A 47720-nucleotide genomic window follows, 5' to 3' on the forward strand; every position below is an offset into this window, starting at 1 on the left:
CACGGCCGGCGAAACCAGCGGACATCGTGCGCTTTTCACACCGACCTCGGGATATGCCATGCCTGACAACGCATTCTCCGGCCTCATCGAGGCGCAGCGAGAGAACTTTCCGCCGATGTCACCAAGACCGCGACGTGACGGCTCGATCAGCTCGACCGTACGGAACGCATGCTGCTGGGGCACGCCGACGAGTGGTGTGCGGCGTTGCGCAGCGACGTCGGAAGACCCCGTTCGAGCAGCAATTCGAGATCGCCGTGCCCGCCGGCACCATCAAATCCGGCGATCGCGGCCCTGGCCGCAGGCGGTCCCGTCGTGCTGAACCCGCCGACACGATTCCCTCGAACACGGCATTGTTCGCGGTGGTCACCGGCGGCCGGGAGGAGATCAGCCAGCAGTTCGAGTTGGGCAGGATCCGACGCCCTCAGCAACACCAAGGCCATGCTCATCGGCAGCAACCCGGACAAGCCTCTCGACATCTTCCCGCCCTGCAGCGGCAAAGATCTCGAACCCACCGCGAGCCTGTCCGGCCGACGCCCATCGAAATCCAGCAGCACCGAACAGCCTCCACGCCACCCCCTTTCACAGAAGGCACCCTGATGACAACCTCCGATCAACTCAGCAACAAATCCGTTCGTGCCCTGGTGACCGCGGTGAACGCCGGCGACCGGCTCGGGTTCTACAACACCCTCGCCACCGGCGCTTCGCTGTCCGACGACGGTCGCCCGCACGACCTCACCGACTGGGCCGAGCGCGAAATCTTCACCACTCACGGCCACTTCGAGATCGAGTCCGAATCCGGCGACGGTCTCACGGTGATCGCGAACTATCGCAACGACCGCTGGGGACAGATGCGCACCCGCTGGACGTTCACCGTCGACGCCGACGGCAAGATCAGCCGTATCGACACCGGTCAAGCCTGACCGATCCCAGCCTGTACCAACGGTCCCGGAACCGATCCCGACCGCGGCGGCCTGCCCGGCAGCAGGCCGCCGCGGTCGTCGCGGTGTTCATCCGGGTGAGCTGATCCTCGACGAAGCGCCGTCGGCGGCTGGTGGGCTTGCGGTGGTTCGTACGAGGTAGTCCCACGCCTTGCCGATCGCGGTGGGGTTGTAGATGTGCTCACGTTTGGCCAGCGACTCCGCCGGGTCCGACCAATGCCGCGCGTCCCCGAACGCCATGGCATGTAGCTGCTGTTCGGCCGCCTGCTCCAGCAGTAGCGCAGCGAATGTCGCGGTCGGCAGATCCGGTCCGACCGTGATGATTCCGTGGTTCACCAGGAACAGCGCGGACGCGTCGCCGAGACATTCGGCGACCGCCCTGCCGAGATCGGCGGTCATGATCAGGTCCGCGGTCGCGGTGAACCGCGGCACCGCGGGAGGCACGAAGTAGTTGGCCGCGTGGCTGACCGGCAACAACTCTTTTCCCGCGGCCGCCAGCGCGATCGCGTGCGGTGCGTGGGTATGCACCACTCCTCCGACATCGGGTCGTGCGGTCATGATCTCGGTGTGGATGGGGTATTCGAACTGCACCGCACCCTCACCGTCGACGATTCTTCCGCTGCGGTCGACCAAATGCACACGGGCGGGAGTGATTTCGTCGAGGCCCCAGCCGCCGGCCTTGATCCACACACCCCTGCCCTCGGGGTCGCGGGCGGAGCTGTGACCCCAGATGAAGTCGCCCTGCCCGTACCGGGCCAGGATGCGACTGGAGGTGGCGACCAGCCAGCGGACCTCGTCTGTGTCGCTCATCGGTGCACCAGCCCGCCATTGACCGAGATCGTCTGCCCTGTCAGGTAACCGCTGTCGTCGCTGAGCAAGAACACCGCGAGACTCGTCATGTCGTCCGGTCCGGCGCTACGGTGCAGCGCCTGCGCGGCGAGCATGGCGTTCTTCTGTTCCGGCGATACCGTCTCCCGCGCCACCTCGGTGTAGACGGGGCCGGGTGAGAGAGTGTTGACGCGAATCCCGTACTGCCCCAGCTCGTGTGACATCGAGAAGGTCATGGCGGTGACGCCGCCCTTACTGGCCACGTAGTGCAGGTATCCCGATCTGCCGAGTTGCACGGCGTCGGAGCCGATGTTGACGATGCTGGCACCGTCGGAGCGTCGTAGCAGCGGTAACAGTGTCGAGGTCAGCAGCCAGGGCCCCTTCAGATTGACGGCCATGAGCCGGTCCCACTCCTCGGGTGGGATCTCCCAGAACGGTTTCATCCGGATCGTGGAGAAGATCGCGGCGTTGTTGATCAAACCGTCGACGCGACCGTACCGTTCGCCGAGCTCGGCCGCGAGCGTGCGGCAACTGTCCGGATCGGCGACGTCGACGATGTGGTGTGAGGTGCAGTCCGCGAGCTCCTGGACGGCCGGAGCCAGATCGACGGCGGCGACCGTGGCGCCTTCTTTGTGTAACCGCTGGGCGTAGCCGGCGCCGATGCCCTGCGCGGCTCCGGTGACGACTACGACCTTCCGATCGATGTTCGAATAACTCATGCCAGAGTCCACTTTCGGTAGTTCGGTTCGTCGGCGGGGACGATCTCGGTAGCGAGTGCTGTCAGGCAGCCGGGGCAGAACGATTGCCGCAGCGCCATGGTCCGGTCGGTGAACAGTCCCGGGTCCTCCTTGATGCCCGGGCCCGCGTTGGCAGCGGCGGAGGTCCGCACCAGCGCGTGCGACATCGGTTGCTGCGGCGACTCTCCGACCTGCGTGCCACAGTGACGGCAGCAGACCGCGCCCTCGCCGCCGATTTCGAGATTGATGTCGATGATCACGGTCGTTCTCCCGGACTAATGGTGAGAGTGGTTGTGGCGCCGGCACGTTCAACGCGAGCCTGCTGCCGGTAGGCGGCGGTACGGTCTAGATCCGGGCGGGCCTGGTCGTCGAGCACGACGCCGTACACGTGGCGTGCCGCGTCGGGAGAGACTTTGTTCGCCACGACATCTGCGGCCACGAGTTCCGGTTCGCGGTGGAACGGATCGCCGATGCCACCACCGCCTTGCCAATGGGTGTAGTAGACGTCGTCGGTGCCGAGGGCGGTCTCGAGGTGCGGTGGGACCACGTCACGGCGGCCGCCCATGTCGTCGAAACCGGCGGGTATGCGTCCTGCGGCGAAGGCGGCCCGCACAGCGCTGTCGCGGATGAGGAGGTCGTGCTGGGTGGCGGCGGGGTAGCCGCCGGACAGTCCGGGGGCCTGTGGCACGGCCTTGCCCGGTGCGGAGACGACCAGATGCAGCCCGTCCGGGCCGGTGTCGTGCGGGATGAAGCAGCTCGAGGCGCCGACACCGCCGCGATAGCGGCCCGGCCCGCCGGAGTCGGTTTCCTCGCGCCGCCACAGATACAAGATGGGGAAGGAGAATTCGTTGATCTCTACATCGGCGACACGGCCCATCGGGATGCAGTTCTCGCCGCCGGTGTCGACGCCGTCACCATCGATCTTGGCGCCGAGCCCACCGGCCATGGCATCGCACAGCATGGTCACGAAGCCTCCGCCGCGCTGGTCGACACCGGCAAGCAGGGTGAGATCCCAAGTGCCACAACACACACTCATCAGCTGGCGGGAGTGCACGGGGTGGGTGGCGAGCATGGCCGCAACGGTTTCCGACACCGCATTTTGGGTCGCCCATGCCGAGGCCACCGAGGCCTTGCCGATTCCGGCGGGGAAGGTGCAGTTGTTGAGAGTGCCCGGCTCGCTGACTATGTCGACGGCCCGGTAGATGCCGCCGGGCGCCCAGGGGATGTCGGGGCAGAGCATGGTCAGCAATACCGGCATGATGCCGCCGCGCAGCCCGGCCAGGGTGCAGTTGATGATGCCGTCGACCTGTGGGTCGGTGCCGGTGAAGTCGAAGGTCAGCCGGTCGCCGGATTTGGTCATGGTCAGCACGATCTTGTGGATCGCGCGGTCGCCGGCGCGGCCGCCGTCCTGGTGGGCGACCGCACCCCAGCTGCCGTCGGGGAGTTCGGCGAGCTTCGCCCGCACCCGGGTCTCGGCATCGTTCATCATCCGCTTCATGACGGCCTTCACCGTGCGGGCACCGTACTTGCCGATCAGGGCATGCAGCCGGTCGTGGGCGACGTTGTTGGCGCCGATCTTCGCGCGCAGATCCAGCGCGACCAGCTTGGGAACGCGGGATCGCCGCAGATACACATCCTCGACGTCGGCGCGCAGGCGGCCGTTTTCGACGATCTTGACCGGCGGGGTGGGGATGGATTCCCAGAACACGTCGCGTCCGTCGACCGACCAGCTCCCGGGTGAGACGCCGCCGAGATCGACCTGATGCGCGACGGCGGCGGTCCAGCCGAACAGTTCGCCGTCGTGGAACAGCGGAGCCAGCACGGTGACGTCGTTCTGATGCAAGCCGCCGCCGACCCACGGGTCGTTGCACAGGAACAGATCGCCGGGGCCGAACCCGGGGTTCGAACTGCGGTGGTGCAGTGTCCATTTCACGGCCATGTCGACCGAGGCGGCCAGCTGCATGTTGTAGAGGCCGACCTGGACGGTGTCGCCGGTCTCATCCAGGATGGCGGCGCCGAAGTCGTTGCAGTCGGTGACGACGACCGAGCCGCTCATGCGTTTGATGGCGTCGCCCATCTCCTCGGTGATCGCGGCCAGGCGGTGCCGGACGACCTCGTAGGTCAGCGGGTCGAGGGCGGCGACCTCGTCCGGGTTCACCCGGTGCAAGTCGACCTCACCGATCGCGCGGGTGTCGGGGGCAAGTGGTTCCGGTTGGGCGGCAAAGCGTTCCGAACCGGCCACGGGAACTGCGGGCATGGGTCAGCCCTCCTTCGTGATGTCGGTGTCCGTGTCGGCGGACCGGTAGGTGATGACGAGATTGCCGAGGCGGTCGACGGTCGCCTCGGTGCCGCGCGGGAGTGCCACGGTGGTCGTCGGTGCTTCCACGACCGCGGGCCCCTCGAGCCGATGACCGGCACCCAGCGCCGTGTAGTCGTAGATCGCGGCCGCTTCCCGGCCGTGGACCACGTCGAGAAAGACCTCACGGGTACCGCGCGAGACTGGATCGCCTTGGTGCACAGCGTGTTCGGGCAGGGTCGGGCGGATGGGCAGGTGCCCGACGGCGCGTACCCGGTAGGTGATCACCTGCAGTCCGGCGTCGGCGAAGCCGGAGCCTTTACCGTAGATGCTCTCGTAGCGGCGTTCGAATTCGGCTCCGATGGCGGCGATATCGTCCGCGGCGAGCTCGCCGCCGGGGACCGGGGTCGAGACCTCGGCCATCTGCATGGTGTAGCGGATGTCGGCCTCCCGCTCGTAGGTCACGGCGTCGAACCGCAGCCCCTGGTCTCGCAGGCGTTGCCGCAGTTCGTCTTCCAGCTCGGTGTAAACCTCGTTCATTGCCGCGGCCGGCGGCGGGAAGGTGTGCGGGCGGCTGCGCTCGGCGGTCAGCACGATGTCCGACGCCGCCAAGCCGTAGGCGGAGAACACCGCCGCGGTCGATCCCAGCGGCACGACGACCTGGGCGACACCGAGGTCGGCGGAGTAACTGGCCGCATGCACCGGCCCGGCGCCACCGAACGAATACAGGACGAAGTCACGCGGATCTTGGCCGGTGTTGACCACCACCTTGCGAACCAGATCGGCGGTCTGCGCGTTCTGGATCGCATAGATCGCCTGTGCCGCGTCAGCCACCGACAGGCCGAGGGGCTCGGCGATATGTGTCCGGATCGCCTCTGCGGCAAGTTCTTCCGACAGTTGTTTCCGTCCGCCGAGGAAGTTGTCCGGGTTGACGATGCCGAGGACGACGTCGGCGTCGGTCACCGTCGGCTCGGTACCGCCGGCGCCGTAGCACGCCGGACCCGGTCGTGCCCCTGCGCTGCGTGGGCCCACGCGCAGGTTGCCACCCGCGTCGATCCACGCGATCGCACCGCCCCCGGCCCCGATGGTGTGCACGTCGACCATCGGCGTGCTGACGGTGTACTGATTGAGCACCGTCGATGTCGAGGTGACCGGTTGGCCGTCGCGGATCAGTCCGACCAGGAACGTGGTCCCGCCCATATCGGTGGAGATGACGTTGCGGTGCCCGAGTGTCTCTGCGAGATTGCGGCACCCGATGACGCCGCCGGTGAGGACCGATCCGATGGTGGTGATCGCATGTGAGGGTGCGTCTTTGGACGATACGCAGCCGCCGGAGCCCTGCATCACCAGCAGGGTGCCGGTGAAGCCGCGATCCTTCAGCTCATCCTCGAGCGGCCGCAGGTAGGCGGCGAGCCGGGGGCCGACCTGTGTGTTCATGATCGTGGTGACGCTGCGTCCGTATTCGCGGATGCGCGGGCTCACGTCGCTGGACAGCGCCACATAGATATCCGGAGCCTGCTCGCGGACGATCTCACGGATGCGCTGCTCGTGTACCGGGTTCCGGAACGACCACAGCAGGCTCACCGCGATGGATTCGACGCCGTCGCCCAGCAGCGCGCGCACCTGGTCGCGCACGGCTTGCTCATCGAGCGGGACGAGCACCGCGCCCTTGTAGTCGATGCGCTCATCGATCTCGCGGATGCGCTCGCGCGGCACCAGTGCTGCGGGTTTGGCGGTGCGGGCCATGTGCTGGATGTCGTCGTTGCCCAGCCCGGCGTAGCGGCCTTCCAGGTTCATGATCGAGATGGAGTCGGCGTGGCCGCGAGTGGTCAGGAATCCGACCCGGGCGACGTCACCGGTGACGATCGCGTTGAGGGTGGAGGTGGTGCCGTGCACGATGTAGTCGGTCTCCGACAGCAGTTGCGCGGTCGTGATATCCAGCGCACCGGCCAGATCGTCGATGGCGGTGAGGAATCCGCGGGCGAAATCCGGTGGGGTGGAGGGTGTTTTGGCGGCGGCGAGCCGGTTGTGGCGGTCTGCGACGAAGGCGTCGGTGAACGTGCCACCCGTGTCGATTCCGATGACGTAGGGCATGGGAGCCTCCGAGTGTGAGAGAGCGTGGTATACGGACGGTTTCGGGTGTCACAGCAGCACGTTGACCGCCTTGGTCTGGGTGTAGCTGAGCAGTTCTTCCAGGCTTTCCTCGCGGCCGACACCGGAGGCCTTGTACCCGCCGAACGGGACATTGGGGAAATGACGCGACGAGCCGTTGATCCAGGTGAACCCCGCATCGAGCGCACCGATCACGCGATGCGCCCGGGTGATGTCGCGGGTCCACACGCTGGCGGTCAGCCCGTAGTCGACGCTGTTGGCGATTTCGACGGCCTGCTGTTCGGTGTCGAAGGTGAGGATCGACAGCACCGGGCCGAACACCTCCTCGCGGGCGACGGTTGCCTGCGGAGTTACCCCGCCGAGAACGGTTGGCCGCAGATAGTGGCCGCGACCGAGGCCGTCGGGCCGGACACCGCCGGTGAGAACGGTGGCACCTTCGGCGACGGCCGTACGGATGTAATGGTGAGCGCGGTCGAGTTGCCGCTGCGACACCAGCGGCCCCTGCTGACAGTGTTCGTCGAACGGGCTGCCCACAGTCCGTGCCGCCACCTCGGCCACCACCCGGGCGGTGACCTCCTCGGCGATGCTCTCGTGTACCAGCAGCCGCGAGTTGGATCCGCACGACTGCCCGGACCAAGTGAAGTTCATGCCGAATACCGCTCCGGCAGCCGCCTTTTCGAGATCAGCATCGTCGAACACGAGCATGGCGTTCTTGCCGCCGAGCTCGAGTGTGATGTCCTTGACCGCATGCTCGGCCGCCTCTCGCTGCAGCGCCCGGCCCGTGGGTTCGCTACCGATGAACCCGATGCGTCGCACCTGCGGATGGCGGGCGATGGCGCGGGGCACGGCCGGACCGTCCCCGACGAGGATCGACAGCACTCCCGGCGGCAGCTCGCCCGCCAGCAACTCCCCCAGTCGCAGCGACGACAGCGGCGCCACCTCCGGCGGTTTCACCAGCACACAATTGCCGGCGACCAAGGGAGCAGCGAACTTACAGGCGAACATCAGCGGATGGTTGAACGGCACGATCCGCGCGCAAATGCCGATCGGCTCCCGCAGCGTGTAGTGCAGGTTGGCGCTGGCCGGGATCGTCGCGCCCTTCATCTCCAAAGCGAGTGCGGCGAACAGGCGCAGATGTTCTACCGCCATCGCGACATCGGCGCGAGCGTTGACGATGGGCGACCCGGCGTCCACGGCGTCCAGGGCCGCCAATTCCTCGGCATGTTCCTCGATCACGTCGGCGAGCCGGCGCACGATCGCCGCACGTTCCGGTGCCGGTGTCATCCGCCAGGAATGTCGCGCCGATTCCGCTGCGGCGACAGCGATTTCGACGTCGGTCTCATCACCGTCCGGTACGGACGCGATAACGGTGTCGGTGGCCGGTGACCTGACGTCGTAGGTCCGGCCGGACGCTGCCGCGGCCGAGCGGCCACCGATCAGCAGCCGGAACTCGCGGTCGAGGTGCCGTGCGATATGGGCGGGGATGTCGGCGTCGAGACTGATGGTCATCGAGTACTCCTGGTGGTGTCGGCGTACAGCCAGTCGCTGTAGCGGTAACTGCTGGGGTCTGCTCGCGCAGATAGGCGTTGCGCAGGGTGGCGGTCATGCCACCGCAGTGCCACAGGTCGCCCACCAGCGCGCCGTGGCATGCACCCGGGCGGTGCGAGGGATACGGCGGTCCTGGAAATCAGTCACCGCCTGTTTCCACCGTCCGGCCGGTGGGGGGCGGCACCGAGGGCGCCGGCGACGTCGTAGCCACCACGTTTCCTTCCAGCCATCTGTGATGCGAAGCTGAATTCGACGCTAATGTGACCCAGTTCATAAACGCACTAGGATTCTGCTATGCGGGATCGCCCAACCTATCCACAGAGCTCTGTCGACAACGCCCTACTGCTCATCGCCATCCTCCGCGACCAGGGGGAACTCACCGTCAAGGACGCCGCCGCAGTCCTCGGAATCTCCTCCTCGACCGCACACCGGCTGCTGTCGATGCTGGTGTACCGGGACTTCGCCGTACAGGACGCAACCCGCCGCTATCTGCCCGGCCCCGCACTGTTCCTAGGCGCCGTCGAACATCGCGCGACCAGCCGGCTGAATCTGCTCACCCGCCCGCTCATGCGCAAACTCCGCGACGAGACACGCGAAACCGTGCATCTGGTCGTGCGCAGCGGCCGCTGGGTCCGATTCATCGGCAGCGTCGAATCGCAACAGGCGCTACGGGTCGGCGATCGACGCGGGGCCATCATGCCCGCCCGGACCGCCTCCACCGGCAAAGCCCTGCTCGCCGACCTCACCACGGCCCAACTCACCCGCCTCTACACCCGCCGCGGCCACATCCCTGCCGACGACCGCGAAGCCCACCTCACCGACCAGGAATGGGCCACCCTGCAACGAGCCCTCGAATCCGCCCGCCGACTCGGCTACGCCGTCAACGCCGACGACACCGAAAAAGGTCTGACCGCAATAGGAGTCGCACTTCGCACCAGCAACGGCCAGCCCATCGCCGGACTCTCCGTAGCCGCCCCTACCATCCGTATGAACCGCCGGCTCGCCGACAGAATCGGACGCCGACTCGTCGCAGTGGCGACCGAAAGCCAGCAGGTCCTCGAGCAATTCCAGTGAGCCAGACGCAGCGTAGCCATTGTCAGCCACGGTGCGCCGCACGTTGAGTTGAGGCGAACGAGGCCCACCATCCAGTCATATGCCGCCCGCGTAGCCGCGAAAATCCGAAAATGAGACTCCGACACCCATATTCCGGCGGCGGTCCCTTCGCGTCGGCGTTCGAGGATCAGTGCGGGGAGTGTCGCTTGCTCCTCTGTCAAGCCGTGGAGGCCAGGTGGTCGTTGACCATGGCGCGGAAGACGGCGTCGGAGATTCGGCGTTTGAGGACTCGTAGCGCCTCCATGCCGCCGTCGCCGGAGGCTTTGCGTCGTGCGAGTAGTTCGCGGGCGTCGGGATGGCAGCGGGCCTGGGTGAGCGCGATGCGGTGAATCGCGGCATTGAGCTGCCGGTTCCCGGTCCGGGACAGCCGGTGGCCAGCACCGCGAAGGTGGCGAACAGTTCCGGATCCGCTCCGGCTTTGGCCCACTTGATGGCTCACATGGTAGTGAGCAGTGCTCGCAACTCGCCCTCCTGGGTGTCACGGGCGTCAAGGGGGAGGTGTCGTGGACGCCGGCCCGGATTCGTCGGCCTTGACGACAGCGGCCCGGACGCGGACCAGGCGGTCTGGGCACCACGGCGGTCATGCAGGCCATCCTGTTCACCTCCAAGCTCCACCTGGTCGGGGTCGACGCCGACCACCGTCGGCACGGGCTCGGCCGGGCCCTCGTGCGCGCCGCCGCCGCGGCCGCGTACCGAGGCGGGGTGGAGATCCTGTACGGCCAATTCCTCACCGACGACCGAGAATTGGGCGAGTTCTACCGAGGGCAGGGCTTCACGGTGATGCCGCCCGCGACACCGCTGAATTTCTCGCAGTGGCTGGACGGATTCCCCGGCGGACCGGCGCCACTGGCGAACGAGACCTTCTTCTAGGCCCCAGAATCCTGAAGCTGGCCCGAGCCGCACAGTAGCTTCGCGTGCAGGTCCGTTCGAGGTGGAGTGTTGGTAGATCCGTGGTGTGTCGCCGCTGATGATGCGGTGGATCGTGGGAGCGGCCGACGCTGTACTCCCCGCCAAGGTCTGCAGGAACAACCTGCCGAACGGGTGATCCTGGATCTCGACGTCATCAGTAAAGGTCGACTCCATTCCACAGGTTCCGGATCGGGGACGGGTCGTCGACGACGGTGGGGTGGAGGTCCAGTCGCATGGTGGTCCTGCGAGTGGGTTCGTAGCGCGGCCAGTTCACTCGGCCGGTGCGGGCGAATTGCACCCATGTGCTGTGTACCAGGTCGGCCAGCTGCTGTGGTGGGTTCGGGCCGGTGACCCATTGCATCCGGCGGTCGTGGAGCTGGTCGAAGACGAACGGGACCTCGAGGAAGTGGCATGATCCGAGTTGTCCGTCGAATTGCGGGGAGCGCCAAGTGAATTCGTACATGTAGGTGGCCGCCGGTGCACCGGCGTGTGCGTCGGCGAGCCGGATGCCGGGGATGGTGTAGAACCAGTCCGCCTGCAGGATCGCCAGTAGCGCACCGGGATTGGCGCCGGGGTAGGCGGCGCGGTAGGCGGGTAGCGCCCGGTCGACCGGCAGCCGGTACAGGCGCATCGCGGTGGTCAATTCCTCCTCGGTGACCGAATCGAGGCTGCGGAACGGTACCAGCGACAGCCTCCCCTCCTCGCCGTTGTGGCCGAGCAGTACATCCACCTCGGTGGCGGCTCCGGCGGTGACGGCGTCGATGGGTTTGGCGGGCAGGGTGGTGCCGTCAAGGGTGGAGCGCCACATGTTGACGCGGCACCCCGGCTCGCCGCCCCAGTGTTGCGGATTCGGTTGCCGCGCAAGGTCGCTCATGACCGCGGATTGGGCGGCGAGCACGCGCTCGACACCGGCTGCGGCGACGGCGTCGCGGGTCGGCGCCACGCCGAGCTTCGCGATGAGGCGCTGCCCGATCTCGTGGGCGGTGTCGGTGGAGTAGCAGATATTGCCCGCACCGCTTTCCATGATCGCGCGCCGGAACAGGCCCTTGGCGCGCGGCATCGCCAGCAGCGTGCCGACGGCCATCGCGCCCGAGGACTGACCGAAAATTGTCACGTTGCCGGGGTCACCGCCGAAGGCGGCGATATTGTCGCGCACCCATTCCAGCGCCGAAATCTGGTCCAGCAGGCCGACATTCGCCACGCCGTCGTCGAGGAACAAGAATCCCTCGGCGCCGAGCCGGTAGTTCATCGCGACGAACACCACGCCGTCGCGGGCGAATGCGCTGCCGTCGTACAGGCCGTTGCTGCCGGTATCGAGACCGCCGCCGTGGATCCACACCATGACCGGTAGGCGCGCCGGACCCGGTTCGCGGGTCCAGATGTTGACGTTGAGATAGTCCTCGCCGGGGATCGGCGGCGCGAAGAAGTCCAGCGGCGGTGGGGTCGGCGGCTGCGGTGGTGTGGGCCCGAGGGTGAGCGCATCGCGCAGGCCGGTCCACGGCTGGACCGGGCGCGGTGGCAGGTAGCGGTTCAGGCCCTGCGGTGGCGCGGCATAGGGCACCCCCTTGAACGCGTGCACGCCGGCGGTCACGCTGCCCCGCACCCGCCCGGCTCGTGTCGCGACGATCGATTCGGCTGTGCGACCGGCACCGCATCCGGTGGCGGCCAGGGCGGCGAACGCGGAGGCCGCGGCCGTGCCGCGAAGAAATGTCCGGCGGTTCAAGACTTTTCGTCCTTTCGGCCCGAGCCTCGTCATTCGGCGAGGGACGCTCGGAGGAACTCGAGGATGGAGGTGGGTTCGTTCCTTCAAACCTACGACGTAGGTTTCGGGCCGACGATATATCCTACGGTGTAGGTTTGACAAGGGAAGGAAATGAACGTGGCCAGGCGCACACAGGGCACATCGGCGGGGCTCACCCGTGAGCGCATCGCGGCGGCCGCCGTGGCACTCGTCGACCGCGAGGGCCTGGAGCGCTTCGGGGTACGGCGGCTCGCCGACGAACTCGGGGTCGACCCGATGTCGATCTACAACCACATCAAGGGCAAGGCGGCGCTGCTGGACGCGGTCTCCGAGGTCGTGCTCGCCGAGATGGCCACCGACGCCGACGCTCCCGAGACCTGGGAAGAGATCGCACGCTGGACAGCGCACAGCTACCGGGCGACCGCCTACCGGCACCCCCACGTGGTCGCACTGCTGGCTACCCGGCCGCAGACCTCGCCCGCGGCCCTCTCCACGCTGGAGCGGCTGGTCACCGCGATGCGCACGGCCGGTCTGCCCGACCAGGTCGTCTCGGACACGCCGATGATCCTGTTCTCCTTCCTCAACGGATATCTGCTGGCGGTCCTCAGCGGCGGATCCGACAGTGCCGCAACCGTGCCCGCATTCGACTCCGCGCTGTATCCCACGATGGCTACTCTCGCGCCCCAGATGACCGACTTCGGATCCGCGACGGAATTCGACCGGCTACTCGACACCGTGCTCGCCGGAATCCGGGACCGGGCCGCTCGACAGCAGACCGCTGAAGGCACGGGCCGCAACGACACGAGGAGGAAGCGGCCCGTCGTTCGTTGAGACGGCACACCGACCAGGCGGTCGCGTATTCGACCATCTGGTCGTACCGCTGAGCGATGAGGTCCCAGCTTCCCGGGCCGGGCGGTAGACGAATCGACCTGCGCGAAGCTACTTTGCGGCTCGGGCCGGCTTCAGGATTCTGGGGCCTTTACCGGGTCCTGACCACCGACAGCTACCCGCTCATTCCGTGAGGGTGAGGCGGCTGGCCATATTCAGCTTCACCTCGCCGTAGGGCAGGACGTGTTCCCAGAACAGCGGCGTGACGCCGCGTTTGTCGGCGGGTGTGGCCAGCAGGCCGGCGCAGTCGGGGTCATCGAGAAGGTCCTCTCTGCCGAGTTCGATCATCGCCTGATAGGTCGGGTGGGCGTTGGCCTTCATGAACCGCCGCAGGATCGCCTCCGTCGACGCCGTGCGGGTGCGGATCGCGTTGGCGCACTTGACCATCTGGTCGTACTGCTGCGCGATCAGCTCCCACCGGATCGGGCGCGTCATCGCCGGCCGCAACCGCGGCCACAGGTCGGCTTCCCCGGCGGCCGGGCGGTACAGCTTGCACTTGGTGATCCGCTTGATCCGCGGCAGCAGATCGAACCCCAGCATCTTCGTGACCCCGAACCCGATTCCGACTGGCCGTGCGTATCAACGTAATTCGCCTCTACGGTCATCTCGGTGCCGTGATGAATCGCGCCTTCGACCATCGCGTGGACTTCGCTGGCCGAGCAGTTGATCCGCTGCGAGTGGATCACCACCGAGCCCTTCTCCACCGACCAGCAGATCAGCACACCGCGGCCGCCGTAGCGGGAGTGCCACTCGGTGAAGATGTTCTGGTCCCACGACCCGAAGTGCGTCGAGTCCGACGCGACCGCCGTCGAGCCCTCACCCCACACGCTGGCGCGACGGACCCGGAAGGTGGCGTTGGCGATCTCGATCCCGATCTGCCGGGCCGCCTCCGCGGTCAGATAGCGGCGGCGCACGTAACGGATGTCTTCCTCGCTGTGGCCGTGATCGCCGCCCGCGACCGACCGGATCGGCACAGGCCAGAAACGCTGGTTCACCCGATGGAAAGCAGCGCTGAACGCCTTCGACATCGCATTCGAAGGCCGACTCACCGCCGGACGGAAGTAACTCAACCAACCCGAGTTACACCGTTATCTGGACAGGCCCATCCGCCCGGGGCCGGCCGGCGCACGTGAGGTGGTTTTTCCGGCCTTGTGCTCGTCGGTGGGGGACTTCGGTGATCTCTTCGGAGTCGTTGTGCCCTGCCGGCGATGCCACGTACAGAGGAACGATCGGGGGACAGAGGTCGTCCGAATCGACCCGGCAACCCGAAGGGCCCGCAGCATGACTTTTCTGGAGATGGTCAGTCCGCATTCTGAACGGCATCGCGGCGAGCATGCGGGGTGGTTGCGGGCTGCGGTGCTGGGCGCGAACGATGGACTGGTCTCGACCGCGAGCCTCATGGTAGGTGTCGCGGCCAGCGGCGCCGCCGCGGGCGCGGTTCTCACCGCGGGGCTGGCGGGTTTGGCAGCGGGGGCGATGGCTATGGCGGCGGGTGAATACGTCTCGGTCAGTTCGCAAGTCGACGTCGAACGCGGCGACCGAGCCAAAGAGGAACGCGAATTGGCCACCGACCCCGATGCCGAACTGAGCGAGCTGGCGGGTATCTATCGCGACCGCGGACTGCCTGCCGAACTCGCCGCGCAGGTCGCCGTCGCATTGCACGACAACGATCCGCTCACCGCCCATCTGCGAGATGAGCTCGGGCACAGCGAAATCACCGCGGCGCGCCCCACGCAAGCCGCGATGGCCTCCGCCGCGAGTTTCTTCCTCGGGGGCGTGCTCCCGCTGCTCGGTTTGATCGCCCCGACCAGCGGCACCCGGCTGGGGCTCATCGTGATCGTGACCGTGCTCGGACTGGGGGTCGCGGGCATTCTCGGAGCCTGGGTCGCCGGGACGAGTATCCTGCGCCCGGCGTTGCGGGTCGTCATCGGCGGCAGCCTCGCCATGGCAGTCACGGCGCTGGTCGGTCAACTCGTCCATGTCGCCGGCATCTGACAGGCCCGGCCGAACACGGCGTGCCGAGGGGCACCGGCAAGCCCTATCACTGTGCGGACCCGCGCGGTGGTTGCTACCGTCCCGCGTGCACGGCCGGACGGCGGTCCGCCCAGGCAGGGCGCGCTGGGGCGACGTTGAACAGCGCGGTGAAGCTGCCGTAGTCGAAGATCCGGTCGTACCACTCGCGGGTGCTCAGCGAGGGGGCGTCGGCGTCGAGGTGGCCCAGCGGGATCGGCGGCGCGCTGGTCGTGGGCGTCAGCAGCACGTCGTAGCGGGTGAGGAAGCCAGCGACCGCGCGGGTGGTCTGGTTGAATACCCGGTCGGCGGCGTAGATGTCGAAGGCGGACAGCGTCTTTCCGTATTCGACGCACGCCAGCGTAGCGTGGACAAGTATTGCGAGCAGGCGAGGCTACCGCTTCGGTGTCGGTCCCGACACCGATTAGGCCGCGTTGACCGAGGCCGCCGATGAGGCGGGCATCAGCGGGTTCGCAAACGACTGACTCACGAACCGTGGTGAGCGGGCAGGGACCAGGGTGGTAGGGGTCAGTTCTGGTCTTGGTCTCGGATACGACCTTGCTGGGCGGCGACGTTGTCGCGGTCGTGTAGCAGCCCCTTGCTCTGTAGCAGCGATTGACCGGTGGCCGATCGGAGCCTGGCGGCTGCCGAGGTCGGTGAAGGTTGTCAGACTGTGGCTGTGGTTCGGGTTGAGCCGGCGACGGCCAGGAGATATCCGGCGGCGGCGAGAGAAACGAGGAAGGCCAGCCCGCCCAGTGGTGGATTCTGCAGGTAGGGGTGGCCGATCGCTCCGAACACGGAGAATTTTGTGAGCCATGCCGGCCAGGCGAACATCGGAACCAGCATCATGAGCAGGTAGGACAGACCCAGCCCGGCGGCCAGCATGGTCACCGCGAAGCGGGGCCACCAGGCGACGAGCCAGGCGCCGACACCTGCGAGCCCGAGCGCGAACAGTGCCACGGTCGACATTGCCCGCAGGGTGGCCGAGGCGTCGATGTCGGCCCCGACGACGAGCATCGCGATCAGCATGCCGGCCGTCGCGCCGACAATGACCACAGCCACACCTGCGACAAGGGCAGCGATGCGCTGGCGGATCAAGGCAGCGCGCGAGAGGGGAGTCGACAACAGTATTGCGGTGCGGCCCTCGTCGAGGTCGCTCACCCAGGCCGCTACCTGTGTGACCACGAATGCGGCGGCGATCGGGGCGATGAATTCCGCGACGTATCCGAGGTATTGGTCGGCGGGGCTGAACCCGGGATCCACTTGCAGCATGCGGCGGGTCACGTCGAATTTGTCCCACATCTCGGTCACTTCGGGCTCGAGCCAGGCCATCAACCCGACACTTGCCGCGGCGGCCATCGCCCACAGTGCCAATCCCGCGCGTTCGCGTACCAGGATCGCCGACCAGAGGCGGTCCAGTACTGGTCGTTGCACCCGCGTAGGTCGCCGAGTCGGACTTCCTCGCCATTCCGTCAAGGCGGACCCGATGTCGCGGCGGGTGAACACCCACGCCGCGACTGCGGTCACCGATGCCGCCCCGGCTGCAAGTACAGCAAGAGACGCCAGGTCGAATCCGATACCGGGGACCAGAGTGCGGAAGTCTGTGAAGTAGTAGAAGGGTGAGACGTACCGCAGCAGCGCCAGCCATCCGAACCGTTCCCACACGTTCGTGTACAGATATTGCGCTACCACGATCAGTGCTGCCACCGCGCTCGCGGTTCGAGGTGTGGGAGCGAGCTGACCTGTCAGTGCGCCGATCGCGTATCCGGCGAAAGCGCAAGCGGCGCAGCCGATTCCGGTGGAAACCGAACCGGCGATGTTCGGGTCGCCGCCGACGACCATCGCCGCGGCCAAACCCAGCCCGAGTCCCAGCCCGATCGCCGCCAGCACCGCCGCGAACCCGAGCGCGCGATCGCGGACCAGCCGCGACCGTGAATGCCCGGTGGACAGCAGCACCTCGACCGAGTGACCGGCCTCCGCTCCGCGGACTGCACCAGCGCCTTGTATGGCGCTGTAGAGGGTGAGGAACAGGACGAGCAAGGTGACATTGTGGTAGGTCAGGTAACCGCCCAGGGTGTCGAGGCGGTCTGCGGGCCACCGCAGCAGCCGCATCGCCTGTACGCCGGGCTGCATGCTGTCGGCCATGCCCCGCGCGCCGCCCGCGAAATGTGCGGTCTCACTGCGGAATCCGCTCGCGATGGCCGTCATGGCCACGGCGCTGCCCAGGATCCACGCCACGATCCCGCGCCGGTGCGCGTGCACGGTGTCAACGACCAGCAACAGGCTCGGCGGTGTCGAACTCACGGAGGAACACCTCCTCGAGTGACTGCTCGTGGCTGTCGAGCTCGACGACTCCCGCTGCGGACAGCACCCGCAGAAGCGGCCCGATCGATCCCTGCACCGAGCAGGTCAGCCGGTGATCCACGAGCCGTGGTTGGGTGACCCCAGGTACGGCCGCCACCGCGTCGACGTCCAGTCCTCCGGTGATCGCGGCCTCTACGCGGTGGATTCGCTTGGCGCGCAGCTCGTTCAACGAACCCATTCGCCGTACCCGCCCGTCGCGGATGAGTGCGATGCGGTCACAGACGGATTCGACTTCCGACAGCACGTGCGAGGACAACAACACAGTAGCGCCGGCGGCGGTTGCGTTGCGCAGCATGTCGTGGAAAACGCGCTGCATCAACGGGTCCAGTCCGAGGGTGGGCTCGTCGAGGATGAGCAGGTCCGGGCGGTGCATGAATGCCTGGATGAGTCCGAGTTTCTGTTTGTTGCCGTGTGAGAGGTCCTGGTAGCGGCGCCCGAGGTCAAGATGCAGGTTGTCGGCCAGTGTGTGCAGGTATTTTTCGTCCACTCCGCCACGGAGGCCGGCGAGCATTCCCAGCACGTATCCCGCGGTGACCCTCGGCCATTGCACCAGCTCACCCGGCAGATAGCCGACCCGGCGCTTTATCGCGGCACTGTCGGTGTGTGAGTCGAGCCCGAACAAGCGAGCGTCTCCGCGATCGGGACGGGCTAAATCCATCAACAGCCGGATCGTCGTGGTCTTCCCGGCACCGTTCGGGCCGATGAAGCCGAATGTCTCACCGCGTCGCACCGTGAAGTTCAGATCGAACACGCCGCGGCCGCCACCGAAATCCTTGGTCAACTCCGAACAAGCGATTACCGGCACTGCTGCGACACCGGTGTCGGTATCGAAGGCCATGACGTCATGGTCGGCCGTATGTCCAGCAGCTGCTAGGGCACTACGGCCCCGCCGCGCGAGTACGAGGCCATCCATGTCGTACTCCCCGCCGGGTAGGGCTGTCTGTTCTGTGACGTTCTACCCACCGCCGGGGATTCCTCATCCTCTGCCGCGGGCGGCGCCGATGCTCGATCGTTGAAATTCAGCCAGCCTGCGCGAACGAGCGTGCCGTGCATCTGCGGGGTGCGCAGGCGCCGTCCGAGTGAGATGTGCGCTGGGCGTTTGTCCGGAACGCCCGGGAGAGGAGAAGCCGATGGTCGCACAGGACTCGGCGATTGGCGGGTGGGCAGGTCGGGTTCGGCGGTGGGTCGAGCCGGCGCTGCTGGTGGTGGTGGCCGTCGCGCTGGTCGGTGGGCTGATCGCTTGGGCCGCGGGTTTTTCCGGGGTGGCGGACGGGTTCTGGATCGCGGCGACGGTGGTGGCGATCGTGCCGGCGGTGTGGTGGATGGTGGCCACCGTGGTGAAGGGACGAGCGGGGGTCGATCTGATCGCGGTGCTGTCGCTGGTCGGCACGCTCGTGGTGGGCGAGTATCTGGCGGGTGCGTTGATCGCGGTGATGCTGGCCACTGGCCGCACCCTGGATGCCGCGGCGGAACGGCGGGCCTCCCACGATTTGCGGGCGCTGCTCGAGCACGCACCGCGGTCTGCGCGTCGCCGCGTCGGGGGTGAGGTCACCACGGTCGCGCTGGACGATATCGCTGTCGACGACGTCGTTGTCGTCGCGGCCGGCGAGGTGGTGCCGGTCGACGGGCGGATCATCGGTCCCGCCGCTGTCCTGGACGAGTCGGTGCTCACCGGGGAGCCGCTGCAGGTCGAACGCGAGGTCGGGGAGCCGGTGCGCTCCGGGGTGGTCAATGCGGGCGCGACCTTCGAACTGCGTGCCACCGCCACTGCGGAGGCCAGTACCTACGCCGGGATCGTGCGACTGGCCCAGGATGCCGGCGCGGAGAACGCGCCGGTCGTTCGGCTGGCCGACCGATATGCGGCGTGGTTCCTTCCTCTGACGTTGCTCGTGGCGGCGGGGGCTTGGGTGTTCAGTGGCTCGCTGGTGCGGGCGGTAGCGGTGCTGGTGGTGGCGACGCCGTGTCCGTTGTTGCTGGCCGCGCCGGTGGCGATCGTGTCGGGGCTGTCGCGTGCCTCCCGGCAAGGGGTGATCATCCGCAGCGGCGGCGCGTTGGAAAACCTCGGGCACGCAACAACTTTGATGATGGACAAGACCGGCACCCTGACAGCGGGCAGGCCGGTGGTCACCGCGGTGATCGCGGCCCCAGGCGCCGACGCCGCCGAGGCGATGCGGCTCGCCGCCTCCCTCGACCAACTGTCACCGCATGTGCTGGCCGAAGCGATCGTCACCGAGGCGCTGGCCCGTAATCTGGTGCTGTCGTTGCCCTCGGATGTCACCGAGCAGGCCGGGCGCGGAGTGCGTGGTGTCGTCGACGGTCACCGCATCGAGGTCGGGAAACTCCCCGATACCGCCACTACCGCCGACTGGGCGCGCGCGGTGGTCAACCAGGCGAGTCTGGACTCGGCGGCGATCGCGTGGATCACCGTCGACGACCGGCTCACCGCCGCGATACTGCTGCGCGACCCGCTGCGCCGCCACGCGCCGCGCACGATGCGACGCCTGCGGCAGGCAGGCTTGAACCGGCTGGTGATGCTGACCGGTGACCGGCCCGAGCCCGCCCGTGAGGTGGGCACCGTCCTGGGGCTCGACGAGGTCTACGCCGGACAGAGCCCCGCCGACAAAGTGCATGCCGTACAACGCGAACGCGAGGCCGCGCCCACGGTGATGGTCGGCGATGGCGTCAACGACGCCCCCGCACTGGCCGCGGCCACCGTCGGAGTGGCCATGGGTGCGCGGGGCTCGACCGCCTCGTCGGAAGCCGCCGATATCGTGCTGGCCACCGACCGCCTCGACCGGCTCGCCGACGCGATGGACACCGCGCGCTGGTCACGCCGCATCGCGGTGCAAAGCGCTGTGGCCGGCATGAGCCTGTCGCTGGTGGCCATGGTCATCGCCGCGCTGGGCTGGCTCCCGCCGGCGGCCGGTGCGCTGCTTCAGGAAGCCATCGACGTCGCGGTCATCGTCAACGCGCTGCGCGCGCTCCGCGGTAGTCCCGCCGCTCGCGCCCAGCTTCCTGCCGAAACCGGCCGGCTACTGCATCGCTTCGCGGGTGAGCACGACGAACTGCGCGAGACGCTCAGCCTGCTGCGCACCTCCGCCGACCGCCTCGCCCAGCATTCCGATCCCACGGCACTGTCCGCGGTCGAAGACGCCTACACATTCCTGGTCGAGCGGCTGCTACCGCACGAAACAGCCGAGGAGACCCAGCTGTATCCGATGCTGGCCGAGCCGCTGGGCAGCAGCGAAGCCACCGCCACCATGAGCCGCACCCACGCCGAAATCCAGCGACTGACCACCCGCATCGGCACCCATCTACAACTGGCCCGCTCCACCGGCCACGTCCCCGCGGACCAAGTCGACGATCTGCTCGCCTGCCTCTACGGCCTGCATGCCTTGCTGCTACTGCACTTTCTGCAGGAAGAGGAGAACTACTTCACCCTCACCGACGATGAACCCGACACCCCACACGCCGCAGCGCCGTCACTACAGCAGTAACCATCAACGTCCCAGCACACGCACACACCGAAAAGCGCCAGGCCTCCTCTGACGTCGGCGTGGCCCCATGAAGGACCATGGGGCGGCGGCGCAGTCGGCGCCCCATGGCAGTCGAGGGTCGTCAGGCGAGCGCAGCCACCGGACCGGCAAGCGACAGCGCGCTGCAATTCAGCTCGATATAGACGCGAATCCAACTATGCCACAACATATCTCACCTTTGCGTGGCCGAGGGTTGATTCGGTGTGCCGCACCATGGGGCGATCGGAAGCCCGATGTCTTCCGTGGGGCTGCAGCGCGTGCAGGCCGAATCGTCCCAGCACGACCGGATGGCGCGGCACGTGCGCGACGGGGCGGAATACCTCGGCGATGAGCGCGTCGAAATTGCTTGTGGCGCTTGCGAAGAGCTGCTCCCATAGACGGGCGTCGCCGACGAGCGAACGTTCGGTGTGGCTTCGGTCCCGGGCGGCCAGGCCCGCGCGGCCGTCGTCGAGCGGATGGGCGAGGTCGATCTCCGGCCACAGCCACCGCAGGCCGTGCCGTTCTAGCCCCAGCGAGGCGAAGAACGGCGAGGCCACCCTCGTCGGGTGGAATGCAGCGCAATCGTCGTGGATCACGCCCGGCACCGTGAGTTCACTGCTGCGAGTGCCACCGCCGGTGTGTCCTGCGCTTCGAACACAGTGACGGTGTGGCCAGCCTGCGCCAGGCGGATGGCGGCAGCGAGCCCGTTGGGCCCGCTGCCGACCACGACCGCGGTCGTCATGCCACTGTGTCCTTACCGGCGGTGAGCGTCTCCTGTCGGCGATAGCTGGCGCGGTCCTTACCTGAAGCAGCGGGTGACGGGCTCTTTTCGTGTTCACTGCTGGGTCGGGGAGTCGAGCGTGTGGATGATCCAGTGGTGCCGCCCGCTGGTCTTGGCTTGGTAGAGTGCCCGGTCCGCGGCGTCCAGCAGATCCTCGGCCGGTGATCCGGCGACCGCTGTGACCACGCCGCCGATACTGGCCGACACGTGTAGCTGATGCTCGCCGACGGTGACCGAGGCGGCCAGTGCCGACAGCTGACGGTCGGCGGGGAGGGAGAGCGACCGCCATGCAGGAATCCGAGCGGGCGTTCCCACTGTGGACCACCGCGTTTCGGGCACCGCCCCGGGCGGCGGCAGCTCGCGGCCATCCCAAGCCGGACTCGCCGGCGTCGCGGTACTGGCCGGACTCGGCTCCTCGGACGTGCCCTCGTCCTCATGGGAGGGCTGCGCCGCCGTACTGGCGGCTTCGGGATGTTATGGATTCGGGTGAACCTGCCTACGTCGCCACCTGTCGCACCGTCAGCCAATCTACATCGCCGCCGACGACAACATCCTGCCGATGTTGCCGAACAGCGCGGCGATTCGGCCTTCGTCGCCTCGAACCCTTTCGGGCAGTGGGTGGTGGGCAGCGAGCCTGCTCGACGACGTGGATCGGGATGACTGCGCCACACTGAATATGTATTGCACAGGGGAATTCAAGACGCTCCACGGGGCCGCGAGCCGAATGGTCACGGAGAGTCCGTCGTGCCGGTGAGGACCGAATTCGACGCGCTCGCAATGGATTCGCCTGGGAGGTGCCGTGACGTCACGCCAGCGAGAGGAACAGCTTCTCCATCTTCTTCATGTCGGCGCCGTCCGGGCTGCCGTTGGTCAGGCAGTGCTGGAGACCGGTCGCCACCAAGGCGTAACCGCTGCGGCTCAGCGCTTTGTTGACCGCAGCGAGCTGGGTGAGCACATCCTCGCACTCCGCACCTTCTTCCATCATGCGGATGACGGTCGCCAGGTGGCCGTGTGCGCGCTTCATGCGAGTGATCACGGCCTTCACCTCGTCCGGTTCGAATTGCATCTGTTCCTCCAGCGTCTCGTCCGGCCCGTCGCGGACCGCACCCATGAATCATATCCCCCCGGGGGGATGCTATGGTTGTCTAATATCCCCCCGGGGGGATAGCCCGTACGTGGTTCTTCCCGCACCACCGGCGACGGACCACAGCTGATGAAAGGAATGCCGGATGTCCGTACTCAGTGAGACCCCTTCCCGCCACGGCGCCGCCGTGCTCCAAGAGCTCTCGCCGCAGCATCGCGCGTTACGTCACGCGATCCCCGAGGTGTACAAGGGTTTCGGCGAACTCAGCAAGGCCGCGTTCGCGCCGGGAGCCATCGATCGCAAGACGAAGGAACTGATCGCGCTCGCCATCGGCGTGGTCGAGGGCTGTGACGGTTGCATCGCCTCGCACGGGCAAGCGGCAGCGCGCGCCGGGGCCACGCGTCAGGAGGCCGCGGAGGCCATCGGCGTTACCTTCCTCATGCACGGCGGCCCGGCAACGATCTACGGTGCTCGCGCCTACGAAGCGTTCTGCGAGTTCGCCGATGCCGTCGATGCCGGCGACGGCCCGGCGTGATCACGAACGGAAAAGGTCCTCGGCATGTGTAGTCCCGTTCGCTGCAGGGTGTGCGGCAAGACGACGTGGTCCGGTTGTGGTCGGCACGTCGCTCAGGTCAAGTCCGCCGTTCCGGCCGACCAATGGTGCGCCGGCCATCCGACATCCGCCCAGGCCGGTTCGTCACGTCGGCTGTTTCGCAAGTGGGGAGACCGCTGAAGCGGCCCCGGTCAGCAGTCCGACGGTTTCGGACAGAGCGCCAACTGGCTTTGTTGTTGTATGCGGCGATGATGTCTTTGTGGATGCGGCCACGGCGGGAGACCTCGTGGCCGTTGTTGCCGTTCGCGAATTTTCTTGCCGGCTGTCACGGTGATCGTGATCGGGCCGGTCGGGTTTGCGGATATGATGCTTGCTCTTCGCTCGGTGAATGCGGCTACTGAGTGAGGTCTAGTGCGGCCCTGACGATGCTGTCGGTATCGATGCCGTGATATCGGTAGACATCGTCTGGGGATCCGACGTGACCGATCCGGTGACCCCGAGCATGGACGCCGGCACATTGTTGATACCGGCCAGGAATGCGAGCGTGTGCGGATGACCATCGAGGACTGTGACCATGGGTGCGGCCCGATGGGCCGGAAACACCTGTTCGAGAATCCACGACGCACCGGCACCGAGCCCGCGACGTGCCCGCAACGCCTCGAACAGCAGACCGGGCGAGGTCAAGCAAACGACATCGGCGGCAATCCCCTGCTCAGCGAGACGGTCGGCTGCACAAAGAGTTTCGGTCATCTATCGCGCCCGTGCCGACGAGCGTCACGACCGGTCGTTCGGCCCGGCGCAACATATATGCACCAGCGACGACCTGGCGTTGGCGACGTTCTCTGGCGGCTGCGTCGGCGGGGACTTCGGCTGCGGTCTGGTCGACAGGCGCGACGCTGCTGGTGTTGCGTGGCGGGTGCGGCTACGCAGTGCCGAGGCGTCGTGGGAAGGCCGGCAAGGCGACCCGCTGGTCGTACCCCCCGCTCGCCATAGCCTCGAAGCGATCGAGGACAGCGCGGTACTACTGACCGTCGCGAATAACTTGGGGGCCAAGACCTCGCGTAGGCGAGGCGCACGTGTTCATCGACGTAGCCGGCGGGCAGCACGGTGGTGGCGCCGGTTCTCGGCCGGTGCGTAGGTGTACGGCGGTGAGGCTGCCGTCGGGGTGGATGGCGGTGATGGTCCATCGGTAGCCGTTGTGCACCAATGGCTGTCGCCGAGACGGATGCGCGGGTTGTCGCGTCGGGTGTAGATAACATCCCCGACCGACGCACATTGTCCGTCGGAGACAACGACTTCCGCACCCACGGTGTGGTGGTGCGGGTGAGTCCGTCGTCGCGGGTGTTGAGTTCGGTGACGAGGTCTGGGATGGGGGCGAGCCTCAGGTCATCAGGGCGGTGACGACGATGGCGTCGGCCCAGGCGTAGCGGCCCAGTCGCCAGGGCTGGACGCTAGCGCCGCCAGCGTCCAAACACAGAAGGCCGCATACCCCTCGTGCCGGGGTGGTGGGTGTCCTTTCTCGCGTAGTGGTGGCCGCGCGGGGTGGTTTCGATGAACTCGACGCGGCCATACACACCTACACGACTACTCAGGACTCCGCAGTTCACAGAAGGAGAAGCCGATCGCGGCACCGATCGCGGCCCCGACCGGCGAGTGGTCGCTCGAAGCGATGGACGTGATGGGAGGAACCGGCCTCATCCTTGCCTGACATCGCCTTTCAGCCGGTCCGGTCAGGTCCGCGGCTTCAGTGCGACCTTGCGGATCTTGCCTGCCGGCGTCATCGGCAGACTGTCGACCACCTCGACCTGGTCGGGCACCTTGTACTTGGCCAGGGTGCGCCGACACCGCTCGAGCAGCATGTCGGGGTCGACCGCAGCACCGGGCGCGGGCACTACGAATGCGTACCCTGTCTCGCCGAAGGTTTCATCCGGCACCCCGATCACCGCGGACATCGCCACCGTCGGGTCTTCGGAGAGGACGTTCTCGACCTCCGCCGGGTAGACGTTGTATCCGCCGCGCACGTACATCTCTTTGCGGCGACCGAGCAGCTGGATGTGCCCGTCGGCGGACATCGATGCGATATCGCCGGTCGCGAGCCAGCCGTCGGCGAGGAATGCCGCGGCCGATTCGACGGGCAGCCGCCAGTAGCCCGACGCCACACAACCGCCACGGACCTGCAGTTCACCGGCTTGGCCCGGGGCGAGTGGAGTATTTCGGTCGTCGACGATGCGGCCCTCGAAGTCGCCGGTCAGAGTCCCGATGGTGTGGGCGACCGTCTCCAGAGAATCGCCCAGCGGCGAGATGACGCAGGCGCCCGACGTCTCGGACATGCCGTAGAGGTTTGCGATCCGGACGCCGTCGAATCTCGCCGCGACCTGCTCGGCGAGGGCCGGTTCCAGGTTCGACCCGCCGACCACGCACAAGCGCACACTCGACATGTCCGCTCCCCTAGCGGAGTCCGCGCCGAGGATCATCTTGTACATGGTCGGAACGCCGACGAACATCGTCACGCTGACGTCGGCCATCGTCGCGACCACGAGGTCCGGATGGAACCGCGGCAGCAGCGCGATCGCGCCCCCGGTGACAAGGGTCGAGCCCAGGGTGCAGGTCAGCCCCCCGACGTGGTTGAACGGCATGACGCCGAGAATCACATCAGCAGCCGACTGCTCGAACCGCTCCACTTGCGCGGCAGCCGAAGCGAGCAGGCTGGCATGAGTGATCGTGGCACCCTTGGGTGTGCCGGTCGTTCCTGAGGTGTAGAGGATCACCGCCGGATCCGTGGGCCGGACAGCCTCGGCGGCGCGGGAAAGGAGCAGGGGTTCGGGCTCGGTGGCTGTGAGGTCCGCCCACTGTTGCCGGCCCGGAGCCTGGTCACCGCCGAGGAAGAACAGGTGCTCGACCGTCGGGATGTCGGGGCGGAGCTGGTCGAGAAAGGGCCCGAACTCGAACCCGTTCGACTCCGCGTCGCAGACCAGGGCACGCGCCCCGGATTGGGTGAGCATGTAGGTGAACTCGCGTTCACGGTAGACGACGTTGAGGGTGACCAGCACCGCCCCGATCTTCACCGCAGCGAGGTAGGCGACGATCCAGTCGGGCGAGTTCGTCGCGGCGATCGCGATGCGGTCACCGTGGCCCAGACCCAGGCGCAACCAACCAGTGGCGAGACGGTCCGACCTCTCATCGATCTCGGCATAACTGATTGCCTCACCACCGAAGTGGACGAACGTCGACCCGGGCGCTGCCGCAACCCGAGCAGCGAGCGTCGCGGGAATCGTCGACCCGTTACCAATTCCGTTGTCCATCAAGCATTCCGATCATTCGGGGCAGCGTCGCACGACCACCAGAGACGCAGGCGCCGTGACGGCAGTCACATCCAGCAATCCTGCGTCACCATAAGCCAGTCCACCCAACAAAGCAAGCATGCTTGCTTGTTTTGTTGGGTGGAAAACGCTCGCGGCCCGGGTGGTCCGGAGAGAGCCAGTTCATCGACCGGCACCACCTGCAGATTGCGGGCCGGCACCGCGTCCAGGTCCATCTCGCGCAGCGCGCCGTTGTGATAGGGAACCGTCCGTTGCGGGACCGTCGCCAAACCCTCGGCGAGCCGCAGGATGGGGCGCCGCCCGTGCGATTCCACTACGCCGATGACGCGGTCGACGCCTCGATCGGCTTGGCGGTGGGCCTCCGAGAGCATCGCGTAGGTCTTGCCGCCCCCCGGCGCGGCACCCAAGTACACCCGCAGTCGTCCCCGCGTCACCGTAGGCCTCCGAACATTCGACACCGTGTTGCGTTCAGGTTCACAGGAACCGTGCAGGACAGAACAGCGCCCGACGTCGCCACAGTCGATGACCTTGGCCACTTCATCACGGCTATGCCTCGGTTCTACCGTGACACACGCAGCCGACGCAGCGAGCTCGTCGCACGAGCGTGAGCACCCCCAGTGACAGGGCGAGTGTGGGCAGCCTGGGTGCGGCGGGTGGTGCGAGTTCCTCGAACCACCCGAGCGGGGTCACCCAGCGCATCCACCCGACTCCGTTGCCGGTGTCAGCGGCGGTCTCGGGTGTCGGCGTCGAATCGGTGTGAGTGCAGGGCTCCGGCCTGTCTGTCAGCGGGTTGTCGCTGATGCGTTGCGGATCCAGCTGCGGAATTCGATTGCCAGGTGTTGGCAGTGCCCCTCGATCATCGAGTCCGGGGCGGCAGAGGGGTAAATGACTCGGACCACGACATCGGCGCCGGTGTCGGTGTCGCGCGCTTGGTGGAGGCAGTATGCGAAGGGTGTTTCGTCGTCGAGGCAGAGTAGGGCGTTCATCAGTGTTATCGGGTAGGACGCGTCGAGGTACGCGCTGACCGCCGTGGGGAGTTCGTCGGCCACCGAGACCTTGAATCGGGTGAGGTGGCCGCCGATCGTCTCCACCATGCCGCCCGTGTACGCGGGGGGCTCGACGTAGTGCTCGGGGTGGGCGTTGAGAAGCAGCGCTTTGTCCTGGAAGCGGCCTGTGCCGGCCTGCGCCTTGAACCAGTCGGCCAAGCCGGTGCCGCTGAGTCCGTGGATGGTGAATGCGGTGCGCGACTGCCGGTAGGTGCCGCCCGAGGATGCTATGAGCTGCTTGTGGTACCTGTCGCCGGCGTCGATCTGCTCGGCGAGGAGGTTCATCATCGCCTGGCCGGCGGCCACGCTCTTCAAGTTTCGGAGGGCGCGGCGGGCGGCGTCGAGCTCCCAGCGATCGACCTCGGCCTCATTGAAAGTTCGACCCATCGTGTGGACATCGAGCGTCACCGGGGACGGCTGCTCTACATCGGTATCGGCGTTCACGGGTTGTTTCCCTTCGTCAGGAGAGGCGCGGCCATTTTTCGGGCGCGGCGGAAGACCGCGCGGATGTACAGGCGGTGAGCGTCTGGCGCGAGCCCGGATACCAACATAAGATGCAACCATGCATCTTGCAAGAGCGCACGTTGGGCCTCGCCGACGACGGCGCGGTACAGAACTACGGGTTGCGCTCTTGGACGCCGCCTGGGATGAGTTGATGGAGCGCGGATATGCGGCGCTGACCTTCGCTGCGGTCGCCGAACGGGCGGGCACCAGCCGGCCGGTCGTCAATCGGCACTGGGCGGCCAAGGACCTCCTGGTCCGCGACGCCATCGTTCATGCGAGCGAGAAGTTCCCTCTCACCGACCCCGCCACAGGATCGTTGCGTGAGGACACCATCGCTCTGCTCGAACAGCTCAACGGCGCCTTCACCGCATTCGCCGCAGCGATGACGGCGCAACTGGCCGCCTACTTCGAGGAAACGAAAACAACACCGAGTGAACTGCGCGCCTCGCTGGTGGAAGCACGGTGGGAGCTGATCGAGTCGGTTACTCAGCGAGCTGTTGCGCGCGGAGAGGTCGACGGCGCGAAACTCACTCCACGCATCGAACGGCTGCCCTACGACCTGCTGCGGCACCAAGTGCTGATGGACTTGAAACCGATGCCGTTAGAACACATTCAGGAGATCGTCGATACGATTTACCTCCCCCTGATCACCTGACAGGAGTATCGGCTCCACGGTGGATACGAGAACGTCCTCTTCGGCATCCACTGCGAAGGATCTTGGCCTCGTGAGGCGGTCGCACCTCTCGTATGAGCGGGACGAAGACCTCACGAGAGCGTCGGGCGGCCGGCCGCAGTAGACAAGTGTGTCGTAACAAGTGGGAGCCGCGAGCAACTCCGCCGAATCCGCACCTCGGCGCCGAGCGGCAACTGCTGCGTCGCCGCCATTCGACGGGGCACTGTCTCGCGCGCCGCACCGCCGATGACGAGGTTCGCGCATGCTCGCTACGCTGCCCGTCACTGGCTCAGCCGACGCAGCCGCGGCGCGAGATCGGACTCGAACAGGTCGAGGAAGCGCCGTTGATCATGACCAGGCGCGTGGAATACGAGATGGTTGAAGCCCGCATCGACGTAGGCCTTGACTTGCTCGACGGCATCATCGGGGTCGGAGGTGACGATCCAGCGCCGGGCGACTTGGTCGATCGGGAGCGCGTCGGCAGCTGCTTCCATCTCTATAGGGTCGGAGATACTGTGTTTCTGCTCAGGAGTAAGAGACAAAGGCGCCCAGAACCGAGTGTTTTCCAATGCCGCTGCCGGGTCGGGATCGTAGCTGATCTTTATTTCGATCATCCTGTCGATACTCGATGCGTCGCGTCCGACTCCGGCTGCGCCTTCGTCGACGGCCGGCAATAGCTTTTCGGTGTACAGAGCCATCCCTTTACCTGAGGTGCAAATGAACCCATCGCCCTCTCGGCCTACGTATCTCGCCATGAGTGGACCGCCGGCAGCGATGTAGATCGGGATGCCCTGATCTGGTACGTCGTAGATCGACGCGCCGTGGGCGCTGTAGTACTCCCCGTTGAAGTCGACCCGGTGACCGAGCCAAAGTTCGCGCATCAGGCGGACAGATTCGCGCAACCTCGCGAAGCGTTCCTTGAATTCTGGCCAATCACCGCCAAAACCTGTGGCGATCTCGTTGAGGGCTTCCCCGCTACCGACGCCCAGCATGATGCGTCCGGGGTACAGACAGCCCATCGTGGCGAAGGCTTGTGCGATAACCGCGGGGTTGTATCGGAATGTCGGTGTCAGCACGGATGTGCCGAGTTGAATGTGTTCGGTGCGCTCGCCCACAGCAATCATCCAAGCGAGCGAAAAGGGAGCATGACCATCTCGATGACGCCAAGGCTGGAAGTGGTCACTAACCACGGCAGAGTCAGCACCACGGTGCTCCGCGTAGACGGCGAGCTCTACCAGTTCACGCGCACCGAACTGTTCCGCAGAGGCTTTGTATCCGAACTTGAGTTGTGCACGCATATTGTGCCTTTCACCTTTGAAATCTGAAATCTGCAATGGAACCGCCGAAACTGATGTGCAGGACGATCCGTGCCTTCGGGCACCATTCTGACGATTCTGCCGATCGCTGTCAGACGTAGTTGTTCATATGGAAGATCGGCAAACGAAGAATTTTCGGGAACGTCGGTTTGTCAGTAGACGTCGACCTACTTCACCGTGCGGACACATGTGGCGAAACGCCCAGTTCCGCCGATCTGGGTGGATCGGATACAGGGAACCTACCTCCTCTGACGGCCGCTGCCAAAACGTCTCGACGTGCAGACGGTGTCCTTGCGATGTGCATCTTGCCGTGCCGAGGACACGAGATCCGCCGTCTGGGCACTATGCACATGACACCGGTAAAGATGTGAAGAAGCCACAGTGCCAAAGGCGTGACCGATGACATACATTGCATAGACCGAAGCCGAGATAGGCACCGGCGCAGAATATAGACAGACCGATTGAGAGCCTGTGCGTGGAATTACTGCGTATCGGGGTCTAGCCCCGCAATGAGTCGCAAATCAGCCTCCACTGATTTGTACGCGGATGCCTCGCTGCTGGGCAGCGGTCGAGATGGTGACACTGCAGCCTTCTGCGGTCGCGTCTTGCCATTTCGAGGTGAACACAAGCCGGCGTCGATCGCGGCCAATGCATCAGACCTAAGGACACATTATGGCACTTTCCGGTGGCGAACGAATCGGACTGCTCATTGCCAGCGGTACTGCACCCGAAGATATCGCGGAAATCGCGCGAAGCTCGGAACGAATGGGGTTCCACGAACTGTGGCTACCGGAAGATTACTTCTTCATAGGCGGTGTCGCGGGTGCGGCGATCGCGCTGGGTGCGACGGAGCGGATTCCCGTCGGGATCGGCGTGGTTGCATCGACCGTGCGTCACCCGGCGGTGACTGCCATGGAGATCGCGACGCTGGCACGCGCCTTCCCGAATAGAATCATGCCCGGCATCGGCCACGGCATCCCCGCGTGGATCGGCCAGATGGGCTTGACGCCACGCTCGCCGATGGCTGCCCTCCGCGAGTCGCTGACCTCGATTCGCGCGCTCCTCGGTGGACAGTCGGTGTCTGTGGAGGGCAAGGCATTCACCTTCCGTGATGTCTCGCTTGCCCATTCTGCGGAATCGCATGTTCCCTTGTACACGGGCGTGCTCGGTGATAAGGGAATTGCGCTCACTGGTGAACTTGCCGACGGTCTTCTGGTCAGCGCTCTATCGCCGGTGGAGTACGTGGCCAGCGCTAGGGTCAAACTGGATTCTGCGGCTGCAGCGGCGGGCCGCGAAAAGCGGCTCGGGGTGTCGGTTCTGTTGCTGGCGAACTTGACCGATGATGATTCCAAAGTTCCTGCGTTGCGGCAGGAAATGCGTGAGCTCCTCGCCTTCTATATCGCAGCGACCGGCCCCTGCGCACTCTTCGGCGCGATCGGCGCGAACGACCAGATCGGCGACATGTTGTCCCGTGGCGGGGCGGAGGTGGTTGCCGCAGAGATGCCAGAGTCGTGGATCGATGCCTTTGCGCTGGTCGGATCTCCGGCTGATTGTCGCGCCAGGATGACTCAGTACTTCGCTGCGGGAGCGGATTCTGTCGTCGTCTCGCCTGTGCCCGCCGGCAGTGCCGGAAGGACTCTATCCGTCCTCGAGCAGATGCTCCACTGAACGCAAACAGCGGGAAGGTTTCTGCAGCATCGTTCAGTTTGTTGACATCCGCATATTGATACTGCAACAGCATCAGATAAAAAGGAGAAAATAAATGGCTACTGCAATCAGCGACACAAAAGAGATCGAGGCCGTTCACGCGGAGTGGTTCGCCGCCAATATCGGGCTGCAGATCGACAAGATGATCGGGCAGTTCCCCGAAGGAGACGCGTACCTTCAGTACAACCTCAACGGACTGACCTATCGCGGCGCGCATGACAAAGCGAAGCTCTGGGCCGGACTCAAGCGTGTCGGAAGCAACATTACATCGATCGAGGAATCCGGCCCTGTTGTCGTCAACGTAGCCGGAGACATCGCCTGGATTGCGGGCGAGGCGATCGCCCAGATCGTGCTGCCGTCGCCGACTGGTGCCCTCGGCGACACGAGCGTAGTGCCATTCCGATACACGGAGATCTACCGGAAAGACGACAACGCCGGCAACCCGCGCTGGACGATCTGGCACATGCACTGCAGCCCATCCGCTCCCGAGGACAGCACGCCCAAGTACGGAGACGAATGATGTCGGTCGACAGTAGCGCCGCCTTTTCAGGGCCGTCGACCGTGCGTGTCGAGGGCCCTGCGGGGGCCATCTTCACCTATCCGTCTTCCGACAGCCTGCCTTCCCGCGGCGCGGTGGTTTTTGTTCACCCGATCAATACCTCGGGACGTGTGTGGGATGGCGTACGCGGCGGTATCCGAATGCCGTCCTTGGCTCTCGACCTCCGTGGGCACGGGTCGTCTACGCTGTCCGGCCCATTTTCCATCGACGACTGGGTTGCGGACGTTCAGGCGGCGATGGACGAACACGGTGTTCGATCAGCCCACTTCGTCGGAGGGTCCGCGGGCGGCATGATCAGCGCGGCTCTCGCCACAGAAGAACCGGAGCGAGTGCTGAGCATCGCGGCGTTCGGCAGCACACTCGGCACCGGCCTCGGGAGCGTCGTGATCGAGGAGATGGTTCGCGAGCTCGAGGTGGCGGGGTCGGCCGCGTATTTCGCCAAGATCACTCCCGAAGTGCTGGGGCCGGCGTATCGAAGCCCCGCCGTGTTGCGTCGTGCGCTGGACGCGATCGGAATTCGTCCGGTTCCCGTCGTATCCGACATCCTCAGAAGTGCGTTCGGCGCCGACATCCGAGATCGCGCGCCGCAAGTCGGCTGTCCCGTTCTGGCTGTGGCAGGAACTCTCGATCCGACATGTCCGGTGGAGATGTCGGTCGAATTCGCCGAAGCGACAGGCGGCGCGCACCAAACGATCGAAGGTGCCGGCCACCTACCGATGCTGGAGGTGCCTGATCAGGTTGTCCGCGCACTGAACGCTTTCTGGGGGACGGCGACAGAGTTGACGGAGCCACAATGACCTACTCGATTGTTGCGCGCGATGGTGAAACAGGACACCTTGGAGTGGGCGCGCAATCTCACTTCCTCGGCGTCGGACGCCTCGCAGGCTGGCTGGAACCCGGCGTCGGCGCCGTCGCGACGCAAGCGTTCGTCAACACCGACTTCGGGCCGTTTGCGCTCGAGGGCCTGCGCCGCGGAGAGGCGTGTGCCGATATCCTCCGCAGCCTTATCGGATCCGACGAGATGGCAGGATTCCGGCAGTTGGCCCTTGTTGCTGCCGACGGGACCGTTTCCGTGCACACCGGCGACCGATGCGTGCCGGCAGCGGCTCACCGTGTCGGTGATGGGGTTGCGGTTCAAGGAAACATGCTGGCGTCGCCGGCAGTGCTCGATGCGATGTTGTCGGCATACGAGAACGCCGAAGGTGAACTGGCAGATAAGATCCTGGCCGCGCTAGCGGCAGGTGAGAACGCTGGTGGCGACGCCCGCGGAAGCCAATCCGCATTCATTCGGGTGGTCACGGGAGTGCGGTCGGTACATCCGTGGCGGGAATCGCTGGTCGATATCCGAGTAGACGATCACGAAGACCCCATCGGAGAGCTGATGCGACTTCTGCCGCGGGCGCGTGCCTTCGATTCGGTCGGATCGGTGATGTTCGCGCCGCGAGTGATGATCGGAGCCTTCCAGGACGTCTCCGAGCTCGAACTCGAGCGCTCCCTGGAGGGGCTGGAGGCTGCCGCGAAGGTTCTCGACGACAACAACGAAGCCGCGTTCTGGCGTGCGGTATTGCTGGCCAGAGCCGGGCGAACCGGTGAGGCGGCTGATGCCTTCACCGAGCTGTTCTCATCCGCCGACTACCTGCGCCCGTTCCTGAAATCTGTAGGTGCGGCGGGTATTATCCACGAAGTTGAGCAGTATCTATGATCATGCCAATAGATCCTGTAATGATCGAAGGACTACACGCGCGAATTTCACCGCAGCGTGTAGCCGAACTCACCGCGAGGTTGATCCGGTGTGATACTTCGAACCCACCCGGTGGCGAACAGAGCATAGTCCCGATTCTGACGGACGTGCTGGTCGAAATCGGATGCAGTGTTGAGATCTACGAGCCGACGCCCGGCCGGCCCTCAGTGGTGGCCCGGCTCGGCACAGGAAAACCTGATCGACCGACCCTGATGATCAACGGCCACATCGATGTTGTACCGGCGAAAAAGGGTGAATGGCAGATCGACCCGTTCGGGGGAGTCATCGAGAAGCACCGTGTCCGCGGACGCGGCGCATGCGATATGAAGGGAGGAATCGCGGCCGTCATCGAGGCTCTCACGGTCTGTAAGGAGGCGGGTGTAAGCCTCGACTCCGATATCGTCATTCACCTCGTCGCAGATGAGGAAACAGGCGGCACCCACGGAACGAACGCGCTTGTGGACGCTGAGCTTGTCAGGGCCGATGCCTGCATCATTCCCGAGCCAACCGAGATGCACATCGGTGTGGCCGAACGTGGGTCGTTCGTGGCGGACATCGTTGTTCACGGTCGTGCCGCCCATGCAAGCGACCCGGACCTGGGGCATTCCGCGATCAGGGATGCGGCACGTGTCGTCGAGGCGCTGCATTCGGCCGACTTCAACGACCCCGACCATCCGCTTCTAGGTCGACCCTCCTGCAATGTCGGGACGATCTCTGGTGGGACGTCGGCGAATGTGGTGGCCAGCGAGTGTGTTCTTCGCGTCGATCGCCGCATCCTGCCGGGAGTCTCTCTGCAACAAGCACTGGACTCCATCACATCCAAACTCGACGCCCTCGAGCCCACGATCGACTATGGCATCGAACCGATCTTGTTCGTCGAGGCCTCCGAACTCGACAGCGACGCGCCCTTCGTGCAGTATCTGCGGCACGTTGCGCGGGGACGGAACGGGTCCGCGGATGTGCAGGGCTCCTACCTCGGAAGCGATGCGCGGTTCCTGCGCAATCGCCTCGGGATACCGACTGTGCTCTATGGTCCCGGTTCGATTCATCAGGCCCACACCCCTGATGAATGGGTCGCCACCGACGACCTGGCCGCAGTCGCCAAATCCTTCGTCTCCATCTTCACCACATTCGGCAACCGTCTGTCGACGGAAGAGAAAATAGACGCAAGGATGCAGTAGTTGCCACGGGTGCTAGGGAGTGCAATCGGCGATGAGCAAGAGTATCGGAGCGAATGACGTCGAGAGGCTGGCACTCGGGGCATCGTTTCTCGCCTCAGGAGGCGGCGGTGCCCCCTATCACCCGGTTTTGATGGCTCAGAACGCCCTCTCGCGACACGGGGCGGTCATCCTTGTTCGTCCCGACGAACTCGCCAGGGATGCACTCCTGTTACCTATCATCATCGGCGGACCGCCCAGCGCGGTCGTGGAGTCACTTCCCAGCGCAGAGCAGCTTCACCAATTGCGCGCCGTGGTGGAGGAGGTGAGCAAAGCGCCCTGTGGGGGCGTGCTTCCGATACAAATCGGTCCGGTCAACTCCGTCTTTCCTGTCGCAGCCGCTGCTGAACTCGAACTGCCGTGTGTCGATGCCGACATCATGCAACATTGTTTTCCCTCGCTCCAGATGACCTCTCTGGCGCTGAACGGTATCCCGATGTCACCGATGATCATGGTCGATGCATCGGGTGCGTACAGCATCATTCAGGCCGGCACCGATCAGGCCGGCGCCCGGCTTCTCCGCGCGACATTGGCTGAGATGGGAATGGTTGCGCTGGTCAGCGCCTACACGGTGACTGCGGATATCTGCCGGCGCTTCGGCGACGTCGGATCTATATCGCGGTGCATCGCTCTCGGGGAATTGGTTGAACGACTACAGGGGGGCGACCACGCCGCATTCGACGAGTGTCTTCGCTTCTGTTGCGGGTCTGCCGTGTTCGAAGGGGTCGTCATCGAAGATCGTCACGACATCACCGGCGGAGTCCCGCGCGGTGTAGTTACTGCTCTGAGCGACTCGGCTCCCCACAGCATTCTCCGCCTCGACCATGGCAGCGAATACGTAGCGGCCACGGTAGACGGGGCCATTGTCGCGATGGTCCCGGATATCATCACATTGGTCGATAGCGACACCTATGCCATCATCCCAGCCCCGGATGTTGTTCGAGGGCAACGAGTCACAGTCTTGTCCATCCCTGGCGACGACAGGTGGCGGACGCCAGGTGCGAGAGACATAATCGGTCCAGCAGAATTCGGATTGCCGAGGATCGCGTATTCGGAGAATTCCCGATGATCCCGGGCTTTACGATAGGGATTGCTCTCGGGCATACGGTGAGCGCCATCGCAACCGATGGTGCCGGGGCAGTTGTCGCCCGTGCCGACTCCGAGGCCGCGGGGTCGAAGGCCATCTCCGAGACGCTCAATCGCATCGGTGTTGACAGGGTTGACAGGGTCATGGTGGCGGGCCTACATGACGTCGACCCTCTTCAGCTACCCGCAGAGAAGGTCGGGATCTTGCGGATCGCGTCACCTTCGAGTACATCTATCGCACCTCTGTCGGGGTGGCCTCGACACCTCGCACGGCGCGTAGCCGGCTACGTTGCGACGGTGGCGGGAGGACACCACTTCGACGGCAGCCCGCGCTGTCCTCTGGACACGGATTCCATCGCTCGGTTTGCGAAGGAATGCCGTCGCAACAAGATTCGTGCAGTGGCGGTCGTAGGCACGAATTCTCAGTCGGCAGCCGGTCACGAACAACGAGCAGCTCAGATCGTCACCGAGATTGTAGGGCAACGAACGAACCTCGTTCTGGGCAGCACGATGTCCGGTATCGGCCTGGTCGAGCGTGAAAATACTGCAGTCATCGAGGCGGCGCTCGCACAAACAACCATGCGCAGCGTTGACGAGATTTCCGCGGAACTCAACCAGGGTGGTGTCGATACCGAACTTCACTGGGTTACAGGAACCGGAACGCTGCTCTCCACAGCAGAGTTGGTCTCCCACCCATTGAAGTTGCATCGGTCGCTGCTGGCCAGCGCGCTGAACGGTGTCATGCACGAAACCGACCGCGCCAACCTGATCGCCATAGACGCCCGCGGTGATCCGGTATGGGTGTACACGGTTTCCGACGGGATCCCCAACCAAACCCCTTCCGGGACGAGGTTCTTCGGTATTCCGACAGTGGTCCCCGGATCTACGACGAGTAGCGTTGAACGGCCAGAGTGAAGGACAGGTTATGCGGTGTCTGGAAAGGCATCGACTATGGATGGGTGACGTTCCCGCAGTTCGCATGTCGGGCGGCGAATCCGGAAGAACCGAGCTGGCGTCGGTCACCGACTCCGAACTGAGCGGATGGGCGGCAGCCGTGGGCGCTGCATCGGCAGAGGCAGGAGGATTCGTCGATCGTGTATTCAACTTCTCCGACTCAACATACGACGAGGCAGTCCGAACAGCCAAGACCGAGGCAGTTGACGCCGCGATAAGGGCAGGCGCTGACCCCGCGAAGGTCGAGATCGCGCGACTTACCGATACACCACTCACGTATGTCACCAGCAGCATGGTTCGCCTGAGTGCCATGGCGAGAGGTCCTCTTCTGTGAACACCGCAGCGATTACCGTCGAGCAACTTCTCGAGCTCGGTGTGATTCCCGGGCACCGAGTCATCGGGGGGCGGTCAGGCTTGACCCGGCACGTAGCTCGGGTTCTTCCGTGCACAGACGTGCACGATCTCGCGCGCATCGAACCCGATTCGCTAGTCGTGTTCGTGAGCGGCGCAATCGAGCTGCACGATTTGTCGACCGATCTCGCCATCAGACTTGCCCGCAGCGCCGGCGCCGCCGGATTGGTGACCGAAGCATCGACACGAGAACCGGCGCTTGCAACGAAGCGCTTGGCCGACACGTTGGCGATTCCGGTGATCATAGCCGCGCCTGTAGACCTGGACAGGGTCAGCGCACGATGCGACCCATATGTTCGGGCGCCGGAGATCCACGCGCTCAAAATGCTGGGCGAGACCGTCGATCGATTTCTTACGCTCCCCACCAGTGCCGATGAAATGATCGACAATCTGAGGAAGCTTCTGCGAGTTCCGGTGGCTCTCGTCGACAGTGAAGGCCATCTCGTCGCCGGTGACTCGAAATGTCATAGTCTGGCAAATGCGGCCGATATACGACGCGAGATGTCAGTTATGCGGCCCGCGCCAGGCGTTTTCAGCGCAGAGCGGGGGAAATTCGTTCTGCTGCAGCCGATCCGGACCGACCGCCGAGCACCGGCAAACCTATGGTTGGCCGCGGTGACGGATCCGCTGCCGTCGCGGCTCCACCGCCCAGTCCTCCACGCGCTAGGAGTGGCTGCGCTGTCTTATGCTGGTCATCTCGCATCGCAGGCCACACGCATCGAGCGGGAGAGTAGACACCGCTCGATGTTGTTGGCCGAATTGATTGATTCGGAGCAAGTTTCAGCCAGCACGCTCGAAAAGACGAGCGCATTACAGTGGCGGCTCGGAGGTTGGCACACTGTCGCCTACATAACAGGTCGGGTTGACCTCACGGAAATAGCCGGCCGGGCGATGGCGGCGTCCTTGGAAAGTCTCGTCGCAGCTGAGTTCGGGTCCTTCGTGGTCGAGCAATCGGATGGATACGTGTTTTGGACTACGACCGAGGTGCAGGGTGGGCGACCTACGGATGCCCGCGATTCGGAATACCTCGAATCCGTTCGTAAACTAATGTCCGCTGTCGATCCGAAGGACCGATGGGGGCTTTGTGCCGGGATTGGCAGCACTGAATTCGGTGCCGCCGGAATAAAGCGGTCCTTATCAGCGGCCCGGAAAGCGGCTCTCGTCGCGAAGGGACGCGCCGGTATGTATCCGGTCGAGCACACTTCTACATCGAGCGCAGCAGTACTACTGGCCGGGTGGTCCAGCACCAGTTCGCTTCGGGAGTCCGCCACCGAAATTCTCGGTCGGCTCCTGGCGTCGGACTCGAACCGCGAGTTGCTCCGTACTTTGCGCTCCTACCTCGATCATGAATCATCGGCTACCAACACCGCCGAGCAGTTGGGGGTCCATCGCAATACCGTACTGCTCCGCCTGGAGCGGATCCGAGCTCTGCTGGATGCTGATTTGAGCAACCCCGATGATCGACTCTTGCTGCAACTTGCTATCCGATCTCTGGCTCCGGAATGACAGAAACGGGTGACGCCTCGACCATGCTGCGGCAGACGTGCATGCCGCCGAGGACTCACGCCGAGGCGGACGGTGGTGCCCATTGATCTGTCATCCCGGAGCGGATACTACGTGGGGTATGGCCCCCCGTGGTTGGCGACAACGCCGCGTAGAGCTTCTTCAGCCTGCTCCAACGCAACGTGTTGGACAGGTAGGGTCCGGACACCGTGAACAGCTGCGGATCCGATAGTCACCTCGATCGAACGCACCGACCGCTGCCGACGACGCCCAATCCGCAGACCCACTGCCACCCGATCGTGCAACAGCCCGGCGAAGGGCGTCTGTACCCGTTGCTCAGTGGGCGTGAGAAAGTCGCTCGAAAGCGAGTCGCCGAGCGGCCGCACCGGCGGTTACGTGTTGTTCGAAAGACATGTCAAGCACTCGCTGCGTGCTGGCGTGAAGGGCACGCACTTGGTTTCTGACCTGCTCGTCCGTTGAGCCTTGTCGTTCACCGAATGCCTGGATGAGACCGCCGGCGTTGGCGATGTAGTCCGGGACCCACAAAACGGATCTCGTCCTGAGAGTGTCTTCGACTGTGGCGCTGGATAATTGGTTGTTCGCCGCGCCGCAGATGATCCTTGCGGTCGTCTGCCGTGCGAACTCCGGTGTGACAGTCCCTCCCAACGCGCAAGGGGCATAAATGTCGACCGCCGCGGCACGAACATCGTCGACAGCGACGACGGAAGGGAACCTGCGACAGATAGCCTCTGTCGCAGCTGGATTCGGATCGGCGACCACGACGGCGGCGCCGGCGGCGAGTAGGAGCTCGGTGAGTTGCGCGCCGACCTTCCCTATGCCCTCGACACCGACGACTCGGCCCGCAAGATCACCGGAATCCCACACACGTTCCGCCGCAGCGCTCAACGCGCTGAAGACCCCCAATGCCGTCATCGGTGCGGTATCTCCCGAGCCCCCGCGTTCTTTTGTGCGTGCCGCAACATGCACTGTGGTCTCGGCGATGACATCCATGTCGTCGGCGGTCGTCCCGACGTCTCCGGCCGTAATGTATCTGCCGGCCAGCCCATCGACGAAGCGGCCGTACGCCCTGAGTAACTCCGCGGACTTGTCCGTGGCGGGATCGCCGATGATCACAGCCTTACCGCCGCCCAGACGGAGGCCGGCGGCAGCCGCCTTGAAGGTCATCCCGCGAGACAAGCGCAGGACATCACCGAGTGCGTCTGCCTCGCAGGCGTAGGGATAGAAGCGCGTTCCGCCCAGCGCTGGACCGAGAGCGGTGGAATGGATCGCGATGATGGCGCGCAGTCCGCTGGCAGCATCGCGGCAGAAGATGACTTGTTCGTGCGGGCTATCTGCTATGAAATCGGGATGTGAGAACACCGAGTGATGCTCCACCCGTGCAGGTTTGGGTACGGCTCGAGTCGGGGCAGTGGTCATATCAGTCCTTCCCTATTTGGTGAGTACGGTGGTATCGACGCCGAGTTCGTCGAGCCGGGCCCAGTAGTGATCAATGTTTCGAAGCTTGATCTCTTCGTATCCGCGGATAATCTCCGGTGCCTGAGCTGCTGCGACAGCCATGGAGTACGACTCCGTGGTGAGCGTGTCGACGAGTTCTTCCACCATGGTTCGGTAGTGACGAATCAATTGGCGCTCGATCTTGCGCACGCGTGCGTAGCCGAACGGATCGAAAGGTGTGCCACGCAGGAATTTTCCTTTTGCCAACACCTTCAGCGCGACGTGGGTTCGAGGACCGAATCCGATCTTCTTGCTACGTCCCAATGCTCGTAGCGCCGGGGGATGTAGCTTATAGGTAAGTCTTGTGGATCCCGGAAGCTCGGCATGGACGGTGTCGAGAAAAGAGGGGTCGGTGAGCATGCGCGCAACTTCGTACTCGTCCTTGTATGCCATTAGCTTGTGAAGGTTTGTGGCCACAGCTTTGGACAGTTCCACCTCTTCGGTCACAGCCCGCTCCCGAAGCCATACGGACTCGATGAACTGGATGTATCGGGCGGCGTCACGGTCTCCGGAGTACGCGACCAGCTGAGCCGCTCGACGGTCGAGCAGATTTCGCACCACTCCAGTGATCGGCGAGTCGGCGAGCAGATGCGTCGGCACCACGGTGTCGCTTCGTGGGGCGCGAACACCGCTGAGAGTGTTCGCTTCGAAGGCGGAGGGATCGGCAACGATGGCCCGTCCCCAGCGGAAGGCTGCTTGGTTGTCGTGGACTGCGACACCGTTGATCACGATCGCCTCTTCGATCGATGCAGCGGGGATCGGGAGAACGCCGGCCTGATACGCAGCGCCGACCAGTAGGAAATTGGCGGCCGCGGTGTGTCCGAAAAGAGCCTCGGCAGATGCCAGGGCGTCGAATGAGATCACGTCTTTGGCGTGGGAGCCGACCCGTGCGAGAAGATTGCTCTGAGCAGGATACGAGACCGTAGCGTCATAGACCATGTCGCCAGTTGCGGTGATGCTTGTCGACGCCACTGTGATCGTGTGCTCGGGGTCACCGAAGCCGGCGTACTTGGTATCCGCCGCGGTCAGTAAGTCGAACGCGAGTATGCAGTCGGCAGATGACGGACTGATGCGATTGGACCCCGCTCGGCGCTGATCGCTGATACGCAGGTGTGAGGTTACCGGGCCGGCCTTCTGGGAAAGACCTGTTTGATCCAATCCCTCTACGTGGAAACCAGCGCGCAGGGCTGCCATTCCCAGGACCTGGTTCACTGTGACAATGCCGGTGCCTCCGATGCCGGCGAGAAATACGTTGTGAGTGCTGGCGATTGCCGGCAGTGCGGGGTCGGCCACCAGTGGTGGAATCGGGGCCTTCCTACGAGGAGTGGCGAGCTTCTCGCTGGGCATTTCAACTGTGACGAACGAGGGGCAATCGCCGTCCAAGCAGGTGTAATCGGTATTGCACGTGGTTTGGTCGATGCGCGTTTTGCGACCGAATTCGGTCTCGATCGGTTGGACCGAGAGACAGTTGGACTTGACCCCGCAGTCACCGCAACCTTCGCATACTGCTTCGTTGATGATCACTCTGGTGCGCCGTGCGGGAAGAGTCCCTCTCTTGCGTTTGCGGCGCGCCTCGGCGGCGCAGGGCTGGTCATAGATGAGGACGGTTACACCCTTCGTATCACGCAGTCGTCGTTGTGCTTCATCGAGGCGATCGCGGTCCCACACCAAGACGCCGGGCGGCATTGATCGCTTCGTATGACGAGATGGCTCGTCGGTGCACACGATGATCCTGGTGACGCCTTCGGCTGCGAGTTTGTGTGTCAGATCCGAAACAGAAAGCGCGCCTTCGGCATCCTGTGCGCCGGTCATCGCAACTGCGGAGTTGTACAGGATCTTGTAGGTAATATTGACACCTGCCGCAACGCAGGCTTGCACGGCGAGTTGCCCTGAGTGGAAGTAGGTTCCATCGCCGACGTTCTGGAAGATGTGATCGACGTCGGTGTACGGTGACTGTCCGATCCATTGAGCCCCTTCCCCGCCCATCTGGGTTAAGCCGGTGACCTGGGAGTCGGTCCGTGACGACATCGTGACCAGGGTGTGGCAGCCGATACCGCCGCCCGCCAAGGAGCCTTCCGGAACCGTTGTGGACCGGTTGTGTGGGCATCCGGAGCAGAAGTACGCGGTGCGTTTGGTAGGGAGCAGTTTCAGCTGGGGCGGCGGCACGGGCGAAGGTGACAACATCACCCGGCCGGCAAGGAGCTTTCGTAGCGGCGCCCGCAGCCGAGCTGCGGTCAGCTCGCCGTGCGGCGGAATGAGCGTTCGGCCGTCACTGCCGCGCTTTCCGAACACCTGTGGCGCCGAAATCCGGCCGTAGAGCACCTCTTTGACCTGTGACTCGACAAACGCCGACTTGTCCTCGACTACCAGGACCGTCTCGACACCTGCGGCAAGCCCGCGGACCTTCTCCGCGCCAAGGGGGTACGGCATCCCGACACGCAAGATCCGGATCCCGGCCGAGCGGAGATCATCGTCGGTGAGACCGAGCTCGTTCAGCGCTTGGCGAACCGAGTCGTAGGCGGTACCTACTGCGACGATGCCCAACCACGCGTCCGGCGTATCGATCTCGATCCGGTCGATGTCGTTGGCGGCAGTGAACGCCTCGACCATCGCCCATCGCGGGCCGTACAAATCGGCTTCGGCCACAACGCTGTCCGGCGGGGCGGCGAGGACTCGCTGACGGTACGTCCACGGCTTCCCGTCCCACTCGATTTCTGGGACGGCGATGTCGAAATTCGAGAAGTCACGATCCAAGGTCCACAAACCATCAGCGACATCGGCGACGAGCTTCAGCGCCGACCAGCATCCGGAGGCGCGTGACAACGCAACTCCATAGAGGCCGAAAGCGATAATCTCTTCGGCATTGCGCGGGAAGAAGACCGGCATCGACAGTGCTGCTAGCGACCTTTCGCTGGCGGCGGGAACCGTCGAGGACTTCGCAGCGGGGTCGTCTCCGACCAGAGCGAGTGTTCCGCCCGAAGGGTGCGCCCCGTACATTGCGGCATGCCGCAGAGCATCACTGGCGCGATCGAGGCCAGGGCCTTTGCCGTACCAAACACCCACTATCCCGTCGTGGGTGCGTTGCCCCTGAGGCAGTTCGAGTTGGCTGCCCCAAACGGAGGTTGCTGCCAGCTCTTCGTTCACGCCGGGCACAAGGCGGACGTCATGCGCTGTTGCCAGTTCGGGGATGCCTGCCATCAGCTTGTCGAGGGTTGCCAGCGGACTGCCCTGGTATCCGGAAACGAAGGTGGCGACGCGTCTCCCCGCACGCTGATCGCGCTCGTGTTGTTCTACGAGAAGTCGCGGGATGGCTTGAACGCCGGTCATGAGAACCGGGCCGGAGGAGGTCCGGTACCGGGTGGCGAGATCGAAACTGGAGTCTTGTTCGGAGACTGTCAGGGGAGTCATCTGTTTGCGCCGTTCGAAGTCGATCCTGCAGGCTGAAGTGCTGATTTGTTCAGGCAATCTTGTTGCTGAGTTACGATCGGGTCAACACAAGAGTCGACAACTGACCCATTCGGTCAGTCGCCTTGTATCTGGCCTGTCGTGAGGTGACACAAATGCTCAACATCGACCAACTGGACGTCGAACTGCTACGGCTTCTCGAACGAGATGCTCGGACTGGTGTGGTCGAGCTGTCCACTACCCTGGGAATCTCCCGCAACACGGTTCAAGCCCGGATACGGCGCCTCGAGGAGTCCGGCCTTATCTCCGGCTACCGTCCGGAATTCGACCTCACCAAAGCAGGTTTGGTGGTCCAGGCCTTCATTGCGCTCGAGACCGAGCAGGACAGCCTCAAGAAGATCATCGAGCAACTTGTGGCAATCCCGCAGGTCCTCGAGGTGCACGTGATAACGGGCCGTGAGGATCTCCTGGTGCGCGTTGCTACTGCAACGCAACCGGACCTGCAGATGTTGGTCGAGCGGATTGTGGGTTTCGCGGGAGTTGTTCATTCGAATACCGCTCTCACCCTGACGACTCCGGTTCCACACCGAGCCGTGCCGCCCCTCGCCGATATGGCAAAGGACACCGGATGGGGGCGTTCGACCGCCGCGCCCAGAGGCTGACGCTCGGTTCGCTCGCGGATCCATAACCCTGATGTTGCACCGAGAGCGGTTACTGATGCTGCTGGTCACCAGCGCATCTCGATGGCGGAGCGTGAATTCGCCGGGTTGGTGGTCATGGCGCATTGGTCGAGCTCGAAGGTGTCATCGATAGGGGAGGCGCCATCGACCGGACGCGAGGGTTCGTGGTTTTGACACGCTGTGTGCAAGTGGGCGATCATCGGTGAATGCCGTTGCTGCGCCGCAACGGCGCAGGCGCCCCGGCGGCCGGAACTACGCCGCGACGGCGCGAATCCGACCGTAATGCAACCGGTTTCGCCAATCGACGGCCCTTGGCGCCGCTGCCGGCTGAAGGAAATGTAGAACTCAGGCGCCTTCCGCTATTGAGGCGGTCACGTGCGATCGGTCGGCAGCCGATTCAGCTGTCCGGCAAGCGAATCAAGCGCTGAATGCCGAACGCGGAGCGGCTGTCGAAGTCGGCCGACAGGAAATCGTCGAGCACCGACCGCGGACCAGGGTAGTCCGCCTGTTTCGCCGCCTTGGCTAGTTCGGAGCAAATCTGCGGGGCCCCGGATGTTGTCGAGACTGATCGTTCCGACATCGTGAAGGAGACGCCAGCGGGGCATCGGATTTCGGTCCCTGGAGGAGGTCTGGCCACCCGTGGACGCACTAGGGCTGATGGGAGGTGATTCTCGGATTGGGGTGCGTCTGTGCTTGGCGGAAAGTGGCGGGCTTATTCCGCATCGTTGGCCAGTTCTTCGTACAACCCTTCCAACGCAGTGCGGTCGTCTTGGGTGCCGGTGTGCGTTGCGGTGAACCAGCGTGCGTACTCGGCGATCTCGGAGAGCCGCCAGTCCAGCGCGAACAGGTCTACCATTTCGGGGTCGGGGAGCAACAGGTCGTGTGCGACGGCGGGTAGGTCGGCGTAGTCCCGTTCGGGTGGTGCGAGAGCCAGCGACTCCCAATCGACCAGCCGCACTCCGTCAGTGGTCACGACCTGGTTGTCGTTGTGCGGTTCGCCGTGTGTCGGCACCCATGAGTCCCGTCGGGAGAGTGCTTTCTGCGCCAGTGCCAGGTAGCGATCGGTCCAGCGTTGGATCGGACCGATGTGCGCGGCAAGGGCCAGCTGTGCCTTCTCCGCGAGCGGGCCGCTTGTCCAGGGCTCTGCGGTGCGAGCTCGCAACTCCTCGGCGAACCCAGGACCGACCTGCGGGGTCCATGACCGCAGACCATCGGGGGGTGTCCCTATGGATTTCGTCAAGCTGCGACGGGTCGGGGAGTTCGGTAGGGCTGCTTGGTTTTCAGCATCGCGTAGAGGACATCGCAGCGTCGTCGGGCGAGGCAGATGAGGGCGGCGTTGTGTTTCTTGCCCTCGGCTCTTTTCCGGTCGTAGTAGGCGCGGCTGGTGGGATCGTGCAAAGCGGCGAAGGCCGACAAGAACAGCGCCCGTTTGAGCTTGTGGTTGCCCGATCGGGAGGGGAATTCGCCGCGGATGGAGCTGCCCGATCGGTGGGTGATCGGGGCGATTCCGGCGTAGGAGGCCAGGTGGCCGGCCGAGGCGAAAGCGGTGCCGTCGCCGACCTCGAGCAGGATGCGAGCGCCGGTCCTGACTCCGATGCCTGGCATCGAGGTCAGGACCTGGGCAAGAGGGTGATCGTCCAGCATTTCCTCGATATCGACGGCGACCTGTTGTCGTTGCAGCAGAACGGTTTTCAGCGAGTCGGCGAGCTTGGGCAGGACGCTTTCGGCGGAGCGAGAGCCGGGAACTACGACAGTCTGCGCGGGCAACGCAGCCAGTATTTCCTCGACCAGGCGGCCGCCCATGCGGGGCGCGTGTTTGGCCGCGATGGTGGTGAGTTTCCGTCGGCCAGCGGCTCGGATTCCTTCGGGGCCGCCGCATCGGGACAGGATTTCCAGGACGGCTGGGTGTGCGACGCGGGGTCCGAGGACTCGTTCGAGTGCTGGGTGGATGCTGGTGAGCAGGCCGCGGATGCGGTTGGTGGTGCGGGTCGCTTCTCCTGCGAGGTCGTCGTCGAATCCGACGAGGACACCGAGCTCGGTGAGGGTTTCGTCGCCGGTGTCGACCCGGCGCAGGGTGTGGGGCATGGTGCGGGCGGCGTCGGCGATGATGTGGGCGTCGCGGGCGTCGGTCTTGGACTGGCCCGGGTAGAGGTCGGCGATGCGGCGCATCGACAATCCGGGCAGGTAGGCGATGTCGTGACCGCAGGCGCGGGCGACGGTGACCGGCAGGGCGCCGATGGTGTTGGGTTGATCGACCACGATCAGCAGCCGGCCTCGGGTGGCGAGCTGGTCGAACACCGCCCGCAGGCGGGCTTCGTCGTTGGGCAAGGCCTTGTCGAAGAGGCGTTTGCCGTTCGGGTCCAGGCCCACGGCGTGGTGTTCGCCCTTGCCGACATCGATGCCGCAGTACACGGCATATGCCTGTGTCACTTCGTGTTTCCTCGTCAGGTGAGAAACCGCTGGCGGAACGATCACCGATCGAAGCGCCGACGCCCGGCACCCACGTTACGAAGAGACCTGAGTAGCGGCCCTGTCCCCATCAGCGGTCCGTCGACGCCACCGGCGCCCGGCGACACCACCCCCCGGATCATGCGTTCGACTGGGGGAAGAAGTCATACCGGGCCCGGTGACCGTGGGCCCGGTGCCGGGCCCACGAACAAGGTAAC

General features: G+C 65.0%; 43 protein-coding genes and 3 pseudogenes. 19 read left to right on the forward strand and 27 right to left on the reverse strand.

What is annotated here, in order from left to right:
* Positions 1 to 146 precede the first annotated feature (146 nt).
* On the reverse strand, positions 147 to 554 hold the full coding sequence (locus NA3_RS37880) for a hypothetical protein (protein WP_167355077.1): 408 nt from the start codon (positions 552 to 554) through the stop codon (positions 147 to 149).
* A 42-nt stretch (positions 555 to 596) separates the two neighbouring features.
* Between NA3_RS37880 and NA3_RS33165 the strand changes: the two genes are divergently transcribed.
* Entirely contained in the window at positions 597 to 920 is a 324-nt protein-coding gene (locus NA3_RS33165; protein WP_062968536.1) for a hypothetical protein, read from the forward strand.
* An 87-nt stretch (positions 921 to 1007) separates the two neighbouring features.
* On the opposite strand, the gene NA3_RS33170 is transcribed toward NA3_RS33165, so the two are convergent.
* Genes NA3_RS33170 through NA3_RS33190 form a run of 6 tightly spaced genes read right to left on the reverse strand, consistent with a single transcriptional unit; the run spans position 1008 to position 8420 of the window.
* Complete coding sequence (locus tag NA3_RS33170) at positions 1008 to 1748, reverse strand: class II aldolase/adducin family protein (RefSeq protein ID WP_062968538.1); 741 nt, start codon at positions 1746 to 1748, stop codon at positions 1008 to 1010.
* Positions 1745 to 2485, reverse strand: a complete 741-nt coding sequence (locus tag NA3_RS33175) for an SDR family NAD(P)-dependent oxidoreductase (RefSeq protein WP_062968540.1) — start codon at positions 2483 to 2485, stop codon at positions 1745 to 1747. The genes NA3_RS33170 and NA3_RS33175 overlap by 4 nt, the downstream gene beginning before the upstream one ends.
* On the reverse strand, positions 2482 to 2763 hold the full coding sequence (locus NA3_RS38925; RefSeq protein ID WP_227995132.1) for a hypothetical protein: 282 nt from the start codon (positions 2761 to 2763) through the stop codon (positions 2482 to 2484). Before NA3_RS38925 ends, NA3_RS33175 begins: the two co-directional genes overlap by 4 nt.
* Entirely contained in the window at positions 2760 to 4760 is a 2001-nt protein-coding gene (locus NA3_RS33180) for a hydantoinase B/oxoprolinase family protein (protein ID WP_227995134.1), read from the reverse strand. The genes NA3_RS38925 and NA3_RS33180 overlap by 4 nt, the downstream gene beginning before the upstream one ends.
* 3 nt (positions 4761 to 4763) lie before the next feature.
* The gene (locus tag NA3_RS33185) at positions 4764 to 6893 is read right to left on the reverse strand and encodes a hydantoinase/oxoprolinase family protein (RefSeq protein ID WP_062968542.1); all 2130 of its coding nucleotides are present in this window, start codon (positions 6891 to 6893) and stop codon (positions 4764 to 4766) included.
* A 48-nt stretch (positions 6894 to 6941) separates the two neighbouring features.
* Entirely contained in the window at positions 6942 to 8420 is a 1479-nt protein-coding gene (locus tag NA3_RS33190) for an aldehyde dehydrogenase family protein (protein WP_084492078.1), read from the reverse strand.
* A 333-nt stretch (positions 8421 to 8753) separates the two neighbouring features.
* On the opposite strand from NA3_RS33190, the gene NA3_RS33195 reads away from it, so the two are divergent.
* Complete coding sequence (locus NA3_RS33195) at positions 8754 to 9533, forward strand: IclR family transcriptional regulator (protein ID WP_062968544.1); 780 nt, start codon at positions 8754 to 8756, stop codon at positions 9531 to 9533.
* A 196-nt stretch (positions 9534 to 9729) separates the two neighbouring features.
* Here the strand turns inward: NA3_RS33195 and NA3_RS36430 are convergent, their stop codons facing one another.
* Positions 9730 to 9999, reverse strand: a complete 270-nt coding sequence (locus NA3_RS36430; RefSeq protein WP_227995135.1) for a transposase — start codon at positions 9997 to 9999, stop codon at positions 9730 to 9732.
* 155 nt (positions 10000 to 10154) lie between these two features.
* Between NA3_RS36430 and NA3_RS33200 the strand changes: the two genes are divergently transcribed.
* On the forward strand, positions 10155 to 10442 hold the full coding sequence (locus NA3_RS33200) for a GNAT family N-acetyltransferase (RefSeq protein ID WP_062968546.1): 288 nt from the start codon (positions 10155 to 10157) through the stop codon (positions 10440 to 10442).
* A gap of 193 nt (positions 10443 to 10635) precedes the next feature.
* Here NA3_RS33200 and NA3_RS33205 read toward each other — a convergent pair whose 3' ends face one another.
* Positions 10636 to 12204: a carboxylesterase/lipase family protein gene (locus NA3_RS33205; protein ID WP_227995137.1), complete on the reverse strand. Its 1569-nt coding sequence runs from the start codon at positions 12202 to 12204 to the stop codon at positions 10636 to 10638.
* A gap of 156 nt (positions 12205 to 12360) precedes the next feature.
* On the opposite strand from NA3_RS33205, the gene NA3_RS33210 reads away from it, so the two are divergent.
* Positions 12361 to 13053 (forward strand): TetR/AcrR family transcriptional regulator, encoded by a 693-nt coding sequence (locus tag NA3_RS33210; RefSeq protein ID WP_227995141.1) that lies wholly within the window; start codon positions 12361 to 12363, stop codon positions 13051 to 13053.
* 180 nt (positions 13054 to 13233) lie between these two features.
* Here the strand turns inward: NA3_RS33210 and NA3_RS39380 are convergent.
* Positions 13234 to 14105, reverse strand: a pseudogene (locus tag NA3_RS39380) (Tn3 family transposase).
* A gap of 286 nt (positions 14106 to 14391) precedes the next feature.
* Between NA3_RS39380 and NA3_RS33225 the strand changes: the two are divergent.
* Positions 14392 to 15105 (forward strand): VIT1/CCC1 transporter family protein, encoded by a 714-nt coding sequence (locus tag NA3_RS33225; protein ID WP_218021934.1) that lies wholly within the window; start codon positions 14392 to 14394, stop codon positions 15103 to 15105.
* Positions 15106 to 15178: 73 nt separating this feature from the next.
* On the opposite strand, the gene NA3_RS38930 is transcribed toward NA3_RS33225, so the two are convergent.
* The 3 genes from NA3_RS38930 to NA3_RS33240 all read right to left on the reverse strand — a co-directional run bounded on the left by NA3_RS38930 (position 15179) and on the right by NA3_RS33240 (position 18322).
* A complete protein-coding gene (locus NA3_RS38930; protein ID WP_062968554.1) occupies positions 15179 to 15370 on the reverse strand; it encodes a hypothetical protein in 192 nt (63 codons plus the stop codon).
* Between the two features lie 416 nt (positions 15371 to 15786).
* Complete coding sequence (locus tag NA3_RS33235; RefSeq protein WP_128145312.1) at positions 15787 to 17424, reverse strand: efflux permease Rv1217c-related protein; 1638 nt, start codon at positions 17422 to 17424, stop codon at positions 15787 to 15789.
* The gene (locus NA3_RS33240) at positions 17387 to 18322 is read right to left on the reverse strand and encodes an ABC transporter ATP-binding protein (protein ID WP_062968558.1); all 936 of its coding nucleotides are present in this window, start codon (positions 18320 to 18322) and stop codon (positions 17387 to 17389) included. The genes NA3_RS33235 and NA3_RS33240 overlap by 38 nt, the downstream gene beginning before the upstream one ends.
* Before the next feature lie 292 nt (positions 18323 to 18614).
* Here NA3_RS33240 and NA3_RS33245 point away from each other — a divergent pair, with 292 nt between their 5' ends.
* Positions 18615 to 20981 (forward strand): heavy metal translocating P-type ATPase, encoded by a 2367-nt coding sequence (locus NA3_RS33245; protein ID WP_062968560.1) that lies wholly within the window; start codon positions 18615 to 18617, stop codon positions 20979 to 20981.
* Between the two features lie 194 nt (positions 20982 to 21175).
* Here the strand turns inward: NA3_RS33245 and NA3_RS33250 are convergent, their stop codons facing one another.
* From NA3_RS33250 to NA3_RS33260, 4 genes are all read right to left on the reverse strand, one after another.
* Positions 21176 to 21595 (reverse strand): hypothetical protein, encoded by a 420-nt coding sequence (locus tag NA3_RS33250; RefSeq protein ID WP_227995143.1) that lies wholly within the window; start codon positions 21593 to 21595, stop codon positions 21176 to 21178.
* The gene (locus tag NA3_RS38935) at positions 21592 to 21741 is read right to left on the reverse strand and encodes an FAD-dependent oxidoreductase (RefSeq protein ID WP_227995145.1); all 150 of its coding nucleotides are present in this window, start codon (positions 21739 to 21741) and stop codon (positions 21592 to 21594) included. Before NA3_RS38935 ends, NA3_RS33250 begins: the two co-directional genes overlap by 4 nt.
* A 93-nt stretch (positions 21742 to 21834) precedes the next feature.
* On the reverse strand, positions 21835 to 22095 hold the full coding sequence (locus NA3_RS33255) for a diguanylate cyclase domain-containing protein (protein WP_062968563.1): 261 nt from the start codon (positions 22093 to 22095) through the stop codon (positions 21835 to 21837).
* 490 nt (positions 22096 to 22585) lie between these two features.
* On the reverse strand, positions 22586 to 22846 hold the full coding sequence (locus NA3_RS33260) for a metal-sensitive transcriptional regulator (RefSeq protein ID WP_062968606.1): 261 nt from the start codon (positions 22844 to 22846) through the stop codon (positions 22586 to 22588).
* A 163-nt stretch (positions 22847 to 23009) separates the two neighbouring features.
* Between NA3_RS33260 and NA3_RS33265 the strand changes: the two genes are divergently transcribed.
* Together NA3_RS33265 and NA3_RS39595 are read left to right on the forward strand one after the other, a co-directional pair.
* Positions 23010 to 23399: a carboxymuconolactone decarboxylase family protein gene (locus NA3_RS33265; RefSeq protein WP_062968565.1), complete on the forward strand. Its 390-nt coding sequence runs from the start codon at positions 23010 to 23012 to the stop codon at positions 23397 to 23399.
* A 24-nt stretch (positions 23400 to 23423) separates the two neighbouring features.
* Positions 23424 to 23597, forward strand: a complete 174-nt coding sequence (locus NA3_RS39595) for a DUF8730 family Cys-rich protein (protein ID WP_501193625.1) — start codon at positions 23424 to 23426, stop codon at positions 23595 to 23597.
* Between the two features lie 58 nt (positions 23598 to 23655).
* Here the strand turns inward: NA3_RS39595 and NA3_RS39600 are convergent.
* From NA3_RS39600 to NA3_RS33285, 5 genes and pseudogenes are all read right to left on the reverse strand, one after another.
* Positions 23656 to 23712: pseudogene (locus NA3_RS39600) on the reverse strand (Lsr2 family DNA-binding protein); the annotation flags it as partial.
* Between the two features lie 99 nt (positions 23713 to 23811).
* Positions 23812 to 24315: pseudogene (locus NA3_RS37335) on the reverse strand (transketolase-like TK C-terminal-containing protein); the annotation flags it as partial.
* A gap of 832 nt (positions 24316 to 25147) precedes the next feature.
* Positions 25148 to 26719, reverse strand: a complete 1572-nt coding sequence (locus tag NA3_RS33275) for a class I adenylate-forming enzyme family protein (protein ID WP_063917857.1) — start codon at positions 26717 to 26719, stop codon at positions 25148 to 25150.
* Between the two features lie 65 nt (positions 26720 to 26784).
* Complete coding sequence (locus tag NA3_RS33280) at positions 26785 to 27171, reverse strand: hypothetical protein (RefSeq protein WP_084492082.1); 387 nt, start codon at positions 27169 to 27171, stop codon at positions 26785 to 26787.
* 348 nt (positions 27172 to 27519) lie between these two features.
* Positions 27520 to 28227 carry a hypothetical protein gene (locus NA3_RS33285; protein ID WP_062968571.1) on the reverse strand — a complete coding sequence of 236 codons (708 nt, stop codon included), beginning with the start codon at positions 28225 to 28227 and terminating at the stop codon, positions 27520 to 27522.
* Positions 28228 to 28345: 118 nt separating this feature from the next.
* Here NA3_RS33285 and NA3_RS33290 point away from each other — a divergent pair, with 118 nt between their 5' ends.
* The gene (locus NA3_RS33290) at positions 28346 to 28942 is read left to right on the forward strand and encodes a TetR/AcrR family transcriptional regulator (RefSeq protein ID WP_062968573.1); all 597 of its coding nucleotides are present in this window, start codon (positions 28346 to 28348) and stop codon (positions 28940 to 28942) included.
* A gap of 299 nt (positions 28943 to 29241) precedes the next feature.
* Here NA3_RS33290 and fgd read toward each other — a convergent pair whose 3' ends face one another.
* A complete protein-coding gene (gene fgd, locus NA3_RS33295) occupies positions 29242 to 30258 on the reverse strand; it encodes a glucose-6-phosphate dehydrogenase (coenzyme-F420) (protein WP_062968575.1) in 1017 nt (338 codons plus the stop codon).
* Between the two features lie 690 nt (positions 30259 to 30948).
* Here fgd and NA3_RS33300 point away from each other — a divergent pair.
* The 9 genes from NA3_RS33300 (at position 30949) to NA3_RS33335 (ending at position 39457) form a co-directional block, all read left to right on the forward strand.
* A complete protein-coding gene (locus NA3_RS33300; RefSeq protein ID WP_062968577.1) occupies positions 30949 to 31944 on the forward strand; it encodes an LLM class flavin-dependent oxidoreductase in 996 nt (331 codons plus the stop codon).
* Positions 31945 to 32038: 94 nt separating this feature from the next.
* Positions 32039 to 32503, forward strand: a complete 465-nt coding sequence (locus NA3_RS33305) for a YybH family protein (RefSeq protein ID WP_062968579.1) — start codon at positions 32039 to 32041, stop codon at positions 32501 to 32503.
* Positions 32500 to 33339, forward strand: coding sequence for an alpha/beta fold hydrolase (locus NA3_RS33310; protein ID WP_218021935.1), 840 nt, complete (start codon positions 32500 to 32502; stop codon positions 33337 to 33339). The genes NA3_RS33305 and NA3_RS33310 overlap by 4 nt, the downstream gene beginning before the upstream one ends.
* Positions 33336 to 34244 carry a DUF1028 domain-containing protein gene (locus NA3_RS33315; protein WP_062968583.1) on the forward strand — a complete coding sequence of 303 codons (909 nt, stop codon included), beginning with the start codon at positions 33336 to 33338 and terminating at the stop codon, positions 34242 to 34244. The genes NA3_RS33310 and NA3_RS33315 overlap by 4 nt, the downstream gene beginning before the upstream one ends.
* A gap of 20 nt (positions 34245 to 34264) precedes the next feature.
* The gene (locus NA3_RS33320; RefSeq protein WP_062968585.1) at positions 34265 to 35464 is read left to right on the forward strand and encodes a M20 family metallopeptidase; all 1200 of its coding nucleotides are present in this window, start codon (positions 34265 to 34267) and stop codon (positions 35462 to 35464) included.
* Between the two features lie 31 nt (positions 35465 to 35495).
* Complete coding sequence (locus NA3_RS33325) at positions 35496 to 36569, forward strand: S-methyl thiohydantoin desulfurase family protein (RefSeq protein ID WP_062968586.1); 1074 nt, start codon at positions 35496 to 35498, stop codon at positions 36567 to 36569.
* A gap of 314 nt (positions 36570 to 36883) precedes the next feature.
* Positions 36884 to 37501: a hydantoinase/oxoprolinase N-terminal domain-containing protein gene (locus NA3_RS33330; protein WP_167355078.1), complete on the forward strand. Its 618-nt coding sequence runs from the start codon at positions 36884 to 36886 to the stop codon at positions 37499 to 37501.
* A 40-nt stretch (positions 37502 to 37541) separates the two neighbouring features.
* A complete protein-coding gene (locus NA3_RS37340; protein WP_157126621.1) occupies positions 37542 to 37874 on the forward strand; it encodes a hypothetical protein in 333 nt (110 codons plus the stop codon).
* 119 nt (positions 37875 to 37993) lie between these two features.
* Positions 37994 to 39457 (forward strand): PucR family transcriptional regulator, encoded by a 1464-nt coding sequence (locus NA3_RS33335; RefSeq protein WP_128145310.1) that lies wholly within the window; start codon positions 37994 to 37996, stop codon positions 39455 to 39457.
* 333 nt (positions 39458 to 39790) lie between these two features.
* Here NA3_RS33335 and NA3_RS33340 read toward each other — a convergent pair whose 3' ends face one another.
* Together NA3_RS33340 and NA3_RS33345 are read right to left on the reverse strand one after the other, a co-directional pair.
* The gene (locus tag NA3_RS33340) at positions 39791 to 40891 is read right to left on the reverse strand and encodes a Glu/Leu/Phe/Val family dehydrogenase (RefSeq protein WP_062968592.1); all 1101 of its coding nucleotides are present in this window, start codon (positions 40889 to 40891) and stop codon (positions 39791 to 39793) included.
* A 12-nt stretch (positions 40892 to 40903) separates the two neighbouring features.
* Positions 40904 to 44377, reverse strand: a complete 3474-nt coding sequence (locus NA3_RS33345; protein ID WP_062968594.1) for an indolepyruvate ferredoxin oxidoreductase family protein — start codon at positions 44375 to 44377, stop codon at positions 40904 to 40906.
* 152 nt (positions 44378 to 44529) lie between these two features.
* On the opposite strand from NA3_RS33345, the gene NA3_RS33350 reads away from it, so the two are divergent.
* Positions 44530 to 45036, forward strand: coding sequence for an Lrp/AsnC family transcriptional regulator (locus tag NA3_RS33350; protein WP_062968609.1), 507 nt, complete (start codon positions 44530 to 44532; stop codon positions 45034 to 45036).
* A gap of 730 nt (positions 45037 to 45766) precedes the next feature.
* On the opposite strand, the gene NA3_RS38295 is transcribed toward NA3_RS33350, so the two are convergent.
* Positions 45767 to 46027, reverse strand: coding sequence for a hypothetical protein (locus tag NA3_RS38295; protein WP_218021936.1), 261 nt, complete (start codon positions 46025 to 46027; stop codon positions 45767 to 45769).
* Between the two features lie 263 nt (positions 46028 to 46290).
* Positions 46291 to 47484, reverse strand: a complete 1194-nt coding sequence (locus tag NA3_RS33365) for an IS110 family RNA-guided transposase (RefSeq protein ID WP_062968598.1) — start codon at positions 47482 to 47484, stop codon at positions 46291 to 46293.
* Positions 47485 to 47720 lie beyond the last annotated feature (236 nt).

Origin of the sequence: Nocardia africana NBRC 100379 (assembly GCF_001612635.1) — a bacterium.
Lineage (GTDB): Bacteria > Actinomycetota > Actinomycetes > Mycobacteriales > Mycobacteriaceae > Nocardia > Nocardia africana.

What these genes read in the sequence shown, in the direction of transcription:
- NA3_RS33165 (WP_062968536.1), top strand. Translation starts at nt 597, where the DNA reads ATGACAACCTCCGATCAACTCAGCAACAAATCCGTTCGTGCCCTGGTG.
- NA3_RS33170 (WP_062968538.1), bottom strand. Translation starts at nt 1,748, where the DNA reads ATGAGCGACACAGACGAGGTCCGCTGGCTGGTCGCCACCTCCAGTCGC.
- NA3_RS33175 (WP_062968540.1), bottom strand. Translation starts at nt 2,485, where the DNA reads ATGAGTTATTCGAACATCGATCGGAAGGTCGTAGTCGTCACCGGAGCC.
- NA3_RS33180 (WP_227995134.1), bottom strand. Translation starts at nt 4,760, where the DNA reads ATGCCCGCAGTTCCCGTGGCCGGTTCGGAACGCTTTGCCGCCCAACCG.
- NA3_RS33185 (WP_062968542.1), bottom strand. Translation starts at nt 6,893, where the DNA reads ATGCCCTACGTCATCGGAATCGACACGGGTGGCACGTTCACCGACGCC.
- NA3_RS33190 (WP_084492078.1), bottom strand. Translation starts at nt 8,420, where the DNA reads ATGACCATCAGTCTCGACGCCGACATCCCCGCCCATATCGCACGGCAC.
- NA3_RS33195 (WP_062968544.1), top strand. Translation starts at nt 8,754, where the DNA reads ATGCGGGATCGCCCAACCTATCCACAGAGCTCTGTCGACAACGCCCTA.
- NA3_RS33200 (WP_062968546.1), top strand. Translation starts at nt 10,155, where the DNA reads ATGCAGGCCATCCTGTTCACCTCCAAGCTCCACCTGGTCGGGGTCGAC.
- NA3_RS33225 (WP_218021934.1), top strand. Translation starts at nt 14,392, where the DNA reads ATGACTTTTCTGGAGATGGTCAGTCCGCATTCTGAACGGCATCGCGGC.
- NA3_RS33240 (WP_062968558.1), bottom strand. Translation starts at nt 18,322, where the DNA reads ATGGCCTTCGATACCGACACCGGTGTCGCAGCAGTGCCGGTAATCGCT.
- NA3_RS33245 (WP_062968560.1), top strand. Translation starts at nt 18,615, where the DNA reads ATGGTCGCACAGGACTCGGCGATTGGCGGGTGGGCAGGTCGGGTTCGG.
- NA3_RS38935 (WP_227995145.1), bottom strand. Translation starts at nt 21,741, where the DNA reads ATGACGACCGCGGTCGTGGTCGGCAGCGGGCCCAACGGGCTCGCTGCC.
- NA3_RS33260 (WP_062968606.1), bottom strand. Translation starts at nt 22,846, where the DNA reads ATGCAATTCGAACCGGACGAGGTGAAGGCCGTGATCACTCGCATGAAG.
- NA3_RS33265 (WP_062968565.1), top strand. Translation starts at nt 23,010, where the DNA reads ATGTCCGTACTCAGTGAGACCCCTTCCCGCCACGGCGCCGCCGTGCTC.
- NA3_RS39595 (WP_501193625.1), top strand. Translation starts at nt 23,424, where the DNA reads ATGTGTAGTCCCGTTCGCTGCAGGGTGTGCGGCAAGACGACGTGGTCC.
- NA3_RS33275 (WP_063917857.1), bottom strand. Translation starts at nt 26,719, where the DNA reads ATGGACAACGGAATTGGTAACGGGTCGACGATTCCCGCGACGCTCGCT.
- NA3_RS33290 (WP_062968573.1), top strand. Translation starts at nt 28,346, where the DNA reads ATGCATCTTGCAAGAGCGCACGTTGGGCCTCGCCGACGACGGCGCGGT.
- fgd (WP_062968575.1), bottom strand. Translation starts at nt 30,258, where the DNA reads ATGCGTGCACAACTCAAGTTCGGATACAAAGCCTCTGCGGAACAGTTC.
- NA3_RS33300 (WP_062968577.1), top strand. Translation starts at nt 30,949, where the DNA reads ATGGCACTTTCCGGTGGCGAACGAATCGGACTGCTCATTGCCAGCGGT.
- NA3_RS33305 (WP_062968579.1), top strand. Translation starts at nt 32,039, where the DNA reads ATGGCTACTGCAATCAGCGACACAAAAGAGATCGAGGCCGTTCACGCG.
- NA3_RS33310 (WP_218021935.1), top strand. Translation starts at nt 32,500, where the DNA reads ATGATGTCGGTCGACAGTAGCGCCGCCTTTTCAGGGCCGTCGACCGTG.
- NA3_RS33315 (WP_062968583.1), top strand. Translation starts at nt 33,336, where the DNA reads ATGACCTACTCGATTGTTGCGCGCGATGGTGAAACAGGACACCTTGGA.
- NA3_RS33320 (WP_062968585.1), top strand. Translation starts at nt 34,265, where the DNA reads ATGATCGAAGGACTACACGCGCGAATTTCACCGCAGCGTGTAGCCGAA.
- NA3_RS33325 (WP_062968586.1), top strand. Translation starts at nt 35,496, where the DNA reads ATGAGCAAGAGTATCGGAGCGAATGACGTCGAGAGGCTGGCACTCGGG.
- NA3_RS37340 (WP_157126621.1), top strand. Translation starts at nt 37,542, where the DNA reads ATGGGTGACGTTCCCGCAGTTCGCATGTCGGGCGGCGAATCCGGAAGA.
- NA3_RS33340 (WP_062968592.1), bottom strand. Translation starts at nt 40,891, where the DNA reads ATGACCACTGCCCCGACTCGAGCCGTACCCAAACCTGCACGGGTGGAG.
- NA3_RS33345 (WP_062968594.1), bottom strand. Translation starts at nt 44,377, where the DNA reads ATGACTCCCCTGACAGTCTCCGAACAAGACTCCAGTTTCGATCTCGCC.
- NA3_RS33350 (WP_062968609.1), top strand. Translation starts at nt 44,530, where the DNA reads ATGCTCAACATCGACCAACTGGACGTCGAACTGCTACGGCTTCTCGAA.